This is a genomic window from Ancylobacter sp. GW821-FHT10E12 (assembly GCF_058809335.1).
On sequence record NZ_JBXASN010000015.1, the window covers coordinates 1 to 56,423 of the forward strand.

Here is a 56,423-nt window from a genome sequence, read left to right on the forward strand (position 1 = left end):
GTCCCAACCCCGTCCCGCCTCCACGCCGCGAAACCCCACCTGCGGTCCGACAGCGCTCGCCGACCAGACGCGCTCCCGCGTTCCGACAGCGCCGCCTTTGCCCCGGCGGGCGAGGTGGGGATGGCTGGCCCGTGTAGGCCGTCCGGCCGAATCCGTCGCCGTCGTCGCCCTGCCGCCGACCCAGCTCCCGCCCCCGTCCGCATCCCACGCCGCGAAGCCCCGCCCGCGGTCCGACAGCGCTCGTCGACCAGACCGCTCCGGCGTTCCGACAGCGCCGCATTTGCTCCGGCGGGCGAGGTGTGGGATGGCTGGCCTCTGGTCGGCCATCCCGCCGAATCCCGCCGTCGTCGCGCCCGCGTCGACCCGACCTTCGCGCCGGGCCGCCGCCGGCACAGGCGGCGGATGCCGGGCGGGTCGCCCATGCGTCCATCGTACCACCGGGTTGTTGCTCACCATGCCTTCCACCGCGGCCGGCCTTCCCCGCGCGCCCTCCATCCCGTTCTCCGCCTACGGACATCTCGTTGCCATCTACCTGGTCTGGGGCGGGTCCTATCTGGCGGTGAAGATCTGCCTCGCCGGTCCCGCCGTCGTCACCGTGCTGCAGCTGCAATCGACGCGGATGTGGAGTTCGGCGGCGCTGCTCGGCGCGGTGGCGTTCGCGCGCACCGGGCTGCCGCCCCGCCTGTCGCGGCGAGACGTCGCGCTCTGCGTGGCGACCGGCCTGCTGATGTGGATGGGCGGCAATGGCCTGGCGACGCTCGCCTCGCGCCATGCGACGTCGAGCTTCATCGTCATGTCGATGGGCGCCATTCCGCTGTGGAGCTGCCTGCTCGAGCTCGTGGTTGAACGCGCCGTGCCCTCGCGCCGGGTGGTGTTCGGGCTGGTGCTCGGCCTTGCCGGCCTGTTCCTGGTGGTTTCGCCGACGCTGCTCGGAACCCATGCGACGATCATCGAGCCCGGCTATGCCGGGTTCACCGTCCTTCTCGTCATCGGCGCCGGCGTGAGCTGGTCGCTCGGCACCATCGTGCAGCGGCCGCTGATGAAGCGCCTGCGGCCGGAATGGGCGGCGACCCTGCAGATCGCCGCCGCCGCGCTGGTGCTGACCGTCCTGGCCTCGGGCGAGCAGGCTCCCGTCCCCGACATGCCGAGCCTGCGGCAATGGCTGGCCTTCGGCTTCCTGATCGTCTTCGCCTCGGTGATCGGGCTCACCTCCTATATCCGCGTGATCGGCGCCTTCAGCCCGGTCATCGCCTCGACCTTCGCCTATGTGAACCCGATCATCGGCGTGCTGCTCGGCTGGGCGGTGCTGGGCGAGGAACTGGCGCCGGTCTCGCTCGTCGGCCTCGGCATCGTGCTCGCCAGCATCGCCATCGTGTTGACGCGGCGGCGCTGAAGCGCTTTTCGCGCGGCGTCAGCCCACCGCCTTCAGGTGCCGGATCGGCCGGCCGGGGGTCAGCGCCTGGGCGGCGCGGACGATGCCCTGCGCGTCGAGGCCGTAATGCCGGTAGAGGTCGGCCAGCGTGCCGGTCTGGCCGAACTGCTCGACCCCGAGCGCGCGCACCCGATGGCCCTGCACCGAGCCGAGCCAGCCCAGGGTCGCGGGATGGCCGTCGATGACGGTGACGAGGGCGCAATGGCCGGGAATCTCGGCCAGTAGCGTCTCGACATGCGCCTGCGCGCCGCCACCCTGCTCGCGGATGCGCTGGGCGCCGGTCCAGCCGGCATGCAGCCTGTCGGCGGAGGTGACGGCGAGCAGGCCGACATCACGGCGGTCCTCGGCGATCAGCCCCACCGCCTCGATGGCTTCGGGCGCCAGCGCGCCGGCATAGGCGATCACCACTTGCGCGTTCGGCCCCGGCCGGCGCATCCAGTAGCCGCCGGCGACGATGTCGGCGGCCAGCGCGGCGTCCATGGCGCGGCGCGGCTGCTCGAGCGTGCGGGTGGAGAGCCTGAGATAGCAGGCGCCGCCCGCCGCGTCCCTGAGGCCGGTCGCATCCGTCTCCGCGCTGCCCGAGCGCTGCATGTAGTCGAAGGCGAAGCGCAGGATCACCGCCAGCTCGTCGACGAAGGCCGGCTCGAAGCTGGCGAGCCCGTCCTGCGCCATGCCGATCAGCGGCGTGGCGATGGACTGGTGCGCGCCGCCTTCCGGCGCCAGCGTCACCCCCGAGGGCGTGGCGGCGAGGATGAAGCGGGCATCCTGGTAGCAGGCATAGTTCAGCGCATCGAGCCCGCGCTCGATGAACGGGTCGTAGAGCGTGCCGACCGGCAGCAGCCGCTCGCCGAAGATCGAATGCGAGAGCCCGAGCGCCGACAGCATGATGAACAGGTTCATCTCGGCAATGCCGAGCTCCATATGCTGGCCCCTGGGCGAGAATTCCCAGTTGAAGGTCGAGGGGATGCGCTCCTTCTTGAAGGTGTCGGCCATCGCCTCGCGGGCGAACAGGCCGCGCCGGTTCACGAAGGCGCCGAGATTGGTGGAGACGGTGACATCCGGCGAAGTGGTGACGACGCGCGCGGCGAAGGCGTCGTCGCGCTTGGCGATCTCGTGCATCAGCAGGCCGAAGCCCTGCTGCGTCGACATGGACGGCTGCAGCGCGACATCGAGCGCCGCCGGCACCGCGATCGCCGGGGCGTCGAAGCGGCGGGTGCCCTCGGCATTGAAGGGTGCGGCGTCGATGAAGGCCTTCATCTGCGCCGACGGCAGCGACAGCCCTTCGAACGCATCCCATTCATGGCCGGGACGGATGGCGTGGCGGGCGCGCAGGTTTTCCAGCTGCGCCGGCGTCATCAGCCCGGCATGATTGTCCTTGTGGCCGGCGAGCGGCAGGCCGAACCCCTTGATCGTATAGGCGATGAAGCAAACCGGGCGGTCATGCGCCCGCGCCGCCTCGAAGGCGTCCAGCAGCGAGGGCAGGTCGTGGCCGCCGAGATTGGTCATCAGCCGCGCCAGCTCCTCGTCGGAGCGGCGGGCGATCAGGGCCGAGACCTCGCCCTGGTCGCCGATATCGTCCATGAGGCGCTTGCGCCACGCCGCGCCGCCCTGGAAGGTCAGCACCGAGAACAGCTGGTTCGGGCAGGTGTCGATCCAGCGGCGCAGGGCCTCGCCGCCCGGCTCGGCGAAGGCGGCTTCCAGCAGGCGCCCGTATTTCAGGATCACCACGTCCCAGCCGAAATTGCGGAAGATCGATTCGACCCGCTCCCACAGGCCCTCGCGCACCACGGCATCGAGGCTCTGGCGATTATAGTCGACGATCCACCAGCAATTGCGCAGGCCGTGCTTCCAGCCTTCCAGCAGCGCCTCGAAGATGTTGCCCTCGTCCATCTCGGCATCGCCGACCAGCGCGACCATCTTGCCCTCGGGCGCATCCCCACCGAGCGCCTTCGCGCGCAAAAAGTCCTGCACCAGCGAGGCGAACAGCGTCTGCGCCACGCCGAGGCCGACCGAGCCGGTGGAGAAGTCGACATCGTCGACGTCCTTGGTGCGCGAGGGATAGGATTGCGCGCCCTTGTAGCCGCGGAAATTCTCCAGCTTCCCGCGCGTCTGGTTGCCGAACAGGTACTGGATGGCGTGGAAGACCGGGCTGGCATGCGGCTTCACCGCCACCCGGTCCTGCGGGCGCAGCGCGGCGAAATACAGCGCGGTCATCACGGTGACCAGCGAGGCGGAAGAGGCCTGATGGCCGCCCACCTTCAGCCCGTCGACATTGGGGCGGATGTGATTGGCGTTGTGGATCGTCCACGTCGCCAGCCAGAGCAGCTTGCGCTCCAGCTCCGCGAGATAGTCCTCCCGATGCGCGGCCATGTTCTCCCTCCGGCTAGCAGCCATGGAAAGCTACGCCGGCTTTTGGGAAGAGTGCAGCTATTCTCGGGCATGAAAGGCGGTCATATTGGCTCGATCAGCCAATTTTATGCCAGATGATAGCCGGATATGACCGCGATCACCCTCGACGCCATCGACCGCAAGATCCTTGCCGCGCTGCAGGCGGACGCGCATGCCACCATGGAGCAGCTGAGCGCCATCGCCGGCCTGTCGCCCTCGCCCTGCGCCAGGCGGGTGCGGCAGCTGGAGGCGGCCGGCGTCATCAAGGGCTATGTCGCGGTGGTCGACCAGGACAAGGTCGGCCTGCCGATCAGCGTCTTCGCCTCGATCAAGCTGGAGCGCCAGCGCGAGGAGGAGCTCGACCGCTTCGCCCGGGCGATCATGCGCTGGCCGGAGATCGTCGAGTGCTACCTGATGACCGGGCAGCGGGACTACCTCCTGCGCATCGTGGTGAAGGACCTGCCGGCCTATGAGGCCTTCCTCAAGCGCACGCTCACCCGGCTGGAGGGCGTCGCCTCCATCGAATCCAGCTTCGCGCTCGGCCAGGTGAAGCACGCGCAGGGCCTGCCGATCGGCGAGTGAGCGCTCAGAGCTCCCCGCCCTCCGCCATCAGCTCGATGAAGGCCTGCGCCGCGCGGGTCAGATAGCGCTCCCTGTGGCGCAGGGCGAGGAAGCGGCGCGGCGGCAGCGGGAAGGCGATCTCGGCGAGGCTGCCGGCGCGGATGGCGCCCGCCACCACCCGCCGCGAGATCACGGTGACGCCGCTGCCGGCCTCCACGGCGGCCCGCACCGCCTCGTTGGAGGGATATTCCAGCGCCACGTCGAGGCTGTCCGCCGGCACGCCGAGCGAGGCGAGATGGGTCTCCAGCATCGAGCGGGTGCCGGAGCCCGGCTCGCGCAGCACCCAGGGCCCGGCGGCGAGCTGCCCGGCGGCGGGCGGCCGCCAGGTCCAGGGATGGGTGACCGGGGTGACCAGCACCATCTCGTCCTGCGCCACCGGCCAGGCGGTGAGCGCCGGATCGTCGATGCCGCCTTCCGCGAAGCCGAGGTCGGCGTCGCCGAGCCGCACCTGCGCGGCGACGAATTCGGTATTGCCGATGGCAAGGGCGATGGCGATGCCGGGATGGCGGGCGCGGAAGCGCTCGACGAGGCCGGGCAGCCAGTAGCTGGCGATGGTCTGGCTGGCGGCCAGCGTCAGCGAGCCATGCGCGAGGCCGGCGAGGTCGACGAGCACCTTCTCGGCGGCGGCGGCCTGGGCGAGCACCGCCCTGGCCTCGACCAGGAACAGCCTTCCGGCCTCGGTGAGCACGATGCGGCGGCCGATGCGGTCGAACAGCCTGGTGTCGTAGCGCGCCTCCAGCGCCGCGACGGCGGCGCTGGTCGCCGACTGGGTGAGGTTGAGGTCCTGCGCGCCCTTCGTCACATGCTCGCGCGCGGCGACGGCGACGAAGATGCGCAGCTGTTCGAGGGTCATGCGGGTCCGGCGGGTTTCAGGCGGTGAGCTTCACCAACATAAGACTGAAAACCGCGATGAAGACAAAGGCGGCAAAGCCGAGCAGGAACGGGCGCAGCCCCTTGGCGCGCAGCTTGTCGATGCTGGTCTCCAGCCCCATCGCGGCCAGCGCCATGGAAAGCAGGAAGCTGGTGAGCGTCACCAGCGGTGCTTTCAGGTCGGCCGGGATGGTCACCACGCTGTTGAACGCTACCAGGGCGAGGAAGCCGAGCACGAACCACGGCATTGGCGGGCTGGCCTGCGACGTCCCGGCCTTGCCGCGCGAGCGCCGCGCCGCCAGCAGGCCGAGGCCGAGCACCACCGGCGCCAGCATCATCACCCGCGACAGCTTGGCGACGGTGCCGAACTCGCCGGCGGCGGTGCCGTCCTGATAGGCGGCGGCCACCACCTGCGCGATCTCGTGGATGGAGGCGCCGGCCCACATGCCATAGGCGCGGGGCGACAGATCGAGCAGCGCCGGCAGCAGCGGATAGAGCAGCATGGCGAGCGAGCCGAACACGGTGACGCAGGCCACCGCATAGGCGACATCCTCGTCCGGCGCGCGGGTGACGGTGTTGGTGGCGATCACCGCCGAGGCGCCGCAGATCGAGGTGCCGGCGGCGATCAGCTGGGTCAGGCCGGGCTCGACACGCAGGCGCCCGCCGAGCCAGGTGGTGAAGGCGAAGGTGCCGGCCAGCGTGAGGGCGATGACGGCGATGCCGGTGGCGCCGACATCGGCCACCTGCGCCGCGGTGAGCTGCAGGCCGAGCAGCACGATGGCGAAGCGCAGGATGCGGCGCATGGAGAAGGCGACGCCCGGCCGGGCGCGCGCCGGGGTGCCGACGGCATTGTTCAGCGCCATGCCGATGAGAATCGCGAGGATCATCGGGCTGAACGCACCGGCCACCGGCAGCTGGCGCAGCGCGAAGGTGCCCGCCGCAATGGCGGCGGCGAGCGCGAGGCCGGGTGCCAGCGTGCCCAATTGCGACTGGACCGCCTTGAAACCCGCAATGCCCTGAACCTGCGCGACCATGACCGGAGCCCTTCGAAAGCTGACGGTCCTTCATCGCAGGCGACGATCAATCGATCCAACGCATTATATGGATCGAAACGTTCGGTAGAAACGAACGGTTTGGGATGGGAGCGGCGCGACCGGCCGCGATGGGCCGGGCGGCATCAGCCGCGATGGGCCGGGCGGCGTCAGCCGCGATGGGCGACGAAGTCGATCTCCACCAGCGCGCCATAGGCGAGGCCGGTGACGCCGACGCAGGTGCGCGCCGGCAGCCGGCCTTCCCGGAAGAAGGCCTTATAGGTGTCGTTGAACGTGGCGTAATCCGCATGGAAATTGGTGAGGAAGGCGCGGGCGCACACCACGTGCTCGAAGCCGAGGCCGAGCCCGGCCAGCACGATGCGCAGGTTTTCCATGACGTTGACGGTCTGTGCCGCGATGCCTTCCGGCAGCACGCCCGGCGCCGCCGGCGTGTCGGGCATCTGGCCGGTGACGAAGACGAAGCCGTCGCATTCGACGGCATGGCTGAACGGCGCCACCGGCGTGGGGCCGCCGGCGATCATGTGGAAGAGAGCGGTCATGGACGGTACTCGTGGTCGCCCGACGCGCGGCGCGGTCGGGTTGGTGAAGTCGGCACCCCATGCAAGCACGGGGCCGGCGGCAGGTCACTCCGGTGACGGCAGCAGCGTGCGGGGGAGAAGAGCGCGCGAGGAAGAAGGGCGCGCGAGGGGAAAGAACGGGCGAGCTCTCCCGGCGCGCGGCCCGGCACAGGTTACTGCGAAGTAACTGGCCTCACGAAACTTTGTGGCCCGATGCCGGGCCCCGACCCCGCATCCCAGCTTTCTGGAACCCGGCCTTCCGTGGCATGCAGGCGGAGGGAGACCGGGCCGATGATCGCACGACGTGGATTGCTGAAGCTCGCCGGCGTGGCCGGCGCCGCCGCGGCGCTGGAGACGGCGCTGCGGATCGAGGGGGCCGCCGCGCAGCCGGCGCCAAGCCCCGATGCCGCCGCGCAGCCCGTGCTGCCCTTCGCCCTGACGACGCCCGCCCATATCGATGCCGCCGCGCTCAGGGTGCGCGATATCGACGCCGTGGCGGCCTATTACCGGCAGGTGCTCGGCTTCGAGACGGTCGGGCGCACGCCGGCTTCGCTGGCGCTGGGCGCCGGCGGGGTGGCCCTGCTGCACCTGGTCCACGCCCCCGACGCGCCGAGCTCGGCGCCGGATTCGGCCGGCCTGTTCCATATCGCCTGGCTGATGCCGAGCCGGGAGGACCTCGCCCGCTGGCTGGTGCATGCCGCCCGCCTCCAGGTGCCGGTCGACGGCTTCGCCGACCATGACGTCAGCGAGGCGATCTATCTCTCCGACCCCGAGGGCAACGGCATCGAGGTCTATGCCGACCGCCCGCGCGAGCGCTGGCAGTGGCGGGACGGCCTCGTCACCATGGGCACCCGGCAGCTCGACATCGATGCCATCGTGGCGCTCGCCGACCGTTCGGTCGACAGCTACGACATCGCTCCCGCCGGGCTGCGCATCGGCCATGTGCACCTGCGGGTCGGCGATGTCGAGGCCGCGCGCGGCTTCTACGGCACGGCGCTGGGGCTGGACGCGACCCGGCCGCGCCGGCCCGACGCCGCGTTCCTCTCCTCCGGCGGCTATCACCACCATGTCGCGGTCAATAGCTGGCGCAGCCTCGGCGCCCCCGTGCGCGCGCCGGGCGAGACCGGGCTCGACTGGTTCGCGATGAAGGTCGCCGATTTCCGCCTCTATGCCGGGCAGCGGGCGCGGCTGGCGCAGGCCGGGCCGGTGACGGAGGTCGAGGGCGGCATCGAGGCGCGCGATCCCTGGGGTACCGGCGTGCGGCTGCGCCCCGCCTGAGCGCCGGGCGGACCCGCTCCCCCGAGGTCATGGCACGCCTGGCTGCGCGGAATGCGTGCATGCCGCGATGGCCGGCCGGCTGCGGCGCGCCGGCCGGGCCCTGCGCAAACCGCACGGGCGCGCGGCTCGGCGGGCTTCCCGCGCCAGCCCGGCCGGACCCAAGAAAACGGCGGGTCCTGCTCAAAAAATGGGCGTGCCTGCTTTGGGGAATTTGTATAGCGTTTTTCCCGCCTCCAGATGGTGCCGGCTTCCGGCGAGAGGCTCTAAATATCTGTCAGCAGGGCGGTTTCGCGGTACTAAACATAGACACTTTCCGACAGGCCGCGGGACCGGAAGTCGCTATTTTCGCCAGGTGAAAGCACCGGAGCGAAGGCTCGGGATGAGGATGCGCCGGACCGATCGGGCCGCATCGCAGGGAGACGAAGCATGATGACCAAACTCTTCCGCCGGGGCCTCGCCGGCGTTCTCACCGGAGCGGTGCTGGCGGCGGCCGCGGCCTCGCCGGCGGCGGCCGGCAAGATCTCCATCGGCCACACGGTGTGGGTCGGCTACGGCCCGCTCTACCTCGCCAAGGAGCTCGGCTTCTTCAAGGAGAACGGCGTCGACGTCGATTTCCAGGTGGTCGACGATTCGGCGCTGGCCATGGCCGCCCAGGCCGCCGGCAAGCTCGACGGCACCGCCACCACGCTCGACGAGATCCTCAAATACCGTTCCGACAATTTCTGCTTCAAGGCGGTGGCGCTGTTCGACGAGAGCCATGGCGGCGACGGCATGGTCTCGCTCAAGGAGATCAACTCGCTCGCCGACCTGAAGGGCAAGACGGTGGCGCTCAACGAGGGCTCCACCTCGCAGTTCTGGTTCTCCTACCTGCTCAAGAAGCAGGGCATCCCGCTGAAGGACGTCGAAGTGCTCAACATGAGCGCCGATGCCGCCGCGGCCGCCTTCATCGCCGGCCAGGTGCCGGTCGCCGTCACCTGGGAGCCGAACCTCACCCTGGTGAAGACCAAGAATGTCGGCAAGGTGCTCACCGACAGCGCCGCCACCCCCGGCGTGATCGTCGACGTGCTGGAGATTTCCTGCTCGGTGCTGAAGGACCGCCCGCAGGACGTGAAGGGCTTCGTCGCCGGCCTGCAGAAGGCGGTCGACTACATCAAGACCAGTCCCGACAAGGCCTATGCGATCATGGCCAAGGGCGTGGGCGGCTACCTCAAGGAGCCGAAGGACTTCGCCGACGCCGCTTCCGGCGTGAAGTTCTACGACAAGGCGATGACCATCGAATATCTCGGCACCCCGGACAAGCCCGGCAAGGTGACCGAGGTGATCGCGCTCGGCAACGAGATCTGGACCGACCTCGGCAAGATCAAGAAGCCGATCGAGTACAAGGACGTCATCGACGCCAGCTTCACCCAGTGACCGACGCGGGGGCGCGGCTGGCCCGCGTCCCGTCTCCGGTCGCCCGGTCTTTCGTCCTGCGGCGCGGGCTGGCCCCGCGCCCCGTCTTTCCTGCCCCGGCGCCGGACCACCCCGGCGCCGGGGTCTCCCGCTCCCGTCCTGCGACGTCCGGCCCTGCCCGTGCGTCCGGGCTTTCCGGCTGGACTCAATGGCTCGCAAGCGCTCCGTTCTCGATCTTTGCCTCACCCCGAAGGCCGAGGTGCCGACCGCCCTGCGCTTCGCCGTCTCGACCGTCATCTGGCTGCTGGTGATCGGCGTCTGGTCGGTGCTGACCTATGGCGGCTTCATGCAGGACATCTTCCTGCCGTCGCCTTCCGCGGTCGTCGGCGCCTTCTTCCGGCTGCTGGAGGACGGCACGCTGGCCCAGCACATCTGGGCGAGCCTGCAGGTGGTGGTGATCGGCTTCGTGATCTCCTCGGTCATCGCCGTGCCGCTCGGCCTGCTGATGGGCACTTTCCGGGTGGTGCAGGCGGGGCTGGAGCCGCTGGTCAACTTCATCCGCTACCTGCCGGTGACCTCCTTCGTGCCGCTGTTCATCCTGTGGATCGGCATCGGCATCGAGCAGCGCATCATGGTCATCTTCTTCGGCACCTTCTTCCAGCAGCTGGTGATGGTGGCGGACGTCTCGCGCGGCGTCTCCAAGGACCTGCTCAACGCTTCCTACACGCTCGGCGCCACCCGCCGCGACGCCATGCTGCACGTGCTGACCCCGGCGGCGCTGCCCGGCGTGCTCGACACGCTGCGCATCACCATGGGCTGGGCCTGGACCTATCTCGTCGTCGCCGAGCTGGTCGCCGCCTCCTCCGGCCTCGGCTACATCTCCATGAAGGCGATGCGCGGCTTCCAGGTCGACGTGATCTTCCTCGCCATCGCGGTGATCGGCCTGCTCGGCCTGTTCACCGACCTGATGTTCCGGCTGGTGCGGCTGCGGCTGGTGGCGTGGGCGAATTGAGACCGGGTGCATTGAGGCCGGGCGAATTGAGATACTTCCCTAGGGCCGCGAAACGGAAGGCAGACCATCGATGAGCGTCGTGAAAGCCCTGCGCGAGACCCCGCCCGACATGGCCTCCGCCACCGCCTCCCCCGTCGGCGAGGCCTCGCCGGCCAGCGCGGGCGCGCCGCCGCGCCTGCGCATCCAGGACGTGCGGCTCGAATACGCGACCCGCGCCGGCAAGACCGTGGTCGCCATCGACAACATCTCGATCGACGTGCCGGACAACCAGTTCGCGGTGATCGTCGGCCCGTCCGGCTGCGGCAAGTCGAGCCTGCTCTACCTGGTCGCCGGGCTGGCCGAGCCGACATCCGGCACCATCATGCTCGGCAACGAGGAGGTCGACGGGCCGGCCGCCGATCGCGGCATGGTGTTCCAGTCCTACACGCTGTTCCCGTGGCTCACGGTGCGGGAGAATGTCGAGTTCGGCCTGAAGCGCCGCGGCATGCCGGCGGCCGAGCGCGACGTCATCGTCAACCGCTACCTCAACGAGACCGGCCTCGCCGCCTTCCACGACGCCTATCCCAAGCAGCTCTCCGGCGGCATGATGCAGCGCGTCGCCATCGCCCGCGCGCTCGCCAACGACCCGAAGATCCTGCTGATGGACGAGCCCTTCGGCGCGCTGGACAGCCAGACCCGCAACTCCATGCAGCGGCTGCTGCTGCGGGTGTGGGAGCAGCACCAGAAGACCGTGCTGTTCGTGACCCACGACATCGACGAGGCGATCCTGCTCGGCGACCGCATCTATGTGATGACCGCCCGGCCGGGCCGGCTCAAGGAAGAGGTGATCGTGCCGATTCCGCGCCCGCGCACGCTCGACATGGTGATGGACCCGGAATTCATCGCCGTGAAGCGCCGCATCCTCGAACTGCTCAAGAATGAGATCAAGGACGACGAGCATTAGGCCGGCCCGCCGCCGCGCCGCCCGTCGCATCACCCGATGACGCTTTCCCTGTTCGACCTCACCGGCCGCAAGGCGCTGGTCACCGGCGCCAGCCGCGGCATCGGCCGCGCCCTCGCCGAGGCGCTGGCCGGTGCCGGCGCCGATGTCGCCGTCACCGCCCGCAGTGTCGCTTCGCTCCGAGAGACCGCCGCCGCCATCGAGGCGACCGGGCGCCGCGCGGTGCCGCTGGCGCTCGACGTCACCGATGTGGCGCGCTGCGCGCAGGCGACGCGGGAGGCGGCCGAGGCGCTGGGCGGGCTCGACATCCTGATCAACAATGCCGGCATCGAGGAGGTCCGCCCCTCGCTGGAGGTCGACGAGGCGCTGTGGGACCGCATCCTCGACACCAATCTCAAGGGCGCCTTCTTCTGCGCGCAGGCGGCGGCCAGGGAGATGATCGCGGCCGGCGGCGGCTCGATCGTCAATCTGTGCTCGCTGACCTCCGAGGTCGGGGTGCCGACCGCCGTGCCCTACGGTTCCTCGAAATCCGGCCTGCTCGGCATGACGCGGGCGTTGGCGGCGGAATGGGCGCCGCTCGGCATCCGCGTCAACGCCATCGCGCCCGGCTATTTCCGCACCGCGATGACCGACGTGTTCTATGCCGACGAGGGCTGGCAGCGCGCCATGCTCGGCAAGATCCCGCAGGCGCGCTTCGGCGAGCTCGGCGACCTTGCCGGCGCGGCGGTGTTCCTGGCTTCCGGGGCGTCGGCCTATGTCACCGGCCAGTGCCTGCCGGTCGACGGCGGCTATCTCGCCTCGATCTGATTGCGGGCGCGCCTAGCAGACAGGCAGCGCAGCTGAAAGTTTAGCCTCCCCCGTCGGTCGATATGGCTATACATATTGGCTCGATTTCAGGGGCGACGTCGAAGGTGTGACCATGTCCGACATCTGCAATTTCCATGAGCTCGCCACCCTCGACGCCGGCGCCCGCGCGGCGCTGCTGAAGCGCTCGGAGACCGATCTGTCCGGCTTCGTCGAGAAGGTGCGCCCGATCGTCGAGGCGGTGCGGACGGAAGGCGACGCGGCGCTGGCCCGTTTCGGCCGCGACTTCGACAAGGCCGACATCACCGCCGACCGGCTGAAGGCGACGGAGGAGGAGTTCGACGCCGCCTTCAAGGCGGTGGAGCCGGAGGTGATCGAGAGTATCCGCTTTGGCATTTCCAACATCCGCACCTTCCACGAGGAGCAGGCGCCCGAGCCGATGTGGCTGAAGGAGGTGCGTCCCGGCGCCTTCGCCGGCGACCGCTGGACGCCGATCGAGTCGGTGGCGCTCTATGTGCCGCGCGGCAAGGGCGCGTTCCCGTCGGTGACGATGATGACGGCGGTGCCGGCCAGCGTCGCCGGGGTGAAAAACGTCGCCATCGTCACGCCGCCGACCGCCGAGGGCGGCGTCGACGCGGCGACGCTGGTGGCGGCGCGGCTCGCGGGCGTCGAGACCGTGTACAAGTGCGGCGGCGCGCAGGCGGTGGCGGCGGTCGCCTATGGGACCGAGACCGTGCGCAAGGCGATCAAGATCGTCGGCCCCGGCTCGCCCTGGCTGGTGGCGGCCAAGCGGCTCTTGTCCGACATCATCGATACCGGCCTGCCGGCGGGTCCCTCGGAAGCGCTCATCTTCGCCGACGGCACGGTGAACGGCGCGGTGGCGGCGCTCGACCTGCTGATCGAGGCCGAGCACGGGCCGGATTCGTCGGCCTATCTCGTCACCCATTCGCGCGAGCTCGCCGAGGCCGCCCGCGCGGCGCTGCCCGGCCACTGGGCGCGGATGACCGAGCAGCGGGTCGCCTTCTCCAGGGCCGTGCTCACCGGCAAGAGCGGCGGCATCGTGCTGACCTCGTCGATCGACGAGAGCATCGATTTCGTCAATGCCTATGCGCCGGAGCATCTGGAGATCCTCTCCACCGACCCGTTCGCGCATCTCGGCCGCATCACCGAGGCGGCGGAGGTGCTGATGGGCCCGTATACGCCGGTGACCATCGGCAATTTCGTGCTGGGACCGAACGCGGTGCTGCCGACCAGCCGCTGGGCGCGCACCTATGGACCGCTCTCGGTGACGGATTTCCTCAAGCGTTCCTCCATCGGCTATGTCACCGGCGCCGCCTATCCCGAATTCGCCGGCCATGCCCGCCGGCTCGCCCGCTACGAGGGCTTCTCCAGCCATGAGAACGCGGTCTCGGAGATCCGCGACCAACTGCTGAAGGGCGCGTGAGCGATGAAGGCGGTGCGGCTGCATGCGGCCGGCGATCTCAGGGTCGAGGAGGTGCCGGCTCCCGGCGTTCCCGCGCCGGGCTGGGTGCGGCTGAAGGTGACGGCCGCCGGCATCTGCGGCTCCGACCTGCATAATTTCCGCACCGGCCAATGGATCACCCGCGCCCCCTCCATTGCCGGGCACGAGCTGACCGGCATCGTCGCCGAGCTCGGTGCGGGGGTGGACGGGTTTGCGCCCGGCGATGCCGTGGTGGCGGATTCCCGCTTCTGGTGCGGGGAATGTGCCGCCTGCCGTGCCGGGCGGCATCATCTGTGCGAAAAGCTGGGCTTTGTCGGCGAGGCCTGCGACGGCGGCTTCGCGGAAGAGATCGTGCTGCCGGCGCGGCTGCTGCTCCCGGTCGAGGCATCGGTCGATCCGGCGGTGGCGGCGCTGGCCGAGCCGCTGGCCGTCGCCCTGCACGCGGTGCGGCGCCTCGCGCCGGGGCCGGGCGAGCCGGTTCTGGTGCTCGGCTGCGGGCCGATCGGCGGGCTGGCGGCGCTGGTGCTGGCGCGCCGTCACGGCGGGCCGCTGCTGCTGGCCGACCGCAACGCCGCCCGCGCCGCGCGGGTGGCGGAAGTCACCGGCGGCACCGTGGTGGCGCTCGATGCAAACGAGGTCCGCGCCGCGCTCGGCGGGGCGCTGCCGACGGCGGCGATCGAGGCGACCGGCAGCACCGCCGCGCTCGGTCACCTTGTCGGCACGATGGAAGGCGGCGGCCGGGTGGCGCTGGTCGGCATCTTCCATGGCCGGCTCGACCTCGACCCGAACCTGCTCGTCGAGCGGGAGCTGGCGCTGATCGGCTGCCACGCCTTCACCGACGAATTGCCGGAGGCGGTGGCGCTGCTGCTCGCGCTGGAGGCCGATCTCGTGCGCCTCGTCGACCGCCGGATCGCCCTCGACGAGGTGCCGGGCGCCTATCGGCGGCTGATGGCCGGCGAGGCGGAAGGCCTCAAGACGCAGGGACTCAAGACCATCATCCGGCCGGGCGGGGTGGCGTCGTGAGTCCGCCCAGCCGCACCGCCCATATCCGCGCGCTGGCCGCGGCCGATCCGGCGAGCGCCGCGGCGCCGCTCGGCACGCTGCTGGCCGACCTGTTCGGGCTGGCCCCGCGCCATATCCGCATCAATCTCGACCAGTACAGCCTCAATTCGCTGAACGGCTTCTTCGAGACCGATGAGGGCGCCTTCTTCTTCAAGTTCCACCAGGAAGAGGGCGAGGAGGCGATGGCGGGCGAATATTACCGCGCCGACATCCTCGCCAAGGCCGGGCTGCCGGTCGACCAGCCGGTGCACATGTCCGCCGAGCCGGGCGAGCAGATCCTGGTCTACCGCCGGCGCGACGAGCCGCGCTTCTCCGACGTGCTGCGCGAGCTCGACCTTGCCGACGATCCGGTGATGCGGGCGGTGGCGCTGGAGGCCGAGCGCGGCCTGTCCCGGCATCTGCGCGCGACCTATCTCGAAACGCTGCACGAGATCACGCCGGAAGCGGCCGCCGCCGAGCCGATCCACCGGCTGTTCCATGAACGGCTGATCGACCGGGGCCCGGTCGACCGGCCGCCGCCGCATTATCCGGGCGGCCGCCTCGCCGATTTCTATGTCGGCAAGCGCTTCGCCTTTCCCGGCGCCGACCTCGACTGGGACGACCTCGCGGCGCGCCGGTTCAAGGTGAACGGCCGCCTTTATGCCCGCACGCTCGGCGAGCTGTTCGACGCGGCCGAGGCGCGGTTGCGGCCGGAGCGCCTCGCCGATGCCGGCGGCGTCACCGCCCATGGCGACGCGCACAACGCCAATGTCTGGTTCTCCCGGCAGGGCGAGGGAGCGAGTCTGTCCTTCTTCGATCCCGCCTTTGCCGGTTCCAGCGTGCCGGCGCTGCTCGCCGAGGTGAAGGCGACCTTCCACAATGTCTTCGCCCATCCGTTCTGGCTCTACGACCCGGCGCTCGCCACCGGGCGCTTCGGCGCCGGCGCGCGGCTGGAGCCGGGGCTGCTGGTGGTCGAGACCGACTGGGCGCTCTCGCCGGTGCGCGAGGGGCTGCTCGACGTCAAGGCGCGCGACGTGTGGCGGCCGCTGCTCGCCGAACTCAAGCGCCGCGACATGCTGCCGGCCGACTGGCGCGAGGTGATCCGGCTCGGCCTGTTCCTGTGCCCGACGCTGGTGATGAACCTGCGCGCCGGGGCACGCTCGCACACGCCGGTCTCCTCGCTGATCGGGCTGTCGGTCGCCGTCATGGTTGGGAGCGCGCCGGCGGCGGGCGAGGACGTCGTCACCCGCTTCCTCGAGGCCATCGACCCCGCAGGCGCATGACGTGCACGCCCCATCCCGGCAGGCGACGTCATGGCCGGGACAAGCCCGGCCATGACGGCTTATAGGTGGGCGTGGAACGGCAACCGGGTCTCGCCGCAAGTGAACGGTCTGCGAGTCGATACATGAAGCTCATCAATGTCGAGGACGCCCGGAAGGCCGCGAAGCGGCGCCTGCCGCGCATCTTCTTCGACTATGTCGAGGGCGGCGCCTTCAACGAGGACACGCTCGCCGCCAACCGCGCCGATTTCCAGCGCTGGACGCTGGTGCAGCGAGTGCTGAACGACATCTCGCAGCGCGACCTCTCCACGCATTTCCTCGGCGCCCGCCATTCGCTGCCCTTCATGCCCGGGCCGGTCGGCTTCCTCGGCCTCTATGCCGGCCATGGCGAGGTGGAGGCCGCGCGTGCCGCGCACCGGGCCGGCGTGCCCCTGTGCCTCTCCACCTTCTCCATCGCCTCGCTGGCCGAGCTGCGCGCCGCCACCGCCGGGCCGCTGCATTTCCAGCTCTATGTATTGTCCGACCGCGCCATCGGCGAGGAACTGATCGCGGCGGCGCAGGCGGCGGGCGTCGACACGCTCTATCTCACCGTCGACACCGCCATCACCGCGGTGCGCGAGCGCGACGTGCGCAACGGCTTTCGCGCGCTCACCCGCGTCTCGCCCGGCCTCGGGGCGAGGCTGCTGACCCGGCCGGGCTGGTGCCTCGACATGCTGCGCGCCGGCATGCCGGAGGTCGGCGCGGTGAAGCACCGGCCGGAATTCGGCAAGGGAGTGCTGGAGCAGGCGAGCAACCTGTCGCGCCGCATCGACACCCGCCTGTCCTGGAAGGATGTCGACTGGCTGCGCGGGCGCTGGAACGGGCGGCTGGTGCTGAAGGGCATCCTGTCGCCGGAAGACGCGCTCGCCGCCCGCGCGGCCGGGGCGGATGCCGTCGTGGTCTCCAACCATGGCGGGCGTCAGCTCGACGGCGCGTCGTCCACCATCGCCGCGCTGCCGGCGATCGCGCAGGCGCTGGACGGCAGCCTGGAGATCCTGTTCGACGGCGGGGTGCGGCGCGGCGCCGACATCGTCAAGGCGCTGGCGCTCGGCGCCTCCGGCGTGCTGCTCGGCCGCGCCTATGTCTACGGCCTCGCCGCCGCCGGCGGGCCGGGCGTGGCGCGCATCCTCGCCCATCTCGCCGAGGAGGTGGACATCACCCTGGCGCTGATGGGGCTGACCTCGATCGACGCGCTGAAGCAGCGCGGGCGCGCGGCGCTGACGCCGCGGCCCGCGTAGGCTCCCTCACGCCCGCTTCTGGTTGTAGACGTCGAGGCAGACGGCGCCGAGCAGGACGAGGCCCTTGATGACCTGCTGGTAGTCGATGCCGATGCCGAGGATCGACATGCCGTTGTTCATCACCCCCATGATCAGCGCGCCGATCACCGCGCCGCCGACCCGGCCGACGCCGCCATAGGCGGAGGCGCCGCCGATGAAGCAGGCGGCGATGACGTCGAGCTCGAAGCCGAGGCCGGCCTTCGGCGTCGCGGTGTTGAGCCGCGCGGCGAAGACCAGGCCGGCCAGCGCCGCCAGCACGCCCATGTTGACGAAGGTGAGGAAGGTGAGCCGCTCGGTCTTGATGCCCGAGAGCTTGGCGGCCTTCTCATTGCCGCCGACCGCGTAGATCTGCCGGCCGATGACGGTGCGGGTGGTCATGAAGGCATAGAGCGCCACCAGCACCGTCATGATGACCAGCACGTTGGGCAGGCCGCGATGCGAGGCGATCAGATAGGCGAAATAGACGATGACCGCGAAGAACACCACGTTCTTGCCGACGAAGAAGCCATAGGGCTCGGTCTCGATGCCGTGGCTTTCCTGCCGGGCGCGGCTGCGGAAATTCTGCCAGACCAGCGCCAGCGCCAGCAGCGCGCCGATGGCGAGCGAGGTCGGGTACAGCGTGCCGGCATCGGGGAAGAATTCCGGGATGAAGCCGGAGGACAGCTTCTGGAATTCCGGCGGGAACGGGCCGACCGACTGGCCGGCGAGGATGGCCAGCGCCAGCCCCTTGAACACCAGCATGCCGGCGAGGGTGACGATGAAGGACGGGATCTTGAAATAGGCCACCCAATAGCCCTGCGCCGCGCCGATCGCGCCCCCGAGCGCCAGGCAGATCAGCGTCGCCGGGATGTAGTGCATGCCGAACCTGACGATCAGCACCGCCGCCACCGCACCGATGAAGCCCGCCACCGAGCCGACCGACAGGTCGATATGCCCGGTGACGATGACCAGCAGCATGCCCAGCGCCATGATGACGATGTAGCTGTTCTGCAGCACGAGATTGGTGAGGTTCAGCGGCCGCAGCAGCGTGCCGTTGGTCACCACCTCGAAGAAGATCATGATGGCGAACAGCGAGAGCATCATCCCGTATTCGCGCAGGTTGTTCTTCAGGAAGCCCGCGTGACGCGGCTTCTCCTTGAGCGCGGCTTCACTCATGGACGTGCCTCTCCCTTGCGCATGATGGAGCGCATGATCTTTTCCTGTGTCGCGTCCGAGCCGGCGAATTCGCCGACGAAGGCGCCCTCGTTCATCACGCAGATGCGGTCGCAGATGCCGAGCAGTTCCGGCATTTCCGACGAAATGACCACGACGCCCTTGCCGGCATCCGCCAGCTCGTTGATGATGCAGTAGATTTCATACTTGGCGCCGACATCGATGCCGCGCGTCGGCTCGTCGAGGATCAGCACTTTCGGGTCGGTGAACAGCCATTTCGACAGCACCACCTTCTGCTGGTTGCCGCCCGAGAGCTTGCCGGTCTCCTGGTAGACGCTGTGGCTGCGGATGCGCATGCGCCCGCGATAGTCGGAGGCGACCTGCAATTCCTTCACGTCGTCGATCACCTGCGTCGAGGCGACGGCGCGGAGATTGGCGAGGCTGATATTCTTGCGCACGTCCTCGGCGAGCAGCAGGCCGAGCTGCTTGCGGTCCTCGGTGACATAGGCGAGGCCGGCGTCGATGGCGCGGCGCACGGTCGACACGTCGACCGCGCGGCCCTCGATCTCGGCGCGGCCGCTGATCTTCTGGCCGTAGGCGCGGCCGAACACGCTCATGGCGAATTCGGTGCGCCCCGCGCCCATCAGGCCGGCAATGCCGACGATCTCGCCGCGCCTCACCTCGAAGTCGACATTCCGGATCATCTGCCGGTCGGCATGCAGCGGGTGGTAGACCGACCAGTCGCCGACCCTGAAGATGGTCTCGCCGATATTGGGCTCGCGCTTGGGATAGCGGTGCTCGAGGTCGCGGTCGACCATCTTGCGGATGATGCGGTCTTCCTCCACCGCGCCGTCGCGGCAGTCCATGGTGTCGACGGTGCGCCCGTCGCGCAGCACGGTGATGCGGTCGGCGACGCGCGAGACCTCGTTCAGCTTGTGCGAGATCAGGATCGAGGAGATGCCCTGCTCGCGGAACTCGACGAGCAGGTCGAGCAGCGCCGCGCTGTCCTTTTCCGACAGGCTGGCGGTCGGCTCGTCGAGGATCAGCAGGCGCACCTTCTTCGACAGCGCCTTGGCGATCTCGACCAGCTGCTGCTTGCCGACGCCGATATTGGTGATCAGCGTGTCCGGGGATTCGTCGAGCCCGACCTTGGCGAGCAGCTCGCGCGTGCGCCGGTGCACGGCGTCGCGGTCGATGACGCCGAACCGCGCCGGCGGATTGGACAGGAAGATGTTCTCGGCGATCGACATCAGCGGGATCAGGGCGAGCTCCTGATGGATGATGATGATGCCGAGCTCCTCGGAATCGTTGATGTCGCGGAACCGCCGCACCTCTCCCTCGAAGAGGATGTCGCCCTCGTAGGAGCCGTGGGGAAACACCCCGCTGAGCACCTTCATCAAGGTCGACTTGCCGGCGCCGTTCTCGCCGACCAGGGCATGGATCTCGCCGGGCTCGACGGTGAGGCTGACATCGTTCAGCGCCCGCACCGGCCCGAAGTGCTTGCTGATGCCGCGCATTTCCAGAAGGGCGTTCATTCTGCGCTCCGCATGGCGAAGGGACCCCGCGCCGGCCGGGACCGAGCAGTCCGGCCGGCCGGCACGGGGCACGGCGTCAGTTGACCTGGCTCGGCTTGTAGTAGCCGCTGCCGACCAGCACCTGTTCCCAGTTGCTCTTGTCGACCACGACCGGCTTCAGCAGATAGGACGGCACGACCTTGACGCCGTTATTGTAGGTCTTGGTGTCGTTCACCGCGACCGGCTTGCCCGAGAGCGAGGCGTCCACCATGTCGGCGGTCACCTTGGCGAGCTCGCGGGTGTCCTTGAAGATGGAGGAATACTGCTCGCCGGCGAGCATCGACTTCACCGACGGCACTTCGGCGTCCTGGCCGGTGACGACCGGCATCTTCATGTTGCCCGAGCCGTAGCCGACGCCCTTGACCGAGGAGAGGATGCCGATGGACAGCCCGTCATAGGGCGACAGCACGCCGTCGAGCTTCTTGTCGGAGTAGTAGGCGCTGAGCAGGTTGTCCATGCGCGCCTGGGCGGTGGCGCCGTCCCAGCGCAGCGTCGACACCTTGTCCATGCCCATCTGGCCGCTCGCCACCTTGAGCGTGCCGTTGTCGATGAGCGGCTTCAGCACCGACATGGCGCCATCATAGAAGAAATAGGCGTTGTTGTCGTCCGGCGAGCCGCCGAACAGCTCGATGTTGAACGGTCCCTTGTTCTCGGGATAGCCGAGGCCCTTGAGCAGCGACTGCGCCTGCAGCACGCCGACCTGGAAATTGTCGAAGGTCGCGTAGTAGTCGACATTCGGCGTCTCGCGGATCAGGCGGTCATAGGCGATGACCTTGATGCCCTTGGCATTGGCCTGCTTGAGCACGTCCGACAGGGTGGTGCCGTCGATGGAGGCGATCACCAGCACCTTGGCACCCTTGGTCACCATGTTCTCGATCTGCGAGAGCTGGTTGGGGATGTCGTCCTCGGCATATTGCAGGTCGGTATTGTAGCCGCGCTCCTTCAGCACCTTCACCATGTTGTCGCCGTCGGCGATCCAGCGGGCGGAGGATTTGGTGGGCATGGCGATGCCGACCGTGGCTTTGTCCTGGGCGCTCGCGGGCGCGGCGAAGGCAAGCACGCCGAGCGCGAAGGCGCCGAGCGTGGCGGCGGAGAGGGTGGTCGTCAGGCGTTTCATCATCGAACTCCCATGTTGGGTTGAGTGGCCGCGTTTTTGCGGACCGTGTTCTTGGCGGCGTCATTGCCGCGCGCAGCGTCTCCCGCGCCTCGGCCGGAGGCGCGCAAGGGCTTCCTGGCACCGCCGTGGAGCGGTGCCGCACGTGGAGGGGGCCGCCGCGCCTTGCGGGAGCGGCGGCGAAAACGGGGCGGCGGCCGAGGGTGCGTCGATCACCGCAGCGCTCCTTCGGCCGGCGTGAAGGCGATGCGGGCCGCCGCGTGCAGCCCCTCGCGGACGCAGGCTTCCGCGTCGCGCAGCGTGACGCCGGAAACCTCCGCGACCGCGAAGGCGCGGCGGTACAGCGCGGCGATCGGCCCGGAGGCGACCAGCACCGTGCCGTCGAGCTTGCCCAGGCGCCGGCGCGCGCCGGCGAGCTCGATGCCGATCAGCAGGCCGGACAGCCGGGCCAGCGCCTCGTCGGCCGGGGCGTCGCGCAGCAGCCAGCCGGCCCGGAGCTCGAACAGCCGGTTGCTCAGGGTCTCCGGCGCCTCGATCGCGTCGGCGACGCCGCGGGCGAAGGCGGGTGCCGTCGCCTCGACCGGCCGAGCGCCATCCACCGCCGGAGCGACGATCGAGCCGGTGCGGATGAGCTGGAACAGCTCGCCGGTCATGAAGGTGGAAAAGCGCGTCACCTCGCCCCTCGTTAGCGAGACCCATTTGGAATGGGTGCCGGGCAGGCAGGCGAGGCGGCTGTCGCCCTTGCCGTCCTCGCCCTTGCCGTCCTCGCCGTCGCCGGCGAGCGCCAGAAGCTGGGTCTCCTCGCCGCGCATCACGTCGGGATGGCGCGTCCGGCGCTGGGCGATGCCGGGCAGGATCGCCACCTTCCGCCGGCGCGCCGGCACCTCAGTTGCCAGCGCCGCCAGCCGGTCCAGCCGCACCGGCGCATCGAGATAGGCGGCCTCGGCCCAGCCGCTGCGCGAGCCGACCATGCCGCACATCATCACCGGCACGCCGTCCGCCACATCGAGCGCGGCGAGATGTGCCTCCAGCACCGTCTCGAACCCTTCCGCCGCCGAGGCGGCCAGCCCCTGGGCGCTGCGCCGCTCGGCCAGCACATGACCTTTGCGGTCCAGCGCCCACAGGCGGAAGCTCGACGTTCCCCAATCGACCACGACATGCGTGAGCGTACCCATCAGCCCTCTCCCATCCGCACGCGCGGCTCAGCGCGCCCGCGCGTGCGGACATCGAGGAGGAAGGTCCGGCCGTGGTGGGGATCGCCGGCCCGTGCCGTCTCGTCCATGCCCTCGAAGGCGGAGGTGACCAGCAGCCGGTCGAAATCGCGCCCGACGAAGACCGGGCAGCTCGCCTGCAGTGCCGGCAGGTCGTGGCTGCGCACCAGCTCCCCCTCCGGCGAATAGGCATTGACCCGCGACCCGCCCCAGATCGCGCACCAGATGAGGCCCTCGGCGTCGGTCACCGCGCCGTCGAGCCCGCCTTCGGCGCGGTGGCGATGCAGGGTTTCCGGCCCCCCCGCCGGCAGGCCGGTGAGCGGGTCGACCGCGACGCGGTAGAGCTTGTTCTCCCGCGTGTCGGCGAAATAGCCGAGCCTGCCGTCCGGCGAGAAGCAGATGGCGTTGGGAATCGACAGGCCGATGAAGAGCGACATCACCCTGCCGGCGCGGAAGGCATAGATGGAGCCGGCGGCGAGTGCGGCGGTCCGCCCCATGGTGCTGACCCAGAAGGTGCCGGAGGGATGCACGCGCCCGTCATTGGAGCGGGTGCCGGGATTGTCGGCCTCGATCCCGGCGACGGTTTCCAGCCGCCCGGTGGCGATGTCGCGCAGCACCAGCCCGTGCTCGGTCGACAGCAAGTGCCGCCGCTCGTCGACGGCGGCGAGCGCGCTCGCCATCACCGGCAGTTCGTGCACGCGATGGCCGCCGCCCGCCAGCCGCGCCTCGAACAGCCGCCGCTCGACAATGTCGAACCACCAGGCGGTGTCGGTGGCGGCATCGTAGCTCGGCCCCTCGCCGAGATGGCAGCGCTCGGCGCACAGCACCGCGGCGGGGTTGGCCGGCGGTTCGGGAATCCGGGCGGGGCTAGTGGTTGTCACGCGGCATCCCCATGGTCTGGGCGATGCGCTGGTAGCGCACCGCCGGCTCCAGCACCGCGCCGGTCTCCAACTGGCCGACGAAGCTGCGCTGGATCTCCTGCCAGGGCGTCTGGTTCGGCGGATAGGCATAGCCGCCGGCGTCGGCGAGCGCCTGGCGCCGCGCTTCCAGCTCCTCGTCCGGCACCAGCATGTTGGCGCTGTTGCGCCTCAGGTCGATGCGCACCCGGTCGCCGGTGCGCAGCAAGGCGAGGCCGCCGCCGACCGCCGCTTCCGGCGAGGCGTTGAGGATCGAGGGCGAGCCGGAGGTGCCGGACTGCCGCCCGTCGCCGATGCAGGGCAGCGCATGGATGCCGGCCTTGATGAGGTAATCCGGCGCCCGCATGTTCACGACCTCGGCCGCGCCCGGATAGCCGACCGGGCCCGCCCCGCGCATGAACAGGATCGTCGTCTCGTCGATGGCGAGCGCGGGATCGTCGATGCGCGCATGATAATCCTCCGGCCCGTCGAACACCACGGCGCGGCCCTCGAAGGCCTCGGGATCGTCGGGGTTGGAGAGGTAGCGGTCGCGGAACTCCGGCGAGATGACGCTGGTCTTCATGATGGCGGAGGAGAACAGGTTGCCGCGCAGCACCCGGAAGCCGGCCCGCTGCTTCAGCGGCCTGTCATAGGGCCGGATCACCGCCTCGTCGGCGATGCTGGCCTCGCGGCAGTTGTCGCCGATGGAGCGGCCGTTGGCGGTCATCGCCCCTTCGGCGATAAGCCCCTGGCCCATCAGCTGATTCACCACCGCCGGCACGCCGCCGGCATGGTAGTAGTCCTCGCCGAGATACTCGCCGGCCGGCTGCAGATTGACCAGCAGCGGCACCTCCTCGCCATAGGTCTGCCAGTCGTCGATGGAGAGCTCCACCCCGACATGGCGGGCGAGCGCGTTGAGGTGGATCGGCGCGTTGGTCGAGCCGCCGATCGCCGAATTCACCCTTATGGCGTTGAGGAAGGCGTCGCGGGTGAGGATGTCGGAGGGCTTCAGGTCCTCGTGCACCATCTCGACGATGCGCAGGCCGGTGCGGTAGGCGATCTCCTGCCGGTCGCGATAGGGAGCTGGAATGGCGGCCGAGCCGGGCAGCTGCATGCCCAGCGCCTCGGCGAGCGAGTTCATCGTCGTCGCCGTGCCCATGGTGTTGCAGTAACCCGTTGACGGTGCTGAGGAAGCCACCAGCTTGACGAAGCCGGCATAGTCGATCTCGCCCTTGGCCAGCAGCTCGCGCGCCTTCCACACGATGGTGCCGGAGCCGGTGCGCTCGCCGCGGAACCAGCCGTTCAGCATCGGCCCCACCGACAGCGCGATGGCGGGGAGATTGACGGTGGCGGCCGCCATCAGGCAGGCGGGGGTGGTCTTGTCGCAGCCGATGGTGAGCACCACGCCGTCGAGCGGGTAGCCGTAGAGCACCTCGACCAGGCCGAGATAGGCGAGGTTGCGGTCGAGCCCGGCGGTCGGGCGCTTGCCGGTCTCCTGGATCGGGTGGACGGGGAACTCGATGGCGATGCCGCCGGCCTCGCGAATGCCCTCGCGGGTGCGCTTCGCCAGCTCGATATGGTGGCGATTGCAAGGGGATAGGTCGGAGCCGGTCTGGGCGATGCCGATGATCGGGCGGCCGCTCTGGAGCTCGTCCTGGCTGAGGCCGAAATTCAGGTAGCGCTCGAGATAGAGCGCCGTCATGTCGACATTGTCCGGGTTGTCGAACCAGGCGCGGGAGCGGAGCCGGCGTTGGGAGGTGGGGGCGTTGCCGTGCATCTCGGGTCTCCTCAATCGTAGAAAGGTTCGACGACAATACGCCGGCCGAGCATGAAAGCATCGGCAACCTGCTGCAGCGGCACCAGGTCGACATCGCTGGCGCCGCGGGCGACGAGATCGACGAAGTGCTTGTAGATACCGGGATATTCGGCTTCCGGCTCCTCGATCACCGCCGTGCCGTCGAGATGCAGCTTCGCCCCGCCGGAGGAGAGGACCAGCAACCCGGCCTCGGTCTCGACGCGGATGTCCCAGGTCTGCGGGCCGGTCTGGCGGAAATCGAATTCCGCCCGCACCGGCAGCCCCGCCGCATCGGTGAAATCGAGGTCGGCGGCGATGGGGGCGGCGCAGTTGGACGGGAAGGCGATCTCGGCCGCGGTGAGGAAAACCGGGCGGGGCAGGATACGGGTGAGGATCGATAAGGCATTGATTCCAGGATCGAAAACCCCGAGGCCGCCCGGCTCCCAGATCCAGCTTTGGCCGGGATGCCAGACGCGCACGTCTTCCTTCCACTCGATGGTGACAGCGAAGATGGCATGTCCGGCGAGGAAGGCCCGCGCGGGCTCCACCGCCGGGGCGAAGCGGGAGTGCCAGGTGGCGAACAGCGTCCGGCCGGAGGCCCCCGCTGCCACAACGAGCGGGGCCAGTTCGCTCACCGTGGCGCCGGGCGGTTTCTCCAAAAGTACGTGTTTCCTGGCACTTAGCGCGAGCGCGGCCTGTTGCCGGCGCACCTGCGGCGGCGTGCACAGCGCCACCGCGTCGATGGCGATGCCGCTCTCCAGCATCTCCTCCAGCGTGGCGAAACAGGCGACGCCGTCCAGCGCCGCGTTGCGGCTGGCGACGGCGACCAGCTCGATCCCCGCCGTCTTCCCGATGGCCGGCAGGTGCTGGTCGCGGGCGATCTTGCCGAGGCCGACAATGGCGAGACGGATGGGGCTCATGACCGGAAATCCCGCATGTGCAGTGAGTGCCGTTTCGAGTGCAGTGAGGTGTACGATGAGGCCGATTTGATCATCGTCCCGCCTCGCTTTCGGGCTTGCCGTCGACAAGGCGGGGCAGGCCGAGCGGATTGCCCGCTTTCACCGCCGCCGGCAGCAGCGCCTCCGGCAGGTCCTGGTAGCAGACCGGGCGCAGGAAGCGGCGGATGGCGAGCGTGCCGACCGAGGTCGAGCGCGGGTCGGAGGTCGCCGGGAACGGGCCGCCATGCACCATCGAGTGGCAGACCTCGACGCCGGTCGGCCAGCCATTGGCGAGGATGCGCCCGGCCTTCTCCTCCAGCACCGGCAGCAGCCGGGCGGCGAGGTCGTGATCGGCGGCGTCGAGATGCAGCGTCGCGGTGAGTTGGCCCTCGACCGCGCGGGCCACCGCCAGCATCTCGCCCTCGTCCGCGCAGCGCACCACCAGCGAGGAGGCGCCGAACACCTCGTGGGAGAGCGCCTCGGTGGCGCGGAACGCCTCGGCATCGGTGACGAACAGGGCCGGGCGGCAGGCATTGTGCCCGCCCTCCGCAGCGCCGCGCGCCACCTGCTCGGCGGCGCCGGTGGCTTCGAGCGCGGCGACGCCCCTGGCATAGGCGCCGGCAATGCCGGGGGTGAGCATGGTGGCGGAGGGCGTCGCCTCCAGCGCCGTGCGGGCACTCGCGAGGAAACGGTCGAGATCGTCGCCCGCCACGGCGATGACCAAGCCCGGATTGGTGCAGAACTGGCCGGCGCCCATGGTGAGCGAGCCGACGAAGCCGGTGCCGAGCGCCTCGGCCCGCGCCTTCAGCGCTGCCGGCAGCAGGAATACCGGGTTGATGCTGCTCATCTCGGCATAGACCGGGATCGGCACCGGCCGGCTATTGGCGATGTTCACCAGCGCGAGGCCGCCCGCGCGCGAGCCGGTGAACCCCACCGCCATGATGCGCGGATCCGCCACCAGCGCCCCGCCGAGTTCATGCGAGGTGCCGGTGAGCAGCGAGAACACGCCTTCCGGCAGCCCGCATGCCGCCGCCGCCGCGCGGATGGCGCGGCCGACCAGCTCCGAGGTGCCGGGATGGGCGGGATGGCCCTTGACGACGACCGGGCAGCCTGCGGCGAGCGCGGCGGCGGTGTCGCCGCCGGCCACCGAGAAGGCGAGCGGGAAATTCGAGGCGCCGAACACCGCCACCGGGCCGATGCCGATATGGCGCAGGCGCAGGTCCGAGCGCGGCAGCGGCTTGCGCTCGGGGAGCGGGCTGTCGAGCCGCGGCTCGTCGGCGCCGCCCGCGCGGATCCATGAAGCGAACAGGCGCAGCTGGCCGATGGTGCGGCCGCGCTCGCCGGAAAGGCGGGCGGGAGGCAGGCCGGTTTCCTGCGCCGCCCGCTCGATCAATGCCTCGCCGAGGGCCTCGATCTGCGTGGCGATCGCCTCCAGGAAGGTTGCGCGGGCTTCCGGCGTCGTCGCGCGGTAGACCGGGAAGGCCTCGGCGGCCAGCGCAGCGGCTTGCGCGACGTCGGCGGGACCGGCCTCGGCGAAGGCCGGCTCGATGGGGGTGCCAAGCGCGGGATCGACGGCGCGGAAGACCTTGCCGTCCGTCCTGTCGCGGGAACCGATGAGCGAAGCGCCGGTGATCATGCTCAGCGCCCCCAGCCCAGCACCACCGGGTCGAGCCGGCGGGCGATCTCGATCAACCCCGCGCGGGTAGCGGGATGCACCGGCGGCAGCGGCGCGCGCAGCGTGTCATGGGCGATGACGCCGCCTTCCTTCATCAGGATCTTGCACGCGGCGAGGCCGGTCTGGCGATTCTCGTAATTGATCAGCGGCAGCCAGCGCTCATAGGCCTGCATCGCCGCCTCGCGGTCGCCGGCGAAATACGGGTCGACGATCTGGCGGATGCCGTCGGGATAGCCGCCGCCGGTCATGGCGCCGGTGGCCCCCGCATCGAGATCGGCCATCAGGGTGATGGCTTCCTCGCCGTCCCATGGACCCTCGATGGCGTCGCCGCCGGCCTCGATCAGCGCCCGCAGCTTGGCGGCGGCCTGCGGCACCTCGATCTTGAAATAGGCGAGGTTCTCGATCTCGCGGGCCATGCGGGCGAGGAACGGCACCGACAGCGGCGTGCCGGCGACGGGTGCGTCCTGCACCATGATCGGGATCGACACCGCGTCGGAGACGCCGCGATAGAAATCGTAGATCGAGGCCTCCGGCACCCGGAAGCTGGCGCCGTGATAGGGCGGCATCACCATCACCATGGCGGCGCCCATGTCCTGCGCCCGGCGCGAGCGTTCAGCGCAGACGAAGGTGGAGAAATGCGTGGTGGTGACGATCACCGGCACCCGGCCGGCGACATGCTCCAGCACCGTCACCATGACAAGGTCGCGCTCGTCGTCGGTCAGCACGAACTGCTCGGAGAAATTGGCGAGGATGCACAGGCCGTTGGAGCCGGCATCGATCATGCAGTCGATGGCGCGCTTCTGGCCGTCGAGGTCGAGCCGGCCGTCGGCGTCGAACACCGTCGGGGCGACCGGGAAGACGCCCTTATAGGGCCGGGCGGCGGAAATGCTGGTCATCATGCACCCTTAGTGGTTGTCGCGCGGCACCGGCGATCCGGTGCGGCCGACGAGAAAGTCGAAATCGGCGCCGCGATCGGCCTGCAGCACATGGTCGACATAGAGGCGCTGGTAGCCGCGCGACGCATGCGGCTGCGGCGCCACCCAGGCGGCGCGGCGGGCGGCGAGCTCGGCTTCCCCCACATGCAGGTGCAGCGCGCGGGCCGGCACGTCGAGGGTGATCAGGTCGCCGTTGCGCACCAGCGCCAGCGGGCCGCCGGCGGTCGCCTCCGGGGCGACATGCAGCACCACGGTGCCATAGGCGGTGCCGGACATGCGGGCATCCGAGATGCGGATCATGTCGCGCACGCCCTGGCGCAGCAGCTTGGCCGGCAAAGGCATGTTGCCGACCTCGGCCATGCCGGGATAGCCCTTCGGCCCGCAATGTTTCAGCACCATGATGCAGGTGGCGTCGATGTCGAGGTCCTCGTCATTCACCGCGTGGTGCATTTCCTCGACGCTCTCGAACACCACGGCGCGGCCGGTATGGACCATCAGCTCCGGCGAGGCGGCGCTGGGCTTGATCACCGCGCCGTCCGGGGCGAGGTTGCCGGTGAGGATGGCGATGCCGGCATCCGGCTTGAACGGCGCCTCGAACGGGGTGATGACCTCCGCGTTCCAGTTCGGCGCCTTCTCGACATTCTCCCACAGGGTGCGGCCATTGACGGTGCGGGCGTCCTTGTGGATCAGCCCGCGCTCGCCGAGCGCCCGCAGCACCGCCGGCAGGCCGCCGGCATAGTAGAAATCCTCCATCAGGAAGCGACCGGACGGCATCAGGTCGACGAGGCAATGGATGTCGCGGCCGAGCCGGTCGAAATCGTCCAGCGTCAGTGTGATGCCGACGCGCCCGGCAATGGCCAGCAGGTGGACGACGGCATTGGTGGAGCCGCCGATGGCGGCCAGCGCGCGGATGGCGTTCTCGAAGGCGGCGCGGGTGAGGATGTCGGAGGGCTTCAGGTCCTCGTGCACCATCCCGACGATGCGGCGGCCGGCCATGCGCGCCAGCAAAGCGCGACGGGCGTCGGCGGCGGGGATGGCGGCGTTCTCCGGCAGGCCGAGGCCGAGCGCCTCCACCATCGAGGCCATGGTCGAGGCGGTGCCCATGGTCATGCAGGAGCCGGCCGAGCGGTTCATGCCGGCCTCGGCCTCGTGGAATTCCTCGAGCGTGACCTCGCCGGCGCGCAGCTGCTCGCTCATCGAGATGATGTTGGTGCCCGATCCGATGATCTGGCCGCGATAGACGCCGCGCAGCTGCGGGCCGCCGGACACGCCGATGGCCGGCAGGTCGGCGGAGGCGGCGCCCATCAGCAGCGCCGGGGTAGTCTTGTCGCAGCCCATCAGCAGCACGACGCCGTCGAGCGGATGCGCGCGGATCGCCTCCTCGACATCCATCGAGGCGAGGTTGCGGAACAGCATGGCGGTGGGGCGCATCGTCACCTCGCCGAGCGAGGAGACCGGGAATTCCAGGGGATAGCCGCCGGCCTCGATGATGCCGGTGCGCACATGCTGGGCGAGGTCGCGGAAATGGATGTTGCAGGGGGTCAGCTCGGACCAGGTGTTGCAGATGCCGATGACCGGGCGGCCGTCGAACTGGTCCTGCGGCGTGCCGCTGTTCTTCAGGAAGGAGCGGTAATAGAAGCCCATCTTGTCCTGCCGGCCGAACCAGCCTTGGCTGCGCAAGGGCTTCCGGCTGCGAAGCTGCTTCTTGTCGTCGTCGTTCTCGCTCATCCCGGCACCTGTTCAGCCTGCCGCGCCGTGGCGGCGCAGGCCGTTGAAGATCACGTTGGTCATCGCCGCCGCCGCCGCCTCGGCATCGCGGTCGGCGATGGCCTCGACGATGCGTTCATGCGCGGCCACCGCGATGTCGTATTCGCGCTGGTCCACCGGGGCGCTGAGCACGAACGAGGCGCGCAGGGCCGCCTCGACCACCGCGCCGATCGAGCGCATGAACGGGTTGCCCGAGGCATTGGCGACCGCGAGATGCAGGCTGAGATCGGCCTCGGCGAAGCCGGCCGACTGGCCGCCGGCCTCGCCGTGCATGCGTGCCGCCGCCGCCCGCAGCAGCGCGACATCCGCCTCGGAGCGCCGCTCGGCGGCGAGCGCGGCGGCGCGCGGCTCCACCGCGAGGCGGATCTCGGCGAGGTCGCGCAGGAAGCGCTTGTCGATGCCGGCGTCGAGATGCCAGGCCAGCACGTCGGGGTCGAACATGTTCCAGGCGGCGCGCTCGCGCACCACGGTGCCGACCCGCGCCTTGGTGGAGAGCAGGCCCTTGGCCACCAGCGTCTTCACGCTCTCGCGCAATACCGGGCGGGAGACGCCGAAGATCAGCGTCATCTCGGCATCGCCGGGCAGCTTGGCGCCCTCGCCATAGCGGCCGGCGATGATGTCGATGCCGATGGTGCGCGCCACTTCGGCGTGGTTGGAATGGGCGCGGCGGGCGGGAATGACGATGATCTGCGAGTTCATGGGTGCGCACCTCCGGCGGCTGTCCGGCGCGGGCGGCGCGCCATGTGCAGCGTAGCCTGCTGGAAGCCGATAAAGGCGAACAGCAGCAGGCCGGTGGCGATTTTCGCCCACCAGCTCGACAGCGAGCCGTCGAAGGAGATGTAGGTCTGGATCAGCCCCTGGATCAGCACGCCGACAAAGGTGCCGAACACGAAGCCGTAGCCGCCCGACAGCAGCGTGCCGCCGATCACCACCGCGGCGATGGCGTCGAGCTCCACCCCGACCGCCGAGAGCGAGTAGCCGGACGAGGTATAGAGCGAGAACACAATGCCCGAGAGCCCGGCGAGCCCGCTGGAGAGCGTGTAGATGAGCACGGTGGTGCGCCGCACGTTGACGCCCATCAGCGCGGTGGAGAGGCGCGAGCCGCCGAGCGCATAGACATTGGCGCCGAAGCGGGTGAGGTGCAGCAGCACCATGCCGGCCGCGACTACGGCGAGCATGACCAGCGCCGGCACGGTGAGCCGCGCGCCGCCGGGCAGCCTTATCGCCTGCGCGGCGAGGTCGGCATAGAAATCGGCATTGATGGGGATCGATTCCGTCGACATCAGGAAGCTGAGCCCGCGCGCGAGGAACATGCCGGCCAGCGTGACGATGAAGGGCGGCAGCTCGAAATAGTCGATCGCCGCGCCCATGCAGGCGCCGAACAGTGCGCTGACGATGAGGATGAGGACGAAGGCGGCGAGCGGCGGCACGCCCCAGCGCTCGATGGCGATGGCGAGGAACACGGTGGTGAAGCCGATCACCGAGCCGACCGACAGGTCGATGCCGCCGGAAATGATGACGAAGGTCATGCCCACCGCGACGACGCCGAGAAAGGCATTGTCGGTGAGCAGGTTCATCACCACCCGCATCGAGGCGAAGTTCGGGAAGCTGAGCGAGCAGATGAGGAAGCCGAGCAGGAACACCGCGGTGGTGGCGGCGACCGGCATGAGGCGGCTGGTCGCGTTCATGCGCGCCTCCTGAAGACCACGGAGCCGAGGCCGGCGAGCCGGGGCGACTGCGCCAGCAGCACCGCCAGCACCACCATGGCCTTGACGACCAGATTGGTTTCCGGCGGGAAGCCGGAGAGCAGGATGCCGGTATTCATCGCCTGGATGATGAGGGCCCCGACCACCGCCAGCACGAGGCTGAACCGGCCGCCGAACAGCGAGGTGCCGCCGATGACCACCGCCAGGATGGCGTCGAGCTCCAGCCACAGGCCGGCATTGTTGGCGTCGGCGCCGAGAATGTCGGCGCTCGCGACGATGCCGGCCAGCGCCGCGCACAGCCCGCACCACGCATAGACGGCGATGGTGATGAGCCGGGTGCCGACGCCGGCCAGCGCGCTCGCCCGCGCATTGCCGCCGGTCGCCTCGATCAGCAGGCCGAGCGCGGTGCCGCGCACGATGGCCAGCGTCAGCCCCAGCATGAGCAGGGTCAGCGCCACCGGCGTCGGCAGGCCGAGCACCGAGCCGCCGCCGATCCAGGCGAGGCCGGGGGAGGTGAAGGTGACGATGCGCCCCTCGGTGATCAGCTGGGCGATGCCGCGCCCGGCCACCATCAGGATCAGCGTGGCGACGATGGGCTGGATGCCGAGCACGGCGACCAGGAAGCCGTTCCACAGCCCGCAGGCGAGGCCGGCGCCGAGCGCGGCGGCGAGCACCACCGGCAGCGGGTAGCTGTCGGCGAGGCTTGCGGCGATGGCGCCTGAGATCGCCATCACCGCGCCGACCGACAGGTCGATGCCGCGCATGGCGATGACCATCACCATGCCGAGCGACAAGAGCGCCACCGGCGCGCCGCGGTTGAGCACGTCGATGAGGCTGCCGAACAGCCGCCCGTCCTGCAGGCGGATGTCGAAGAATTGCGGCGACACCACCCAGTTGATCGCGAGGATGGCGGCGAGGGCGACGACCTGCGAGGTGCCGAGGCGGGGGAGGCGGAGCGACATGGTTTCCTCCCTCACGCGGCCTGCCCGTTCGCCGGCGTCTCGGCGGCGATGGCCTTGAGGATGTCCGGCACGGTGACGTCCGCGCCGGTGAGCCGCGCGACATGGACGCGGTCGCGCAGCACGATCACCTCGTCGGCATAGGTGACGATCTCCTCCAGCTCCGAGGAGACCACCAGCAGCGCCATGCCCTCGGCGCACAGGGTGCGGATCAGCTGGATGATCTCGGCATGGGCGCCGACATCGATGCCGCGGGTCGGCTCGTCGAGGATGAGCAGCCGCGGTTCGGTGGCCAGCCAGCGCGCCAGCAGCGCCTTCTGCTGGTTGCCGCCGGAGAGCAGGCCGATCGGCCGTTCCGGGTCCGGCGGGCGGATGTCGAGCAGGCGGATGAATTTGGCGGCGATCTCGTCCTGCTCGCGGCGCGCCAGCGGCTTGAGCACGCCGCGCCGGGCCTGCAAGGCCAGCACGATGTTCTCGCGCACGCTGAGCTCGGCGACGATGCCCTCGGTCTTGCGCTCCTCCGGGCAATAGCCGAAGCCGAGCGCCAGCGCCGTCGCGGGGGTGGCAAGCCGGACCTCGCTTCCGTCCACCGTGGCGGTGCCGCAATCGGCGCGCTCGGCGCCGAACGCGAGGCGGGTGGTCTCGGTGCGGCCGGAGCCGAGCAGCCCGGCGAGGCCGACCACATGGCCGGGGCGCAGGGCGAGGTCGAACGGCGCGACATAGCCGGCCTTGCCGAAGCCCCTGAGCTCGACCAGCGGCGCCTCGCCTTCGCGCGGGGCGGCAGGCGCCCGCGCCGAGGTCGCCTCGCTGAGCTCGCGGCCGAGCATCATCTTGACGAGGTCGAGCCGCGGCAGCTCGGCGATCGGCGCGGTGCCGGCCAGCCTGCCATTGCGCAGCACGGTGATGCGGTCGCAGATCGCATAGACCTGGTCGAGGAAATGGGTGACGAAGACGATGCCGATGCCGCGCGCCTTGAGCTGGCGCATCACCGCGAACAGCACCTCGACCTCATGGGCGTCGAGGCTGGCGGTCGGCTCGTCGAGGATCAGCACCCGCGCCGAGAGGTCCACCGCGCGGGCGATGGCGACGATGTGCTGGATGGCCACCGAATAGCTTTCCAGCGGCGCGGCGACGTCGATGTCGATGTCGAACTCAGCCAGCACGGCGCGGGCGCGCCGGCGCATCTCGCCCTCGCGGACCAGGCCGAAGCGGGTCGGCTGGCGGCCGAGGAACAGGTTCTGCGCCACCGAGAGGTTGGGGGCGAGGTTGACCTCCTGATAGACGGTGGCGATGCCGGCTTTGGTCGCCTCCTCCGCCGAGCGCGGGGCGATCTCGATGCCGTCGAGGCGCAGGGTGCCCTCGTCGCGCGCGACGACGCCGGTCATGGTCTTGATCAGGGTGGATTTGCCGGCGCCGTTCTCGCCGAGCAGCGCATGCACCTCGCCGGCCCGCAGCGTCAGGTCGACGCGGTCGAGGGCGACGAAGCCGGCAAAGGACTTGCGGAAGCCGGTGAGTTCCAGAAGCGGGGTGCGGTCGGTCGGGGTCATCGAGTGGTCTCGCCGGATCGAGCGGATCGCGGGAAGGGAGCGGGGCGGACCCTGTGGACAGGCCTTGGGATAACAGGGCTCCGTCCACAGGGAGATCAGGCGCGGGTTTTCGGGGGGAAGACGGGCCTCCTTGCGGTCAGGCCCAGCGTGCTTCGAGACGCGGGGCTGTGCGCCCCGCTCCTCAGCATGACGGGATGGGCTATTCCCGCTCCGTCATCCTGAGGTGCCCGGCGCCGCCGGGCCTCGAAGGACGCACGACCTCCCCGTCCCCCGCCCGTCCCGGCCGCCGCTCAGTAGCCGAGGTTCTTCTTCGAGTCGTAGATCGCCTGCGGGTTGTCCGCCTGGGTGTAGAGCTTGGAGTCGGTCTGGATCCATTTCGGCGGCACCGTGCCCTTGGTCTTGTAGGCCAGGATGGCGTCGAAGGCCGGGCCGGCCATGTTCGGCGTCAGCTCGACGGTGGCATTGGCCTCGCCGGCCGCCATCGCCTTGAAGATGTCCGGCACGGCGTCGATGGAGACGGTGAGCACGTCCTTGCCCGGCTTCAGCCCGGCTTCCTTCATCGCCTGGATGGCGCCGACCATCATGTCGTCGTTGTGGGCGTAGACGGCGCAGATGTTCTTGCCGCCGCCTTCGGCCTTGATGAAGCTTTCCATGACTTCCTTGCCCTTGGCGCGGGTGAAGTCGCCGGTCTGGCTGCGCACGATCTTGACGTTCGACGCACCGGCGATGCCCGCCTCGAAGCCCTTCTTGCGGTTGGCGGCGACGCTGGCGCCGACCGTGCCCTGCAGCTCGACGACGCTGCACGGCTTGGAGCCGACGGTCTTCACCAGCCACTGGCCGGCGACCTCGCCCTCATGCACGCTGTCGGAGGTCACGGCGGTCAGATACAGGTCCTTGCCGGCCGGATCGATGTCGCGGTCGAGCAGCACGACCGGGATCTTGGCCTCCTGCGCTTCCTTCAGCACCGTGTCCCAGCCGGTCGACACGACCGGGGCGAGGAAGATGGCGTCGACGCCCTGGGCGATGAAGGAGCGGATCGCCTTGATCTGGTTCTCCTGCTTCTGCTGGGCGTCGGCGATCTTGAAGGTGATGTTGCGCTTCTTGGCTTCCGCCTTGGAGACGGTGGTCTCCGCCGCGCGCCAGCCCGATTCCGAGCCGATCTGCGAGAAGCCGATGGTCACGTCCGCGGCGTGGGCGCCGGCGAGCGCGGTGGCGGACAGGGCGGTAGCGAGCATCAAGGCTTTGAAAGGCATGGCATTTCTCCCGTGGTTCAGCCGTTGCGCTACTTTTGAGCGCTTGTGAGCTGGCGTTTTATGGCACAGTCCATGCGGCTTGAATAGTCATACTGTTTTACTTTTCAGCCACAGCGCGAAAGCCCGTTCGCGGCGGTCGGGCGGCCGGTTCGCAGCGGTCGAGCCCTGGGTGGCGGCAGGCGGCCGCGTGGGGCGCACGGTGGAGCGCCCGCTTGCTTTCCCCACAGAAACCCAAGAATTCTGTGGGGATCGCCGGGCGGCGCGGGTGATTCCGGCGCGGGCGAGCCGGCGGCGGCCGCCGCCCGGCAAGAGCTGGCCCGGCAAGCGATGGCCCGGCAGGAGGTGTCCATGTCCCTGAAGCGGCAGAACGACATCCTGCATGCCGTCCGCGAGAGCGGCAGCTACAGCATCACCGATCTCGCCGAGCGGCTCGCCGTCTCGACCGAGACGATCCGGCGCAACATCCGGCCACTGATCGAGAGCGGCGCGCTGCTGCGCTTCCATGGCGGCATCATGGACCCCGACCGCCGGGACGAGCCGCCGTTCCAGCGGCGCATGCAGGTGAACAGGGACGCCAAGCGCACCGTCGCCGGCCTGGCGCGGGACATGATCCGCGACGGCGACAGCCTGATCCTCGACAACGGCACCACCACCACCTATGTCGCCGAGGCGCTGTCCGGCCATTCCGGGCTGGTGGCGGTGACCAATTCGGCGCAGATCGCCTGCCGCCTCGCGGCGCGCAACAATAACCGCGTGTTCATGGCCGGCGGCGAACTGAGCAGCGAGGACGCCGCCGCCTTCGGCGCCGCCTCGCTCGACTTCGTCCGCCAGTTCGAGGTGAAATACGCGCTGATCTCGGTGGCCGGCATCACCTCGCGCGGCGACCTCGTCGATTTCCACCTGTTCGAGGCCGAGTTCGCGCGCGCGGCAATGCGGCAGGCGCGCGAGACCTGGGTGATCGCCGATCTCTCGAAATTCGGCCGCGAGGCGCCGGTGCGGGTCTGCGCGCTGTCCGCGGTCGACGCGATCGTCTGCGACGGCGAGCCGACGCCGGAATTCGCCCAAAGCTGCCGCGAGGCGCAGGTGCGCCTCGTCACTCCCGCAAGGGCTGCGGCGGAGCTGGCGGCAACCTAGGCGGAGTTCGCGGTACCGAGCGCGGCATAGGCGGCGTCGAAGCGGGCGAGATAGTCGTCGGTATAGGCGGCATAGTCGAAATCGATGTCCGAATGGGTCTCCGACACCGCGCTCCACAAGGCCTCGCGCAGCAGCGAGGCGCCCTTGAAGGCGGCGAAGGCGCGCCGGATCTCCGCCGGCGGCGCGGCGCCGAAATAGGCGGCGAGCAGCATGTCCTCCTCCCGCGGCCCGAAGGAATTGTTGGAGGCGAGGTTGGCGAGGTCGAACAACGGGCTGTTGAGCCCGGCATAGTCGAAATCGAGCAGCCAGAGCCTGTCGCCGTCGTCGAGCAGGTTGGCGGCCAGGAGGTCGTTATGGCCGAACACGATGGTGACCGGCCCGACCATCGCCTCCAGCCGCTCCCCCGCCGCGCGCAGCGCCGGAAGCCGCGCGGCGATGCGGCAGGGCCCGGCCTCCAGCGTCGCCAGATAGGAGCGCACCACCTGGAATACCCAGAAGGCCAGCACCGGCCCGCGCAGCCGCGCCGCCACCTCGACATGGCAGCGGCGGATGAGGGCGGCGACGCGCGGCAGCATGGCGGGCGCGCGCACGTCCTCCGGCGTCAGCGTGCGCCCCTCGATGAAGCGGGTGACCATGATTCCCGGCGCGGCATGCACCACTTCCGGCGAGATGCCGGCGGCAAAGGCGGCCTGCGCGGCGGCGCGCTCGTTGAAGCGCATCACCCCGTGCACCGGGATGTCGGCGCCGAAGCGCACCACATAGGCGTCGCTGCCGTCGAACACCCGGTAATTGCGGTTGGTGATGCCGCCGGCGAGCGCGGCCACCTCCACCTCGCCGCGGAACAGCGGCAGGGCGCGGATGGCCGCAACCGGATCGAATGCCGTCTCGGCCGTCAACGGGTGCCTCCGGGAGATGCCGCGCCGTGGCGCGCGGGTCGCCAGAGTGCCGGCAAGCGCCGCGTCAGGCAACGGCCCTGTGGTGTCCTGGGGAATCGGCGCGGCCCGCGTGCCGGCGCGCCGATGGGGTTGCGCCGGCGGCGGCGGGCTGGTGGTATCGCGCATCGAGCGATTCACGCGGCAACGAGACGAGACCCGGTATGAGCGACGGCACTCCCACCTCCGCCCCCATCGACGCCAGGAGCTTCTGGCGCACGCTGGGCGAGCGGGCGACCGGCATGACGGTGGTCACCGCGCGCGGCGAGGCCGGGCCGGCCGGTTTCCTCGGCCTGTCCGCCGCCCATGTCGCCGCCGATCCGGCGACCATGCTGGTCTCGATCGGCCGCTCCACCGGGGCGCTGGCCGAGGTGCTGGCGAGCCGGCATTTCGCGGTGAACTACCTGCCCGCCGAGGCCGCCCATGTCGCCGATGCGTTTTCCGGCAAGGCCGGGCTGTCGGGCGCCGACCGCTTCAATGACGGCGAATGGGGCGAGCTCGCCACCGGCGCGCCGGTGCTGAACGCGGCTTTGGGCGCCTTCGACTGCGTGGTCGACGAGGTGATCGAGCGCGGCAACACCGTCATCGTCATCGGCACGGTGGTCGCCGCCAGGGCGTCCGGCGAGGGCGCGCCGCTGGTGTTCTTCCGCGGCAAGACGGTCAAGGGGCTGGCGGAAGGCTGAGAGGCTGTCTGGAAAGTCGGCGCTTCTGAGCTTTCGGACCGTGTGAGCGGCCTGCGTGCTTCGAGGCCGGCCATTTGGCCGGCACCTCAGCATGACGAAATATCTTCTGCTGCAAAGAACCAACGTCATCCTGAGGTGCCCTGCGCAGCAGGGCCTCGAAGGAGGCTCCAGCCACCTCGCCGGAAAGCCAAACAAGGTAGCTTTGCAAACAGGCTCCGAGCGTCACCGCGCCGCGCCGAGGACGGCGACCGCCGCTTCGATCTCGGCGGTATCGGCGAAGCTGGTCTGCGCGCCGGCGATCCGCACCGCCAGCGCGCCGGCAGCGACGCCCCATTCCAGCGCCTCGCGGAAGCACCGGCCGGCGTCCAGCGCCGCCGCGAAGGCGCCGATGCAGGCATCGCCCGCTCCGGTCGTGTCGACCACCTCGACCGGCGGCGGTGCGGCCTCGAATATGTCGTCCGCTTTGACGCCGATGGCGCCGCGCGAACCGAGCGTGACGACGACCGCCGCGCCGGTGCGCCCGGTATAGGCGCGGGCGAAGCCGGCGGGCGATTCCGAGGGCAGGCCGAGCGCGGCGGCGATCGCGCGTGCCTCGTGCTCGTTGACGACGAGAATATCGACCGATGCGGCGAGTTCCGCCGGCAGCGGCGCCGCCGGTGCGGCGTTGAGCAGCACGCGGGCGCCGGCGGCGCGGGCAAGGCGGGCGGCCTCGACCACCATCGGCAGCGGCAGTTCGAATTGCATCAGCAGCAGGTCGCCGGGCTTCAGCCGGCGGTCGAGTGCGTCCGGCCTCGCGAAGCGATTGGCGCCGGAGGCGACGACGATCTGGTTCTCGCGCGCGCGGTCGACGGCGATCATGGCGAGCCCGGTGGCGCCCGGCACGGTGGCGACGCCGGAAAGGTCCACCCCGGCCTCGCGCAGCAGGGCGAGCGCGGGCGCGGCAAAGGCATCGTCGCCGACCGCGCCGACCAGCGCCACCTCGGCGCCGGCCCGGCGGGCGGCCACCGCCTGGTTGGCGCCCTTGCCGCCGGGATAGAGCCGGCAATCGGGACCGAGCACCGTCTCGCCCGGCGCCGGCAGCCGCTCCACCTGGGTGACGAGGTCGACATTGATGGAACCGAAAACCGCGATCATCGCCACATCCTGCCTGCCCGAATCCCGGCCCTGTCTAGAGCCGTTTCCGATCCGGGGGAATCGCCGGATCGACAAAAGCCATTCGTGGGCCGAATGCGGTATCGAAGTACGGAAGGGGGTTCATCCGTGCCTTATCGGCCGCCCGCCGGCGAGGCGGAGCAGCCGCCGCGCCGCCTCGCAGCTGCGGGCGATGCGCTCCAGCGCCGGCCAGTCCAGCGCGCCGCTCGCCTGGCCGGCATAGATGTCCCAGGCTCGGGAGGGCAGGAGGGCGCCGCCCATGTCGCGCTCGATCCGCCGCGCCACGGCGAGGAGCTTTGCCGGCTCGATGTCGGTCAGTGCGGTTTCCGTGTCGTCGAGGCAGTCCTCGCACATGGACGCCCCCTTCAGTCGCGATAAGCGAGGATGTCGAGGCCGCGGTCGCGGTCGAGCAGGCAGACGATGCCGCGCCCGTCGATATCGACATCGTTGCTCTGCGGCGCCGTGTGGCCCGGTGCCGGCTGGGGAATGAAATGGCCGACCTCGCGCGGCACCTCGGGGTCGGCGAGGTCGATCACCCTGAGCCCGCCGGCGAACCAGCTGGCGAAGACCAGGCTGCCGACCTGCCGCTCCTGGAACTGGTGCGCCCCGAAGCGCCCGCCGGCATGCGCATAGGGTGAGGCGTGCTCGGCGAGGTGGAAGGTGGAGATCGGCGCGAGATGCGCCGGGTCGGCGGCGTCCATCACCCAGAGAAAGGCATGCGGCTGGCCGGGCACATGCTCGTGCTCCTCGTCGACGATCAGCGCGACCTGCCGCCCGGCGACGGGTTGCGCCAGCCGGAACAGGGTGTGGGTCGGCTCGGGGAAGGGCGGGTGGTAATTGTAGCTGCCGAGCGTGCGCGGGTTCGCGATGTCCGATACGTCGATGGTGTAGGCCCCGGCATACCAGCACGACGCCCACAGGATGTTGCCGACGCGCAGCGCGTGGTGCAGCCGGTGGTGCTGGCCGGGCCATGTCGGCACCTCACCGGCCGCGACATGCTGGCCCGGCAGGTGCCAGCGCGACACCTCGCGCGGGCGGGCCGGGTCGGCGAGGTCGTAGACGACCAGGATATTGCCGACATAGCCTTCCATCTCGGTGGAGATGTAGGCGTAGCGCTCGTCCATGTCGAAGCGGTGCACGCCGATGCCGCCGGTGCGGACATAGGCGAGTTCGCGCGGATGGGCGGGATCCGCGATGTCCCAGACCCGGAAACCGCCGCTCTCATAGCCGCGCGCCAGTCCCGCGCGCAGGTCCGCGAGGTCGCCCTCCGCGACGCCCAGCGCGGCGGCCAGCTCGGCCTCCAGGGGCGGGCGGCCGAGGCGGGCGGCGAGCTCGGCGGAGGTGGGCTCGATCCGTTCGCCCTTGCGGTAGAAATGCCGGCGATGCCGCTCGACATTGGTGATCATCAGGTCGCCCGCCACCTTCACCTTGTGGGTGTGGGAATACGGGTCCGGCGGCGCGAGCCGGGCCACCACGCGCGGGCGGGCCGGGTCGCGGATGTCGAGAATGCTGGTGCCGTCCGGCGGCGACATGTGGCCGATGAAGGCGAAGCCGTCCTTCATCGTCACCTCGCCGCCGCCCGGCAGGTCGAGCCGGGCGAGCGGGGTGAGGTTGGCGCTGTGGAGCGCGCCGGGCGTCATGCGGGCCGTCATGCCGACGCCGTCCTGCGGGTGATCGCGCGGCGGCGCCACTGCACGATGGAGGGAATGGCGAGCGAGACCGCCAGCAGTCCCCACAATATGTTGCCGACCGGCGAGGAGACGAACACCCACGGGTCGTTGCCGCTGATGCGCAGCGCCCGCATCACGTTCGCCTCCAGCATCGGCCCGAGGATGACGCCGATGAGCAGCGCCACCACGTTGAAGCCGGTCTTGCGGCAGACATAGCCGATGGCACCGAACAGCAGCGTCAGCCACAGGTCGAACATGTAGCCGCGCGGCGCGAAGGCGCCGACCAGGGTGAAGGCGATGATGATCGGCGCCAGAACCGGGGTCGGGATCAGCACCAGCTTGGAGACGTAGCGGGTCAGCGGCAGGGTGGTGAACAGCATCACCGCATAGGCGACCAGCATGGTGATGAACACGCCATAGCCGAGGCCGGGATTCTGGATGAACAGCCGCGGGCCGAGCTGCACGCCGTGATAGGTCATCACGATCAGCATCACCGCCGCCGTGGTGCCGCCCGGCACGCCGATGACCAGGAGTGGGATCAGGTCGCCGGAGGCGCAGCCATTGTTCGCCGACTCGGGCGCGATGACGCCCTCGGGAATGCCGGTACCGTATTTCTCCGGCGTCTTCGAATAGAGCCGCGACTGCTGGTAGGCGACGAAGGCGGCGATGGAGGCTCCCGCGCCCGGCACGATGCCGATGATGAGGCCGATGATGCCGGTCCAGATCATGTGCCAGGTGCGCTGGAACGACATGACCACGCCTTCCCAGCTCTCCTTCCATCCGGCCTGCTTCATCATCTTCATGCCGGTCTCGCTGAGCACGGAGGTATGCTCCATCATGATCAGCGCCTCGGAAATGGCGAAGACGCCGATTAGCACCGCGATCAGCGGCACGCCGTCATAAAGCTCGATGAAGCCGAACGTGCCGCGCGGCGTCGAATAGATGTGGTCGGCGCCGATGGCCCCGATCAGCAGGCCGAGGAAGCCGGCGATCAGCCCCTTCAGCATGTTGTCGGAGGCGACCGAGGCGATCAGCGTGATGCCGAACAACAGGATCACGATCATCTCGACGCTGTGCATGTAGAAGGCGAGCCGGGCGATATAGGGCAGCAGGAAGATCGACATCAGCGCCGTGACCATGCCGCCCACCGTCGAGGCGACGAAGGACAGCACCAGCGCCTGCTGGCCGAGCCCCTTCTTCGCCATCGGGTAGCCATCGAGGCAGGTCGCCGCCGAGCCGCCATTGCCGGGGATGTTGAGCAGGATGGAGGTGATGCCGCCGCCCATATGCGAGGCGACGAACAGCGACACCATGAAGATCATCGCCACCTCGACATCGACCGCCAGCGTGAAGGGCAGCAGCATGATGATGGTGTTGGCCGAGCCGAAGCCCGGCATGGCGCCGATGATGATGCCGATGGTGGTGGCGAGGACGATCAGCCAGAGATAGCTGAAATTCAGCAGGAACTGGTCGGCGAGCAGGCTGAAGCTCAAATGCATGGCGCGGTTTTCCTCGGCGCGATTCCCATTGCAGCGCTCACAGGCCGATCAGCGCCGAGACCAGCCGCTCGAACGGACCCGACGGGAAGGCGGTGCGCAGGATGAGGATGAACAGGACATAGCCCGACAGCGCCAGCGCGCCGGCGGTGACGAGGGCGGCGCGCATCGACATGCGCTGCAGCCACAGGAAGCAGGCCAGCAGGAACAGGAAGGTCGAGAGGGTGAAGCCCGCCCACGGGATGATCGCCACCGACAGCACGGTGAGGCCGAACAGCGAGGCGCGGATGATGGCGAGCTGGTGGCTCTCCCACAGGCTGCGCACTTCCAGGTAATGCGTGCCGCGCGCGAGGCCGATGGCGGTGCGCAGCGCGAAGATGCCGATCAGCAGGAACAGCACCACGGCGCAGAACACGCCGCTGACCTTGGCCTCCCAGTCGAGGTCGGCGATGGAGATGAGGTAATAGGTGGCGAAGGCGGCGCCGAGGATCGGGATGATCCAGTCGGCGCCGGTCGCGACCTTGCCGTCACGGTCGTCATTCATGGCGATGTCCTGCGCGCGGGCGCGGCGCCGCCTGGGGCCGCCTCACGGGCGACCCCGATGGCGCCGGCCGGGCTTATCCCTTGGAGGCGGTGAGCAGCGGGCGGTAGCGGTCGGCCAGCTCGACGAATTCCTTCGCCGATTGCTGGCAGGAGGCGGCGTCGCCGTACTGGATGAATTCCCACGGCGTGCCGGCCTTCTCGGCCACCGCCTTGTAGTCGGGGTCGGCGAACACCTGCTTGAACGTGTCGCTGAGCTTCTTCACCCGGTCGGGATAGGCCTCCACCGCCTTGGCATGGATGGCGATGGCCCGCTGGCCGGACATGGGCGGTATCTTGGTGCCGAGCGCCTGATTGACCGGCGGCGCGTTGTTGGTCAGCTCCGGCGCGCGGTTGGTGTCGTTGAACACGGTGAGGAAGCGCGCCTGGTCGCCGAGGCCGAGCGAGGAGGACAGGAAGGTGGCGCAGCCGTCCACCTCGCCGGTGATCGCCGCCGAGCGGGCTGGCCCGCCGCCGCCATAAGGGATCATCCGCACCTTGATGCCGGCGGCATCGGCCAAAGCCAGCGCGCCGATGGTGGAGGGATGCGGCAGGCGGCTGGTGGACAGGGTGATCTCGCGCTTCCTGCCCTCGGCGACCAGGTCCTGGATGGTCTTGAACGGGCTGCTGCCGGGAACCCAGATGACGCTGTCGTCGACATCCATGCTGCCGAGATAGACGAAATCCTCCGGGTATTTGTAGCGGACCTTCTGGGTCGCATACATGATCATTTCCGGGCCGATATTGCCGAACAGGATATTGTAGGCGTCCGGCTCGCGCTTGGTGACGAAGACTTCGTAGCCGACCTGGCCCGAGGCGCCGGGGAAGTAGGAATACTCGAAATTGGCGCCGAGATATTTGCTCCAGATGCGGTTGAACGCCCGCGCCGCCTGATCGACGCCGCCGCCTTCGCCGGTGGGAACCAGCACCTGCATGGTCCTGGCGGGGAAATCGGCGGCGGCCCGCGCCGCCGACGGGACGAGGGCGGGTGCGGCGGTGGCGGCGAGGGCGCCGGCCCCCGCCAACAGCACATGGCGTCGGTTCATCTCGATGGACATTGGCTTCCTCCCAGGCGCGTCGATGCGCGCATGATTTTTCCGAGGCTCTGGCGTGGAGCCGCGCTGGCCGGGTTTCGGCCCAGACCTATTTTGATTTGGTTATATATTGGTTGAACGTGGAGTCAAGATTTCCCTGCGACGCGCCGCGGGCCGGAGGCGCCGGCGCCTTTGCCGCGCTGCAACGTGCCGCATCAACGGATCGTGGTTGCCGAAGCGCGCCGTGCCTCCATCTCCGATTGTGGCGGCAGGGCGTTTCCGTTTCCAAACCAAATGAGAATTGGTTCAGAACGATTGGACGGAACGTGGAAGACAGCGTGGAAGACGCAGCGTAGAAGACTCTGTGTCGCCCGGCCCCTGCCGCCGGAGGGGCATGCCGTGAAGCCGGGATGCCGGCCCCGCATCGGCATCGCGGATCCGCTCTTGCGCCGCAACATCTCTTGGCGGAAGATGCGGCATGAAAACCGCCGCTGCACAGGGTCGTGCGCGGCATCGGCATGGAAGCCTTGTCCCGAGCTGCGCGCGCGGGCCGGGCTTTTTTTTTGCCTTCCGTCCACGAGGCCGCTGCGGCGCGCGCAGCCGGGGAGCTTGCACGCATGGGTCACGAACAGTCGGGCCTCGACCATTTCCTTCTCGCCGAGGAGCCCTTCTACACGCCGGTCGGCAACGAGATCGCGCTGTTCGAGGCGGCCTGGCACGAGCATGTGCCGCTGATGCTGAAGGGCCCGACCGGCTGCGGCAAGACCCGCTTCGTCGAGCACATGGCCTGGCGGCTGAAGCGCCCGCTCGTCACCATCGCCTGCCACGAGGACATGACCGCCGCCGACCTCGTCGGCCGCTACCTGCTCGACGCCGAGGGCACGGTATGGCGCGACGGGCCGCTGACGCAGGCGGTGCGCGGCGGCGCCATCTGCTATCTCGACGAGATCGTCGAGGCGCGGCAGGACACCACCGTCGTCATCCACCCGCTGACCGACGAGCGCCGGGTGCTGCCGCTGGACAAGCGCAACGAGCTGGTCGCCGCGCATCCCGAGTTCTTCCTCGTCATCTCCTACAACCCCGGCTACCAGAGCGCGGTGAAGGATTTGAAGGAATCCACCAAGCAGCGCTTCGCCGCCATCGACTTCACCTATGCCGAGGCGGTGCGGGAAGCCGATATCGTCGCCCGCGAGGCCGGCATCGGGCTCGATATCGCCACCCGGCTGGTGCGCATCGCCGTGGCTTCGCGCAATCTCGGCAATCGCGGGCTGGAGGAAGGCGCCTCCACCCGCACGCTGATCCGCGCCGGCAAGCTGATCGCCCGCGGCATCGGCGCGGCGGAGGCCTGCGACATGGCCATCGTCGCCCCGCTCACCGACGACCGCGACACGCGCGGGGCGCTGCGCTCGGTCGTCTCGGCCTGCCTGTGACGATGGCGCTGCGCGAGGAGGCGGGCGCGCTCGACGCCTTCGAGCGGCTGCTGCGCGGCCGGCCGGAGCTGCACCGGCGCTTTGCCGCCGCCTGCGTTCATCTCGGCAACCATGTCGACGACGACGGGCGCGAGCGCTGGGCCGGGCGGGTCTCGGCGCTGTACCACGCCAATGCCGGGCCAGCGGTGCTGGAGGCGCTGTGGGAGATCGAGCGGCGCATCCTGCCGGGCGCCGACATCGCCACGCTCACCGCCTTGTGGGAGGCCGCGCGATCCCTGTGCCGCCATGCCGGCAGCCGCACCACGCTGGGTTTGCTCGCGGCGGTGGGGGGGACGCTCCCCTATGGCGGCGACGGACGGGAAGCGGCGACACGGCTGGCCGCGCTGGCCGGCCTCGCCGGGCGGGCGCCGGATGCGCTGGCGCCGCTGGCGACGGTGCTCGACCGGCTGGCGGCGGAACTGGCGCCGGAGCAGCTGGCGCCGTGGATCGCCGACGGGCTGGCGCTCTATCCGACCGACCGGCGCAAGCGCGCCGCCTGGTTCCGGCTGGAGGACCCGCTGGCGCTGCGGCGGCTCGCCGACCTCGCCGGCGCCGTGCGCTTCGCCCCGCATGAGGAGCGGCTCAGGCGGGTGGTGCTGGCGCTGTTCGGCTTCGAGCCGGAGGTGCGGGTGATCGCGGAGCCCGGCTTCCGGCGCCCCCGCCTCGCCGGCGGGCTGGTGCTGATGCCGCAGCGCATCGACGGCCTCGCCGCCGGGCGGGCCGGGGCCTTCTTCGAGGCGGCGCTGCTGCACGCCGCCTGCCATCGCATGTTCACCCGCGAGCGCTTCGCGGTGGAGCGGATGAAGCCGGTGCAACTGGCCTTGGTGGCCTTGTTCGAGGATGCCCGCGTCGAGCGGCTGGCGGCGCGCACCTATCCCGGCCTCGCCCGGTTGTGGCGCGGCTTCCACACGGTGCCGACGTCGACGGCGCAGACCGTCGATTCGCTGTTCGCCCGCCTCGCCCGCGCGCTGGCCGACCCGGATTTCCGGGAGGAGGACGGCTGGATCGCCAAGGCGCGCGGCCTGTTCGAGCGCGCCTTCGCCGAGAATGCCGAGCGGCAGGGCTTCGTCACCGAGATCGCCCGCGTGATCGGCCATGATCTCGGCCAGCTGCGCATTCCCTTCGATGCCCGCAACCACAAGGTCGAGCCTTGCTACCGCGACGACGGGCTCGGCCTGTTCGACTGGGACGAGACCGATCCCGGCAACGAGGACGTGCTCGACCTCGTCATCGAGGCGGCGCGGATGCGGCAGGAGGAGGTCGACGCGGCGCCTCCCGACACGCCGGAGAACCCGGAGCCGGCCGAGCGGGCGCGGATGTCCGGCGCCGCGGCGCGGGAGGAGAGCGAGATCGCCGCCCTCTACCCGGAATGGGACCATCGGCTGCGCACCGAGCTGCCCGAGCACGTGACGGTGCGGCTCTATCCGCCGGCGGCGCCGGGCGCCGATGCGCTGCGGGCGCGGCTCGACGCGGCGCAGGCGGTCGGCCGCCGCATCGACGCGCTGATGCGCCGCGCCCGGCTCGACCGGCCGACGCGGCTGCGGCGCCAGCTGGAGGGCGAGGAGATCGACCTCGAGGCGGCGCAGGAGGCGATGATCGCCCGGCGCCTCGGCGAGTTGCCGGACCCGCGCATTCATGCGCTGAAGCGCCGGCAGGGGCGCGACGTCTCGCTGATGCTGCTGCTCGACGTCTCGCAATCCACCGCCGACCCGGTCGGGCGCGACGGCGAGACGGTGCTGTCCACCGCGGCGCTGGCGGTGGGACTGCTGGGCGAGGCGCTGGCCGGGCTCGGCGATCCCTTCGCCGCCCTGGCCTTCGCCTCCAACGGGCGCGGCGACGTGCGCATCACCGCGCTGAAGCATTTCGCGGAAGGCTGGGGCGAGGCGCTGCCGCGGCTCGGCGGGCTCACGCCGGCCTATTCGACCCGGCTCGGCGCCGCCATCCGCCATGGCGCGGCGGAGCTGAAGCCGCAGACCACGCATCGCCGGGTGCTGGTGGTGGTCACCGACGGCGAGCCGTCCGACATCGATGTCGAGGACGGGGCCTATCTCGCCGAGGACGCGCGCCGTGCGGTGGGAAGCGCGCGCGGGCAGGGGCTCGACGTGTTCTGCGTCGCGCTCGGCGAAGCGGCCGACCGCGCCGGCGCCGACATTTTCGGCCGGCGCAACACCTTCCCGGTCACCAGGGTCGACGAATTGCCGGCGCGGCTGGCGGGGCTGTATTTCCAGCTGACGGTGCGCTGAGCAAAAAAGGCCGGCGGCAGGGTGGTCCCCGCCGCCGGCGGCCGCATCGCGAGCGCCTCGGGGGCAGCGCTCAGGAGGCGAGCAGCTGCTTCAGCTTGTCGTCGAGATATTTCACGTCGACGGGATTGGTGCCCGGCCCGCCGGCGAAATGGCCCCAGATCGACGGGATCGGCACATATTCGGCATTCGGCATGTGCGCGACCTCGTTCCGGCTGTCCTCGGGCGGAAAATACAGGTCGGTCTGGCCGGGCATGACATAGGTCTTGGCCTTGATGGCGCCGAGCGCGGCCTTGAAGTCGCCCTTGAAGACCTCGTTGTCGGCGATGTCGCCGTTCTGCCAGGTCCACAGCATGGTCAGCAGGTTGTTCGCGTCCTTCGGCAGGAAGAAGCCCTCCCAGAACGCCACCAGGAAATCCTCCAGCGAGGAATAGCCGAGCGTCTTGAGGTCGAGCTCCTCGCGGTAGAACGACTGGGAGAAGCCCCAGCCGGCATAGACGCGGGCGGCGGCGCGCAGGCCCTTTGCCGGCTTCTCGTCATACCAGCCGTCCTTGAAGGCGGCGTCGGCGGTGAGCGCCGCCTTGACGCCTTCGAGGAACACGAAATTGTGCCGCGAACACTTGGCCGAGCCGCAGAACGGCGCCAGCAGGTCCATCATGTCGGGATATTGCGCGCCCCACTGGAAGGTCTGCAGCGCGCCCATCGACCAGCCGACCACGAGGCGGATGTGCTCGATGCCGAACAGCTCCGTCACCAGCTTGTGCTGGGCGCGGACATTGTCATAGGCGGTGACCTTGGGGAATCGCGAGGCGTTGTAGGGCTCGGGCATGTTGCTCGGCGAGGAGGACAGGCCGTTGCCGAGCATGTTGGGGATGAGGATGAAGTACTTGGCGGGATCGAGCGCCATGCCCGGCCCGACCAGCCATTCATTGTCGTAATGCTGGCCGGAATACCAGGTCGGGTAGACGATGACGTTGTCCCTGGCTTCGTTCAGCGTGCCGAAGGCCTTGTAGGCGAGCGTGGCGCCGCGCAGCGTGGCGCCCTTCTGCAGCGCGAAGTCGCCGAGTTCGAAAATCTCGTAGTCGAGAGCCATGGGTCGAGCCTTCTCAGGAGTGGAGGTCGGAGGAAGCGGAATGCAGGTCAGGCGTTGAACCGGTCGAGGATGGCCGGGCGATGCTGGATCCAGGGACGGGCCGCCTCGAAGGCCGCCGACGCCTTGAGCACCAGCGCGTCGTCGAGGTGCCGCCCGATGATCTGCAGGCCGACCGGCAGGCCGTCGCGCGTCAGGCCGGCCGGGATGGAGGCCGCCGGCTGCCCGGTCATGTTGAGCGGGAAGGTGAAGGCCAGCCATTGCGTGGTCGCGACCATGCGCCCGTCGATCTTCTCCGGGCCCTGGATGTCGATGGCGAAGGGCGGCACCGCCAGCGTCGGCGTCAGCAGCAGGTCGTAGGACTGCATCAGCCGCCACATCCTGTTGTTGACCGCCTTGCGGACCATGAGCGCGTCGGTGAAGTCCTCGGCGCGCCACGGCGTGTTCAGGAAGGCGAGGAGGTGCGGCGACATGCGGTGGCCATGCTGCCTGGCCAGCTCGCGCATGCCCTTGAGGTCGGTCTCCATGGCGACGAGGCCCCAGAAGGCCTGGAACGGGTCGTCCCATCCGGGATTGACCGGCTCCACCGTGCAGTCGAGCTCCGCCTCGAAGACCGCGGCGGCGTCGGTGACGAGGCGGCGCACCTCGGGGTCGACGGCGGCGTAGCCCCAGTCGATGCTGAAGCCGACCTTGAGCCCGGCAATGCCGCCCTTCACCGTCCCGGCCCAGTCATAGGGCGCCTCGGGGAGCGAGAAGCGGTCGCGCGGGTCCGGGCCGGCGAGCACCGACATCATCAGCGCGGCGTCGGCGACCGTGCGCGTCATCGGGCCGATATGCTCGAGGCTCTCCCAGCTTGACACGCCGGGATAGCGTTCGTCCTTGGTGCCGGGATAGAGCGGCACCCGCCCCATCGACCCCTTCAGGCCATAGAGCCCGCAATGGGCCGCGGGGATGCGGATCGAGCCGCCGCCGTCGCTGCCGAGCGCCGCCGGGCACATGCCGCTGGCGACGGCGGCGCCGGAGCCGGCGCTCGATCCGCCGGAGGTGAGCGACGTGTTCCAGGGATTGCGGGTGGTGGGGAAGATCGGGTTGTGGCCGACGCCGCTATAGCCGAATTCCGGCACGTTGGTCTTGCCGAGCAGGATGGCGTCGGCCGCCTTCAGCCGCTCGACCACGACGTCGTCCTCGTCGGGAATGAAGCTCTCATAGGCCGGCGAGCCGGAGGCGGTGACGATGCCCTTGGTGCAGATGAGGTCCTTGACGCCGATGGGCACGCCCGCGAGCGGGCCGACGCTCTCGCCGGCAAGGATGCGGGCCTCCAGCGCACGCGCCGTCTCCAGCGCGATGTCCGGCGTCGGGACGCTGAAGGCGTGCAACTCGCCGTCGAGGGCCGCCATGCGGTCGAGATGGGCTCGGGTCACCTCGACCGGCGAGAGCTCGCGGCGCCTCACCAGCCCCGCGAGCGTGACGGCATCCATGGCGCAGATGTCGGTTGTCATCGGTGGGATTCCAGCAACGGAGGAGATGGGGCATTCCGCGCCCGGCCCGTCGCGGGGCCGGACGCGCGGTGATGGCGGGCCGCGGTCACGCCGTCTGCGGCTCGGCGGCGCGCACGCGGACGATGGCGTAGTAGGCGATGGCGGCGACGATGCCGGAGGACAGCGCGGTGGAGGCTTGCGGCAGGTAGAACTCGACCGCGAAGGCCACCGCCGAGCCGATCGCCCAGGCGGCGAAGGCGGCGGGGCGGAAGGCGCGCGGCGCGGCGCCGGTGCGGCGGGCGAGGTACTGGTCGACCAGGATGATGGTGCCGATCGGCGGCACGATGACGCCGAGCAGCGACAGCCACTGGATGAAGAAGGCCCAGACATTGCCGGCGGCGATGACGATGCCGATGGCGCCGAGGATGATCGCCATCAGCCGCATGTTGGAGCGCAGGATGCGCGACCAGCCGGTGGCGGCGTTGTACAGGCAGTGCGAGCACACCGAGCCGAGATTGATGTAGAGGAACACGAAGGCGAGCGCGCTGAGCCAGCCGATCTGCAGCCCGTTCATGTAGCCGAACATGTTGTCGGTGCCGAAGGGATTGGCGTTCGGCACCGCGAGCGCCGCGGTCATCACCCCGCCGACCAGCATGGCGACCAGGTTGGCGACCGGGAAGGCGCTGAAGGTGGCGATGAAGGAGTGCCGGCCGTTCTTCGCCCAGCGGTTGAAGTCGGCGGTGACGGTGCCGGCGTCGATGAACAGCGCGATCACCACGGTGAGGCCGACGCCCATCGACATGGTGGCGACGCCGTTATTGCCGGGATAGGCGAGGATCGCCGCGAAGCTGGTGGTCGAGGCGGCGTGGCCGGCGACGAACAGGCCGAGCACGACGAACAGCGGCACCGAGACGAGGCCGATATAGTGCAGCCCCTTCACCCCGATGAAGGTGATGGCGATATAGAGCACGCCGGCGGCCACCGTCATCGCCACGTAGTTGAGGCCGTAGGTGCCCGAGACCAGCGCGCCGGTGATGCCGGTCTGCACCGCGAACCAGCCGAGCAGCAGGGTGGAGAGCAGGCCGGAGGCCAGCGCATAGCCCTTGTCGCCGAAGACGCGGCTGGCGATGAGCGCGAAATTGTTGCCGGTGGTGACGCCGAGATGGCCGAGCGCGGCGACGTAGAACAGCATGATCAGGTTGCCGATCACCATGGCGGCGACGGCATTGGCGAAGCCCATGCCGAGCACGAGGATCGAGCCGGTCATGGCGCCGGTGATGATCATCGGGAAGCCGGCCCACACCATGATCATCGAGAACAGGCCGTGGCGGGCCTTGAGCGGCACCGGGCGGTGCTCGTATTCGTCGCCGAGGACGTGGTCGATCTCGTCGGCGGCGGCGCTGATGCTATGCGGATCGGCGTGTCCCATGAGGGGCTCCATAGCGGGGTGAGGGGGCGGGCGGGCATGCGGGAACGCTTGGCGCCCGGCATGCGGCCGGGCGCCTCGATCGGGTCTCTGTCGGAACGAAGGGTCGGAGCCGGTCAGCGATGACCGGCGGCGAGCTTGGTCGGGATGCCGTCGATCGGGCAGTCCTCGACCCCCGGCGCGCTGCGGGTCATGGCCTCGACCATGTCGCGCGTGCCTTCGGGATCGTCGGCCCACTGCTTGTAGAACTGGAACGGCAGCGCGCAGGTGCCGCGCGGATCGTCGCCGGAATTGATCATGCCGGTATAGCCGCGGTGCAGCAGCTTGTAGAGGTGGTTCTGCGCCTGGCCCTTGGTCCGCGCCTCGCGGATCAGCGGCACCGAGAGCTGGGCGAACTGGATGCCGTATTCCTCCTCGCCGCATTCGCCGAGCGTGCGCCCGTCGAAGCCGACGATCGCCGAGCGGCCGAAATAGGTGTAGACGCCGTCGAAGCCGGCGGCATTGGCCACCGCGACATAGACGTTGTTGGCCCAGGCCATGGCCTTCGCCATCAGCACCTGCTGTTCCTTTGCCGGGTACATGTAGCCCTGGCAGCGCACGATCAGCTCGGCGCCCTTCATGGCGCAGTCGCGCCAGATTTCCGGGTAATTGCCGTCGTCGCAGATGATCAGGCTGATCTTCAGGCCCTTGGGGCCGTCGGAGACATAGGTGCAGTCGCCGGGATACCAGCCCTCGATCGGCACCCACGGCATGATCTTGCGGTATTTCTGGACGATCTCGCCCTTGTCGTTCATCAGGATCAGCGTGTTGTAGGGCGCCTTGTTCGGGTGCTCCTCGTGGCGCTCGCCGGTGAGCGAGAACACGCCCCACACGCCGGCGGTGCGGCAGGCCTCGGCGAAGATCTCGGTCTCGTCGCCGGGGACCTGGGAGGCGGTCTCGTACATCTCGGCGGCGTCGTACATGATCCCGTGCGTCGAATATTCCGGGAACACCACCAGGTCCATGCCGGGCAGGCCGCGCTTCATGCCGATGAGCATGTCGGCGATCTTGCGGGCATTGGCCAGCACCTCGGCGCGGGTGTGCAGGCGCGGCATCTTGTAGTTGACCACCGCGACGCCGACCGAATCCTTGGTCGACGTGATGTCACCATGTTGCATGAAGGTCCTCCTGGAAGCTGCCCGTTCGGGGCCTGTTGGGTTGGGCGAGCGGATCTTTGGGCGAGTGATCTCGGCCGGCGCGGGCGCGCGGCATCGCGATCGCGGCCGGCGGCGAGCGCGGCGCGGCGAAGCAACACGACAGGGCGGCCCGATGGCCGCGAGGGAAGCTGAAGGGGAGCGACGGCCCTGTCGGACCCCCGGAAAAACAAAAAAGCCCGGGCACCCTTCGCAGGGCGGCTCGGGCTACCTAGCCAATGCAGGAGGACAACACTGTCGACCCTGCGTGCCGATAAGATCGGCATGTTCAAAACTGAACATTTCTTGAGCTAATCACCCTTCCTGGGGAAATGCAAGAGCTCGTTGGCGTTGATGATCGAGGTGGCGATCTCGTCCATCGACACCCGCTTCGCCATGGCCTGCTGGCGGATGGTCTCATAGGCCGCCTCCTCGCCGATATCGTGGATCGACATCAGGATCGCCTTGGCCTTCTGGATGCGCTGCATCGAGGAGACGCGGCGCTCCAGCTTGGCGAGGCGCTTGTGCTGCTCCTGCCGCTCCTGCCACAGCCCGCGCGCCAGCAACAGGTTGGTGAGCACGCCGAACGGGCGGATCGGCCGGTCCATCGCCGCCAGCACGCCGATGTCGAACAGCAGCTCCAGCGTGCTCGGATTCTCGTAGTCGACGATGGCGATGATCGCCGGCGGGATGCCGTCGATGTTCTTCACGAGGCGCAGGATGTCGGCGCGGTGCTCGTGGTCGATCGACAGGAACAGCACGCCGATATTGGCCGGGATGTCGCGCGGGATCGGCCAGGCCGCTTCGGCATGGCAGCCGATGCGGCGCAGGTGGTCGGTCAGCGTGCGTCCCTCGCTGTCGGCGGGATGCACGACGAGGACGGGAAGGCCCTTCAGGCTCTTCAGGGGCGGCATCGCCATGGCGTCAGTCGATCCTGGCCGGCTGCGGCCCGAGCGACCAGTCGTCGAGCGCCGATGACGCGAAATAGGGGTCCGGCTTCATGCGCCGGTGCGGGTCCCACACCACCTCGAACCGGCCGGCGGCATCGAGCCGCGCCACTTTCGGCCACAGGAAGGTGTGGTTGTTGGCCGGGTCGATGGCGACCAGCCCCTGCGGCGCCTCGAACTGCACGCGGGCGAGCGCGTCCACCACCGCCGCGCGCCCGGTGCAGCGCGCCTGGGCGATGGCGTCGGCGACCAGGTGCACCTGGAAATAGGCCGCCTCCGCCGCCGCGGTGACCGGGATGTCCGGCCCGAAATGCTGGCGGTAGGCGGCGAGGAAGGCGCGGTTGCGGGCGGTGCCGAGCGTCTCGAAATAGGGCGCGGCGGTGAGATGGCCCTCGGCCGCCTCGGTCGACATCTCCGCCACCTCGGCCTCGCTGGTGGTCAGGCTGGCGATCGGCGTGCGCGCGGGATCGAAGCCGGCGCGGCGATAGGCCTCGTAGAACATGGCCGTGCCGGAGCCGACCACGGTGGAGAACACCGCGTCCGGGGAATGGCGGGCGATCTGCTTGAGCGCGCGCTCGAAATCCTCGGGCCGAGGATCGAGCGGCACATAGATCTCGTCGAGGATCGAGCCGCGCGACTGGGTGACGAGGTCGGAGAAGATGCGGTTCGATTCATAGGGATAGATGTAGTTGGAGCCGACCAGCAGGATGCGCGGGCCGTAATGCTCCAGGATATAGTGGGCGAGCGGCTGCGAGTTCTGGTTCGGCACCGCGCCGGTATAGATGCAGTTCGGCGAATATTCGAAGCCTTCGAACAGCGTCGGGTAGAGCAGCAGCGCGCCTCTCGCCTCGACCACCGGCAGCACCGCCTTGCGGGTGCTCGACATGTAGCAGCCGAGCAGGATGCGCACGCCTTCCTCGTCGACGAGGCGGGTCGCCTCGCGGCGGAACACCCTGGGGTCGGCCTGGCAATCATTGCCGACGGCGACGATCTCGCGGCCGGCGACGCCGCCGCGGGCGTTGATCTCGCTGATGGCGAGGCGGGTGGCGTTGAGCTGCGTGCGCTCGACCGAGGCGGTCACCCCCGTGCGCGAGAACAGCACGCCGAAGGCGAGGGGCCCCTGGTCCCATTCAGTGTCATCGTCCGACATGACCGGCGCATCCATATAAAAAAAGCCCCCGCTGCGCGTGCCGCAGACGAGAGCCTCATGCTCGTGCCAACCCGCATCCACATTGATGCCGGCTCACCCCGCGAGGCTAACAAGCCGCCGAGGCCGCCGCAACCCCTCCGGGATGCCGGTCCGGGATGCCGGGCGGGCGCATCGCCGCACGGGGAGAGGAGCGGCCGGGTGCCATCCCGCCGCCTCAGCGCGCGGCCACGCCTTCGACGAAGATGCGGATCGCCTCGTGCAGATAGGACCGGCGGTCCTCCTCGCCGGGCCATTCCGGCCGGCCGGCGATTTTCAGCGGCATGGGGCCGAACATCAGGTCCATCAGCATGCGGGCGACGAGGTCGGGCTCGGCGATGCAAAGGCGGCCGCGCCCGATCTGGCGCCGCAGCCAGGCGGCGAGATCGGCGCGCGACGGTTCGGCGCCGCGCTGGTGCGCGACCGCGCCGAGCTCGGGAAACTGCCGCATTTCCGTGAGGGTGAAGGTCGTGAAGGCCATGCGTTCGGCCTCGGCCTCGGCGTCGATGTCGATGCGGAAGATCGCCGCCAGCGCGTCGGTCAGCGGCAGGTGGTCATAGTCGCCCGGCAGCGCCAGCATCGAGGGGCGGTGCGCGTCGACGATGGCGGCGAACAGGTCGAGCTTGGCGGGGAACAGCCGGTAGAGCGTCCGCTTGGAGATGCGGCACGCCGCGGCGACGTCGTCCATCGTGGTGCCGCCATAGCCGCCGGCGACGAACAGCGCGCGGGCCTGCGCGACAACCAAGGCCGACTGCTCGGCGTCCGGCC

The 56,423-nt window shown here is 69.7% G+C and carries 48 protein-coding genes (1 of these 48 running past the window's edge); 15 read left to right on the plus strand and 33 right to left on the minus strand.

Features of this window, described 5'->3' with window-relative positions; genetic code table 11:
* The first annotated feature begins 454 nt into the window (after positions 1 to 454).
* Complete coding sequence (locus AC1RU4_RS19105) at positions 455 to 1,393, plus strand: DMT family transporter (RefSeq protein WP_492892713.1); 939 nt, start codon at positions 455 to 457, stop codon at positions 1,391 to 1,393.
* 18 nt (positions 1,394 to 1,411) lie between these two features.
* Here AC1RU4_RS19105 and AC1RU4_RS19110 read toward each other — a convergent pair whose 3' ends face one another.
* Complete coding sequence (locus AC1RU4_RS19110) at positions 1,412 to 3,802, minus strand: thiamine pyrophosphate-binding protein (protein ID WP_492892714.1); 2,391 nt, start codon at positions 3,800 to 3,802, stop codon at positions 1,412 to 1,414.
* Between the two features lie 126 nt (positions 3,803 to 3,928).
* Between AC1RU4_RS19110 and AC1RU4_RS19115 the strand changes: the two genes are divergently transcribed.
* A complete protein-coding gene (locus tag AC1RU4_RS19115; protein ID WP_492892715.1) occupies positions 3,929 to 4,402 on the plus strand; it encodes an Lrp/AsnC family transcriptional regulator in 474 nt (157 codons plus the stop codon).
* A gap of 4 nt (positions 4,403 to 4,406) precedes the next feature.
* On the opposite strand, the gene AC1RU4_RS19120 is transcribed toward AC1RU4_RS19115, so the two are convergent.
* From AC1RU4_RS19120 to AC1RU4_RS19130, 3 genes are all read right to left on the minus strand, one after another.
* Positions 4,407 to 5,294 (minus strand): LysR family transcriptional regulator, encoded by an 888-nt coding sequence (locus tag AC1RU4_RS19120; RefSeq protein ID WP_492892716.1) that lies wholly within the window; start codon positions 5,292 to 5,294, stop codon positions 4,407 to 4,409.
* Positions 5,295 to 5,310: 16 nt separating this feature from the next.
* A complete protein-coding gene (locus AC1RU4_RS19125) occupies positions 5,311 to 6,345 on the minus strand; it encodes a YeiH family protein (protein ID WP_492892717.1) in 1,035 nt (344 codons plus the stop codon).
* 167 nt (positions 6,346 to 6,512) lie between these two features.
* On the minus strand, positions 6,513 to 6,902 hold the full coding sequence (locus AC1RU4_RS19130; protein ID WP_492892718.1) for a RidA family protein: 390 nt from the start codon (positions 6,900 to 6,902) through the stop codon (positions 6,513 to 6,515).
* A gap of 309 nt (positions 6,903 to 7,211) precedes the next feature.
* On the opposite strand from AC1RU4_RS19130, the gene AC1RU4_RS19135 reads away from it, so the two are divergent.
* The 9 genes from AC1RU4_RS19135 (at position 7,212) to AC1RU4_RS19175 (ending at position 17,406) form a co-directional block, all read left to right on the plus strand.
* Positions 7,212 to 8,198 (plus strand): VOC family protein, encoded by a 987-nt coding sequence (locus AC1RU4_RS19135; RefSeq protein WP_492892719.1) that lies wholly within the window; start codon positions 7,212 to 7,214, stop codon positions 8,196 to 8,198.
* A gap of 426 nt (positions 8,199 to 8,624) precedes the next feature.
* The gene (locus AC1RU4_RS19140) at positions 8,625 to 9,611 is read left to right on the plus strand and encodes an ABC transporter substrate-binding protein (protein WP_492892720.1); all 987 of its coding nucleotides are present in this window, start codon (positions 8,625 to 8,627) and stop codon (positions 9,609 to 9,611) included.
* A gap of 187 nt (positions 9,612 to 9,798) precedes the next feature.
* Positions 9,799 to 10,602 carry an ABC transporter permease gene (locus AC1RU4_RS19145; RefSeq protein WP_492892721.1) on the plus strand — a complete coding sequence of 268 codons (804 nt, stop codon included), beginning with the start codon at positions 9,799 to 9,801 and terminating at the stop codon, positions 10,600 to 10,602.
* A gap of 70 nt (positions 10,603 to 10,672) precedes the next feature.
* Entirely contained in the window at positions 10,673 to 11,545 is an 873-nt protein-coding gene (locus AC1RU4_RS19150; RefSeq protein WP_492892722.1) for an ABC transporter ATP-binding protein, read from the plus strand.
* A gap of 36 nt (positions 11,546 to 11,581) precedes the next feature.
* Positions 11,582 to 12,349, plus strand: a complete 768-nt coding sequence (locus AC1RU4_RS19155; RefSeq protein WP_492892723.1) for an SDR family NAD(P)-dependent oxidoreductase — start codon at positions 11,582 to 11,584, stop codon at positions 12,347 to 12,349.
* Between the two features lie 112 nt (positions 12,350 to 12,461).
* Positions 12,462 to 13,790: a histidinol dehydrogenase gene (gene hisD / locus AC1RU4_RS19160; protein WP_492892724.1), complete on the plus strand. Its 1,329-nt coding sequence runs from the start codon at positions 12,462 to 12,464 to the stop codon at positions 13,788 to 13,790.
* A gap of 3 nt (positions 13,791 to 13,793) precedes the next feature.
* Complete coding sequence (locus AC1RU4_RS19165; protein ID WP_492892725.1) at positions 13,794 to 14,831, plus strand: zinc-dependent alcohol dehydrogenase; 1,038 nt, start codon at positions 13,794 to 13,796, stop codon at positions 14,829 to 14,831.
* Positions 14,832 to 14,854: 23 nt separating this feature from the next.
* Positions 14,855 to 16,132, plus strand: coding sequence for a hypothetical protein (locus AC1RU4_RS19170; protein ID WP_492892839.1), 1,278 nt, complete (start codon positions 14,855 to 14,857; stop codon positions 16,130 to 16,132).
* 122 nt (positions 16,133 to 16,254) lie between these two features.
* Positions 16,255 to 17,406 (plus strand): alpha-hydroxy acid oxidase, encoded by a 1,152-nt coding sequence (locus AC1RU4_RS19175; protein ID WP_492892726.1) that lies wholly within the window; start codon positions 16,255 to 16,257, stop codon positions 17,404 to 17,406.
* Between the two features lie 6 nt (positions 17,407 to 17,412).
* Here AC1RU4_RS19175 and mmsB read toward each other — a convergent pair whose 3' ends face one another.
* From mmsB to ytfQ, 15 genes are all read right to left on the minus strand, one after another.
* Positions 17,413 to 18,600 (minus strand): multiple monosaccharide ABC transporter permease, encoded by a 1,188-nt coding sequence (mmsB, locus tag AC1RU4_RS19180; RefSeq protein ID WP_492892727.1) that lies wholly within the window; start codon positions 18,598 to 18,600, stop codon positions 17,413 to 17,415.
* Positions 18,597 to 20,132: a multiple monosaccharide ABC transporter ATP-binding protein gene (gene mmsA, locus AC1RU4_RS19185; protein WP_492892728.1), complete on the minus strand. Its 1,536-nt coding sequence runs from the start codon at positions 20,130 to 20,132 to the stop codon at positions 18,597 to 18,599. Before mmsA ends, mmsB begins: the two co-directional genes overlap by 4 nt.
* 76 nt (positions 20,133 to 20,208) lie before the next feature.
* Positions 20,209 to 21,291, minus strand: a complete 1,083-nt coding sequence (gene chvE / locus AC1RU4_RS19190) for a multiple monosaccharide ABC transporter substrate-binding protein (RefSeq protein WP_492892729.1) — start codon at positions 21,289 to 21,291, stop codon at positions 20,209 to 20,211.
* 206 nt (positions 21,292 to 21,497) lie between these two features.
* Positions 21,498 to 22,460 carry a 2-dehydro-3-deoxygalactonokinase gene (locus AC1RU4_RS19195; RefSeq protein WP_492892730.1) on the minus strand — a complete coding sequence of 321 codons (963 nt, stop codon included), beginning with the start codon at positions 22,458 to 22,460 and terminating at the stop codon, positions 21,498 to 21,500.
* Positions 22,460 to 23,377 carry an SMP-30/gluconolactonase/LRE family protein gene (locus AC1RU4_RS19200; RefSeq protein ID WP_492892731.1) on the minus strand — a complete coding sequence of 306 codons (918 nt, stop codon included), beginning with the start codon at positions 23,375 to 23,377 and terminating at the stop codon, positions 22,460 to 22,462. Before AC1RU4_RS19200 ends, AC1RU4_RS19195 begins: the two co-directional genes overlap by 1 nt.
* Positions 23,364 to 25,169, minus strand: a complete 1,806-nt coding sequence (locus AC1RU4_RS19205; protein ID WP_492892732.1) for an IlvD/Edd family dehydratase — start codon at positions 25,167 to 25,169, stop codon at positions 23,364 to 23,366. Before AC1RU4_RS19205 ends, AC1RU4_RS19200 begins: the two co-directional genes overlap by 14 nt.
* 11 nt (positions 25,170 to 25,180) lie before the next feature.
* Positions 25,181 to 26,107, minus strand: coding sequence for a Gfo/Idh/MocA family protein (locus AC1RU4_RS19210; protein ID WP_492892733.1), 927 nt, complete (start codon positions 26,105 to 26,107; stop codon positions 25,181 to 25,183).
* 70 nt (positions 26,108 to 26,177) lie between these two features.
* Positions 26,178 to 27,761 (minus strand): aldehyde dehydrogenase (NADP(+)), encoded by a 1,584-nt coding sequence (locus AC1RU4_RS19215; protein WP_492892734.1) that lies wholly within the window; start codon positions 27,759 to 27,761, stop codon positions 26,178 to 26,180.
* Between the two features lie 2 nt (positions 27,762 to 27,763).
* Positions 27,764 to 28,696: a dihydrodipicolinate synthase family protein gene (locus AC1RU4_RS19220; protein WP_492892735.1), complete on the minus strand. Its 933-nt coding sequence runs from the start codon at positions 28,694 to 28,696 to the stop codon at positions 27,764 to 27,766.
* Positions 28,697 to 28,705: 9 nt separating this feature from the next.
* A complete protein-coding gene (locus tag AC1RU4_RS19225; RefSeq protein ID WP_492892736.1) occupies positions 28,706 to 30,463 on the minus strand; it encodes an IlvD/Edd family dehydratase in 1,758 nt (585 codons plus the stop codon).
* A gap of 12 nt (positions 30,464 to 30,475) precedes the next feature.
* Positions 30,476 to 31,201 carry a FadR/GntR family transcriptional regulator gene (locus AC1RU4_RS19230; RefSeq protein ID WP_492892737.1) on the minus strand — a complete coding sequence of 242 codons (726 nt, stop codon included), beginning with the start codon at positions 31,199 to 31,201 and terminating at the stop codon, positions 30,476 to 30,478.
* Positions 31,198 to 32,190 (minus strand): galactofuranose ABC transporter, permease protein YjfF, encoded by a 993-nt coding sequence (gene yjfF, locus AC1RU4_RS19235; protein ID WP_492892738.1) that lies wholly within the window; start codon positions 32,188 to 32,190, stop codon positions 31,198 to 31,200. The genes AC1RU4_RS19230 and yjfF overlap by 4 nt, the downstream gene beginning before the upstream one ends.
* Complete coding sequence (locus AC1RU4_RS19240) at positions 32,187 to 33,170, minus strand: ABC transporter permease (RefSeq protein WP_492892739.1); 984 nt, start codon at positions 33,168 to 33,170, stop codon at positions 32,187 to 32,189. Before AC1RU4_RS19240 ends, yjfF begins: the two co-directional genes overlap by 4 nt.
* Before the next feature lie 11 nt (positions 33,171 to 33,181).
* Positions 33,182 to 34,714, minus strand: a complete 1,533-nt coding sequence (locus AC1RU4_RS19245) for a sugar ABC transporter ATP-binding protein (protein ID WP_492892740.1) — start codon at positions 34,712 to 34,714, stop codon at positions 33,182 to 33,184.
* A 290-nt stretch (positions 34,715 to 35,004) separates the two neighbouring features.
* Entirely contained in the window at positions 35,005 to 35,967 is a 963-nt protein-coding gene (ytfQ, locus tag AC1RU4_RS19250) for a galactofuranose ABC transporter, galactofuranose-binding protein YtfQ (protein WP_492892741.1), read from the minus strand.
* 348 nt (positions 35,968 to 36,315) lie between these two features.
* Here ytfQ and AC1RU4_RS19255 point away from each other — a divergent pair, with 348 nt between their 5' ends.
* Positions 36,316 to 37,101 (plus strand): DeoR/GlpR family DNA-binding transcription regulator, encoded by a 786-nt coding sequence (locus tag AC1RU4_RS19255; protein WP_492892742.1) that lies wholly within the window; start codon positions 36,316 to 36,318, stop codon positions 37,099 to 37,101.
* On the opposite strand, the gene AC1RU4_RS19260 is transcribed toward AC1RU4_RS19255, so the two are convergent.
* Positions 37,098 to 37,997: a phosphotransferase gene (locus AC1RU4_RS19260; RefSeq protein WP_492892743.1), complete on the minus strand. Its 900-nt coding sequence runs from the start codon at positions 37,995 to 37,997 to the stop codon at positions 37,098 to 37,100. The two genes, AC1RU4_RS19255 and AC1RU4_RS19260, sit on opposite strands and share 4 nt — an antisense overlap.
* A gap of 200 nt (positions 37,998 to 38,197) precedes the next feature.
* Between AC1RU4_RS19260 and AC1RU4_RS19265 the strand changes: the two genes are divergently transcribed.
* Complete coding sequence (locus tag AC1RU4_RS19265) at positions 38,198 to 38,716, plus strand: flavin reductase family protein (RefSeq protein ID WP_492892744.1); 519 nt, start codon at positions 38,198 to 38,200, stop codon at positions 38,714 to 38,716.
* Positions 38,717 to 38,938: 222 nt separating this feature from the next.
* On the opposite strand, the gene AC1RU4_RS19270 is transcribed toward AC1RU4_RS19265, so the two are convergent.
* The 6 genes from AC1RU4_RS19270 to AC1RU4_RS19295 form a co-directional block, all read right to left on the minus strand.
* Positions 38,939 to 39,850: a ribokinase gene (locus tag AC1RU4_RS19270; RefSeq protein ID WP_492892745.1), complete on the minus strand. Its 912-nt coding sequence runs from the start codon at positions 39,848 to 39,850 to the stop codon at positions 38,939 to 38,941.
* Between the two features lie 120 nt (positions 39,851 to 39,970).
* Positions 39,971 to 40,222, minus strand: coding sequence for a hypothetical protein (locus AC1RU4_RS19275; RefSeq protein WP_492892746.1), 252 nt, complete (start codon positions 40,220 to 40,222; stop codon positions 39,971 to 39,973).
* An 11-nt stretch (positions 40,223 to 40,233) separates the two neighbouring features.
* Complete coding sequence (locus AC1RU4_RS19280) at positions 40,234 to 41,520, minus strand: LVIVD repeat-containing protein (RefSeq protein ID WP_492892747.1); 1,287 nt, start codon at positions 41,518 to 41,520, stop codon at positions 40,234 to 40,236.
* A complete protein-coding gene (locus AC1RU4_RS19285; RefSeq protein WP_492892748.1) occupies positions 41,517 to 43,037 on the minus strand; it encodes a tripartite tricarboxylate transporter permease in 1,521 nt (506 codons plus the stop codon). The genes AC1RU4_RS19280 and AC1RU4_RS19285 overlap by 4 nt, the downstream gene beginning before the upstream one ends.
* Positions 43,038 to 43,074: 37 nt before the next feature.
* Positions 43,075 to 43,578, minus strand: a complete 504-nt coding sequence (locus AC1RU4_RS19290; RefSeq protein WP_492892749.1) for a hypothetical protein — start codon at positions 43,576 to 43,578, stop codon at positions 43,075 to 43,077.
* A gap of 73 nt (positions 43,579 to 43,651) precedes the next feature.
* On the minus strand, positions 43,652 to 44,671 hold the full coding sequence (locus tag AC1RU4_RS19295) for a tripartite tricarboxylate transporter substrate-binding protein (RefSeq protein ID WP_492892750.1): 1,020 nt from the start codon (positions 44,669 to 44,671) through the stop codon (positions 43,652 to 43,654).
* A 593-nt stretch (positions 44,672 to 45,264) separates the two neighbouring features.
* On the opposite strand from AC1RU4_RS19295, the gene AC1RU4_RS19300 reads away from it, so the two are divergent.
* Both AC1RU4_RS19300 and AC1RU4_RS19305 read left to right on the plus strand, forming a co-directional pair.
* On the plus strand, positions 45,265 to 46,077 hold the full coding sequence (locus AC1RU4_RS19300; RefSeq protein ID WP_492892751.1) for a CbbQ/NirQ/NorQ/GpvN family protein: 813 nt from the start codon (positions 45,265 to 45,267) through the stop codon (positions 46,075 to 46,077).
* Between the two features lie 2 nt (positions 46,078 to 46,079).
* Positions 46,080 to 48,359, plus strand: coding sequence for a nitric oxide reductase activation protein NorD (locus AC1RU4_RS19305; RefSeq protein ID WP_492892752.1), 2,280 nt, complete (start codon positions 46,080 to 46,082; stop codon positions 48,357 to 48,359).
* A gap of 70 nt (positions 48,360 to 48,429) precedes the next feature.
* On the opposite strand, the gene AC1RU4_RS19310 is transcribed toward AC1RU4_RS19305, so the two are convergent.
* The 7 genes from AC1RU4_RS19310 to AC1RU4_RS19340 all read right to left on the minus strand — a co-directional run.
* On the minus strand, positions 48,430 to 49,449 hold the full coding sequence (locus AC1RU4_RS19310; protein ID WP_492892753.1) for an alpha/beta fold hydrolase: 1,020 nt from the start codon (positions 49,447 to 49,449) through the stop codon (positions 48,430 to 48,432).
* A 47-nt stretch (positions 49,450 to 49,496) separates the two neighbouring features.
* Positions 49,497 to 50,945 carry an amidase gene (locus AC1RU4_RS19315; protein ID WP_492892754.1) on the minus strand — a complete coding sequence of 483 codons (1,449 nt, stop codon included), beginning with the start codon at positions 50,943 to 50,945 and terminating at the stop codon, positions 49,497 to 49,499.
* 85 nt (positions 50,946 to 51,030) lie between these two features.
* Complete coding sequence (locus tag AC1RU4_RS19320; protein ID WP_492892755.1) at positions 51,031 to 52,353, minus strand: purine-cytosine permease family protein; 1,323 nt, start codon at positions 52,351 to 52,353, stop codon at positions 51,031 to 51,033.
* A gap of 113 nt (positions 52,354 to 52,466) precedes the next feature.
* Positions 52,467 to 53,507, minus strand: coding sequence for an aliphatic amidase (locus tag AC1RU4_RS19325; protein WP_492892756.1), 1,041 nt, complete (start codon positions 53,505 to 53,507; stop codon positions 52,467 to 52,469).
* A 326-nt stretch (positions 53,508 to 53,833) separates the two neighbouring features.
* Positions 53,834 to 54,442 (minus strand): ANTAR domain-containing response regulator, encoded by a 609-nt coding sequence (locus tag AC1RU4_RS19330; protein WP_492892757.1) that lies wholly within the window; start codon positions 54,440 to 54,442, stop codon positions 53,834 to 53,836.
* Between the two features lie 4 nt (positions 54,443 to 54,446).
* Positions 54,447 to 55,619, minus strand: coding sequence for a transporter substrate-binding domain-containing protein (locus AC1RU4_RS19335; protein WP_492892758.1), 1,173 nt, complete (start codon positions 55,617 to 55,619; stop codon positions 54,447 to 54,449).
* A 214-nt stretch (positions 55,620 to 55,833) separates the two neighbouring features.
* Positions 55,834 to 56,423, minus strand: the 3' portion of a protein-coding gene (locus tag AC1RU4_RS19340) for a TetR/AcrR family transcriptional regulator (protein ID WP_492892759.1). It continues 73 nt past the right edge of the window; only the last 590 of its 663 coding nucleotides appear in the window; the start codon falls outside the window, past its right edge; it ends in the stop codon at positions 55,834 to 55,836.

What these genes read in the sequence shown, in the direction of transcription:
- hisD (WP_492892724.1), top strand. Translation starts at nt 12,462, where the DNA reads ATGTCCGACATCTGCAATTTCCATGAGCTCGCCACCCTCGACGCCGGC.
- AC1RU4_RS19285 (WP_492892748.1), bottom strand. Translation starts at nt 43,037, where the DNA reads ATGCATTTGAGCTTCAGCCTGCTCGCCGACCAGTTCCTGCTGAATTTC.
- AC1RU4_RS19230 (WP_492892737.1), bottom strand. Translation starts at nt 31,201, where the DNA reads ATGAACTCGCAGATCATCGTCATTCCCGCCCGCCGCGCCCATTCCAAC.
- AC1RU4_RS19275 (WP_492892746.1), bottom strand. Translation starts at nt 40,222, where the DNA reads ATGTGCGAGGACTGCCTCGACGACACGGAAACCGCACTGACCGACATC.
- AC1RU4_RS19300 (WP_492892751.1), top strand. Translation starts at nt 45,265, where the DNA reads ATGGGTCACGAACAGTCGGGCCTCGACCATTTCCTTCTCGCCGAGGAG.
- AC1RU4_RS19305 (WP_492892752.1), top strand. Translation starts at nt 46,080, where the DNA reads ATGGCGCTGCGCGAGGAGGCGGGCGCGCTCGACGCCTTCGAGCGGCTG.
- AC1RU4_RS19315 (WP_492892754.1), bottom strand. Translation starts at nt 50,945, where the DNA reads ATGACAACCGACATCTGCGCCATGGATGCCGTCACGCTCGCGGGGCTG.
- AC1RU4_RS19135 (WP_492892719.1), top strand. Translation starts at nt 7,212, where the DNA reads ATGATCGCACGACGTGGATTGCTGAAGCTCGCCGGCGTGGCCGGCGCC.
- AC1RU4_RS19320 (WP_492892755.1), bottom strand. Translation starts at nt 52,353, where the DNA reads ATGGGACACGCCGATCCGCATAGCATCAGCGCCGCCGCCGACGAGATC.
- AC1RU4_RS19150 (WP_492892722.1), top strand. Translation starts at nt 10,673, where the DNA reads ATGAGCGTCGTGAAAGCCCTGCGCGAGACCCCGCCCGACATGGCCTCC.
- AC1RU4_RS19245 (WP_492892740.1), bottom strand. Translation starts at nt 34,714, where the DNA reads ATGACCCCGACCGACCGCACCCCGCTTCTGGAACTCACCGGCTTCCGC.
- AC1RU4_RS19115 (WP_492892715.1), top strand. Translation starts at nt 3,929, where the DNA reads ATGACCGCGATCACCCTCGACGCCATCGACCGCAAGATCCTTGCCGCG.
- chvE (WP_492892729.1), bottom strand. Translation starts at nt 21,291, where the DNA reads ATGATGAAACGCCTGACGACCACCCTCTCCGCCGCCACGCTCGGCGCC.
- AC1RU4_RS19280 (WP_492892747.1), bottom strand. Translation starts at nt 41,520, where the DNA reads ATGACGGCCCGCATGACGCCCGGCGCGCTCCACAGCGCCAACCTCACC.
- AC1RU4_RS19255 (WP_492892742.1), top strand. Translation starts at nt 36,316, where the DNA reads ATGTCCCTGAAGCGGCAGAACGACATCCTGCATGCCGTCCGCGAGAGC.
- AC1RU4_RS19210 (WP_492892733.1), bottom strand. Translation starts at nt 26,107, where the DNA reads ATGAGCCCCATCCGTCTCGCCATTGTCGGCCTCGGCAAGATCGCCCGC.
- AC1RU4_RS19270 (WP_492892745.1), bottom strand. Translation starts at nt 39,850, where the DNA reads ATGATCGCGGTTTTCGGTTCCATCAATGTCGACCTCGTCACCCAGGTG.
- AC1RU4_RS19120 (WP_492892716.1), bottom strand. Translation starts at nt 5,294, where the DNA reads ATGACCCTCGAACAGCTGCGCATCTTCGTCGCCGTCGCCGCGCGCGAG.
- AC1RU4_RS19295 (WP_492892750.1), bottom strand. Translation starts at nt 44,671, where the DNA reads ATGTCCATCGAGATGAACCGACGCCATGTGCTGTTGGCGGGGGCCGGC.
- mmsA (WP_492892728.1), bottom strand. Translation starts at nt 20,132, where the DNA reads ATGAACGCCCTTCTGGAAATGCGCGGCATCAGCAAGCACTTCGGGCCG.
- AC1RU4_RS19215 (WP_492892734.1), bottom strand. Translation starts at nt 27,761, where the DNA reads ATGATCACCGGCGCTTCGCTCATCGGTTCCCGCGACAGGACGGACGGC.
- AC1RU4_RS19140 (WP_492892720.1), top strand. Translation starts at nt 8,625, where the DNA reads ATGATGACCAAACTCTTCCGCCGGGGCCTCGCCGGCGTTCTCACCGGA.
- AC1RU4_RS19125 (WP_492892717.1), bottom strand. Translation starts at nt 6,345, where the DNA reads ATGGTCGCGCAGGTTCAGGGCATTGCGGGTTTCAAGGCGGTCCAGTCG.
- mmsB (WP_492892727.1), bottom strand. Translation starts at nt 18,600, where the DNA reads ATGAGTGAAGCCGCGCTCAAGGAGAAGCCGCGTCACGCGGGCTTCCTG.
- AC1RU4_RS19325 (WP_492892756.1), bottom strand. Translation starts at nt 53,507, where the DNA reads ATGCAACATGGTGACATCACGTCGACCAAGGATTCGGTCGGCGTCGCG.
- AC1RU4_RS19225 (WP_492892736.1), bottom strand. Translation starts at nt 30,463, where the DNA reads ATGAGCGAGAACGACGACGACAAGAAGCAGCTTCGCAGCCGGAAGCCC.
- AC1RU4_RS19165 (WP_492892725.1), top strand. Translation starts at nt 13,794, where the DNA reads ATGAAGGCGGTGCGGCTGCATGCGGCCGGCGATCTCAGGGTCGAGGAG.
- AC1RU4_RS19335 (WP_492892758.1), bottom strand. Translation starts at nt 55,619, where the DNA reads ATGTCGGACGATGACACTGAATGGGACCAGGGGCCCCTCGCCTTCGGC.
- AC1RU4_RS19145 (WP_492892721.1), top strand. Translation starts at nt 9,799, where the DNA reads ATGGCTCGCAAGCGCTCCGTTCTCGATCTTTGCCTCACCCCGAAGGCC.
- AC1RU4_RS19265 (WP_492892744.1), top strand. Translation starts at nt 38,198, where the DNA reads ATGAGCGACGGCACTCCCACCTCCGCCCCCATCGACGCCAGGAGCTTC.
- AC1RU4_RS19290 (WP_492892749.1), bottom strand. Translation starts at nt 43,578, where the DNA reads ATGAATGACGACCGTGACGGCAAGGTCGCGACCGGCGCCGACTGGATC.
- AC1RU4_RS19310 (WP_492892753.1), bottom strand. Translation starts at nt 49,449, where the DNA reads ATGGCTCTCGACTACGAGATTTTCGAACTCGGCGACTTCGCGCTGCAG.
- AC1RU4_RS19110 (WP_492892714.1), bottom strand. Translation starts at nt 3,802, where the DNA reads ATGGCCGCGCATCGGGAGGACTATCTCGCGGAGCTGGAGCGCAAGCTG.
- AC1RU4_RS19195 (WP_492892730.1), bottom strand. Translation starts at nt 22,460, where the DNA reads ATGGGTACGCTCACGCATGTCGTGGTCGATTGGGGAACGTCGAGCTTC.
- yjfF (WP_492892738.1), bottom strand. Translation starts at nt 32,190, where the DNA reads ATGAACGCGACCAGCCGCCTCATGCCGGTCGCCGCCACCACCGCGGTG.
- AC1RU4_RS19205 (WP_492892732.1), bottom strand. Translation starts at nt 25,169, where the DNA reads ATGCACGGCAACGCCCCCACCTCCCAACGCCGGCTCCGCTCCCGCGCC.
- AC1RU4_RS19175 (WP_492892726.1), top strand. Translation starts at nt 16,255, where the DNA reads ATGAAGCTCATCAATGTCGAGGACGCCCGGAAGGCCGCGAAGCGGCGC.
- AC1RU4_RS19240 (WP_492892739.1), bottom strand. Translation starts at nt 33,170, where the DNA reads ATGTCGCTCCGCCTCCCCCGCCTCGGCACCTCGCAGGTCGTCGCCCTC.
- AC1RU4_RS19155 (WP_492892723.1), top strand. Translation starts at nt 11,582, where the DNA reads ATGACGCTTTCCCTGTTCGACCTCACCGGCCGCAAGGCGCTGGTCACC.
- AC1RU4_RS19105 (WP_492892713.1), top strand. Translation starts at nt 455, where the DNA reads ATGCCTTCCACCGCGGCCGGCCTTCCCCGCGCGCCCTCCATCCCGTTC.
- AC1RU4_RS19130 (WP_492892718.1), bottom strand. Translation starts at nt 6,902, where the DNA reads ATGACCGCTCTCTTCCACATGATCGCCGGCGGCCCCACGCCGGTGGCG.
- AC1RU4_RS19220 (WP_492892735.1), bottom strand. Translation starts at nt 28,696, where the DNA reads ATGACCAGCATTTCCGCCGCCCGGCCCTATAAGGGCGTCTTCCCGGTC.
- AC1RU4_RS19330 (WP_492892757.1), bottom strand. Translation starts at nt 54,442, where the DNA reads ATGGCGATGCCGCCCCTGAAGAGCCTGAAGGGCCTTCCCGTCCTCGTC.
- ytfQ (WP_492892741.1), bottom strand. Translation starts at nt 35,967, where the DNA reads ATGCCTTTCAAAGCCTTGATGCTCGCTACCGCCCTGTCCGCCACCGCG.